Source organism: Xanthobacter autotrophicus, from assembly GCF_029991245.1.
Lineage (GTDB): Bacteria > Pseudomonadota > Alphaproteobacteria > Rhizobiales > Xanthobacteraceae > Xanthobacter > Xanthobacter autotrophicus_C.
Genome location: NZ_JAIVFO010000001.1, coordinates 57,672 through 115,342 on the forward strand (window position 1 = coordinate 57,672; position 57,671 = coordinate 115,342).

At 67.8% G+C, this 57,671-nt stretch carries 43 protein-coding genes and 2 pseudogenes (2 of these 45 cut by a window edge); 23 read left to right on the forward strand and 22 right to left on the reverse strand.

The features are described from left to right. Window positions 1–342 carry the beginning of an acyl-CoA synthetase gene (locus tag K9U41_RS00250; RefSeq protein ID WP_432715703.1) on the reverse strand. It extends 1,347 nt beyond the left edge of the window, so the window shows 342 of its 1,689 coding nt (coding positions 1–342); the start codon lies at window positions 340–342; its stop codon lies beyond the left edge, outside the window. A gap of 97 nt (window positions 343–439) precedes the next feature. Then, entirely contained in the window at window positions 440–1,402 is a 963-nt protein-coding gene (locus K9U41_RS00255; protein ID WP_349237815.1) for an IclR family transcriptional regulator, read from the reverse strand. Window positions 1,403–1,542: 140 nt separating this feature from the next. Between K9U41_RS00255 and K9U41_RS00260 the strand changes: the two genes are divergently transcribed. Continuing rightward, the gene (locus K9U41_RS00260; RefSeq protein WP_282638831.1) at window positions 1,543–2,589 is read left to right on the forward strand and encodes a TRAP transporter substrate-binding protein; all 1,047 of its coding nucleotides are present in this window, start codon (window positions 1,543–1,545) and stop codon (window positions 2,587–2,589) included. A 218-nt stretch (window positions 2,590–2,807) separates the two neighbouring features. Beyond that, entirely contained in the window at window positions 2,808–4,664 is a 1,857-nt protein-coding gene (locus tag K9U41_RS00265; protein ID WP_282638832.1) for a TRAP transporter large permease subunit, read from the forward strand. 45 nt (window positions 4,665–4,709) lie between these two features. Here the strand turns inward: K9U41_RS00265 and K9U41_RS00270 are convergent, their stop codons facing one another. Genes K9U41_RS00270 through K9U41_RS00285 form a run of 4 tightly spaced genes read right to left on the reverse strand, consistent with a single transcriptional unit; the run spans window position 4,710 to window position 8,184 of the window. Beyond that, complete coding sequence (locus tag K9U41_RS00270; RefSeq protein WP_282638833.1) at window positions 4,710–5,684, reverse strand: HEAT repeat domain-containing protein; 975 nt, start codon at window positions 5,682–5,684, stop codon at window positions 4,710–4,712. 8 nt (window positions 5,685–5,692) lie between these two features. Continuing rightward, window positions 5,693–5,926, reverse strand: coding sequence for a 4Fe-4S dicluster domain-containing protein (locus K9U41_RS00275; RefSeq protein ID WP_012114793.1), 234 nt, complete (start codon window positions 5,924–5,926; stop codon window positions 5,693–5,695). Window positions 5,927–5,959: 33 nt separating this feature from the next. Continuing rightward, on the reverse strand, window positions 5,960–7,696 hold the full coding sequence (locus tag K9U41_RS00280) for a fumarate reductase/succinate dehydrogenase flavoprotein subunit (protein WP_282638835.1): 1,737 nt from the start codon (window positions 7,694–7,696) through the stop codon (window positions 5,960–5,962). Further along, window positions 7,693–8,184 carry a gamma-butyrobetaine hydroxylase-like domain-containing protein gene (locus tag K9U41_RS00285; RefSeq protein WP_282638836.1) on the reverse strand — a complete coding sequence of 164 codons (492 nt, stop codon included), beginning with the start codon at window positions 8,182–8,184 and terminating at the stop codon, window positions 7,693–7,695. The genes K9U41_RS00280 and K9U41_RS00285 overlap by 4 nt, the downstream gene beginning before the upstream one ends. Window positions 8,185–8,342: 158 nt before the next feature. Here K9U41_RS00285 and K9U41_RS00290 point away from each other — a divergent pair, with 158 nt between their 5' ends. Continuing rightward, window positions 8,343–9,446 carry an NAD(P)/FAD-dependent oxidoreductase gene (locus tag K9U41_RS00290; protein ID WP_282638837.1) on the forward strand — a complete coding sequence of 368 codons (1,104 nt, stop codon included), beginning with the start codon at window positions 8,343–8,345 and terminating at the stop codon, window positions 9,444–9,446. 53 nt (window positions 9,447–9,499) lie between these two features. Here K9U41_RS00290 and typA read toward each other — a convergent pair whose 3' ends face one another. Further along, window positions 9,500–11,329, reverse strand: a complete 1,830-nt coding sequence (gene typA, locus K9U41_RS00295) for a translational GTPase TypA (RefSeq protein ID WP_282638838.1) — start codon at window positions 11,327–11,329, stop codon at window positions 9,500–9,502. Between the two features lie 209 nt (window positions 11,330–11,538). Between typA and K9U41_RS00300 the strand changes: the two genes are divergently transcribed. Together K9U41_RS00300 and K9U41_RS00305 are read left to right on the forward strand one after the other, a co-directional pair. After that, on the forward strand, window positions 11,539–11,976 hold the full coding sequence (locus K9U41_RS00300; protein WP_282638840.1) for a potassium channel family protein: 438 nt from the start codon (window positions 11,539–11,541) through the stop codon (window positions 11,974–11,976). A gap of 48 nt (window positions 11,977–12,024) precedes the next feature. Next, on the forward strand, window positions 12,025–13,401 hold the full coding sequence (locus tag K9U41_RS00305) for a PP2C family protein-serine/threonine phosphatase (RefSeq protein WP_282638841.1): 1,377 nt from the start codon (window positions 12,025–12,027) through the stop codon (window positions 13,399–13,401). Window positions 13,402–13,417: 16 nt separating this feature from the next. Here K9U41_RS00305 and K9U41_RS00310 read toward each other — a convergent pair whose 3' ends face one another. From K9U41_RS00310 to K9U41_RS00355, 10 genes are all read right to left on the reverse strand, one after another. Next, complete coding sequence (locus K9U41_RS00310; RefSeq protein ID WP_282638842.1) at window positions 13,418–15,229, reverse strand: AMP-dependent synthetase/ligase; 1,812 nt, start codon at window positions 15,227–15,229, stop codon at window positions 13,418–13,420. Between the two features lie 22 nt (window positions 15,230–15,251). Beyond that, window positions 15,252–16,061: an ABC transporter ATP-binding protein gene (locus tag K9U41_RS00315; RefSeq protein ID WP_282638843.1), complete on the reverse strand. Its 810-nt coding sequence runs from the start codon at window positions 16,059–16,061 to the stop codon at window positions 15,252–15,254. Between the two features lie 5 nt (window positions 16,062–16,066). After that, a complete protein-coding gene (locus K9U41_RS00320; RefSeq protein ID WP_282638844.1) occupies window positions 16,067–17,251 on the reverse strand; it encodes an ABC transporter substrate-binding protein in 1,185 nt (394 codons plus the stop codon). Window positions 17,252–17,311: 60 nt separating this feature from the next. Continuing rightward, window positions 17,312–18,355 carry a branched-chain amino acid ABC transporter permease gene (locus K9U41_RS00325; RefSeq protein ID WP_282638845.1) on the reverse strand — a complete coding sequence of 348 codons (1,044 nt, stop codon included), beginning with the start codon at window positions 18,353–18,355 and terminating at the stop codon, window positions 17,312–17,314. Further along, entirely contained in the window at window positions 18,355–19,233 is an 879-nt protein-coding gene (locus K9U41_RS00330; RefSeq protein WP_282638846.1) for a branched-chain amino acid ABC transporter permease, read from the reverse strand. Before K9U41_RS00330 ends, K9U41_RS00325 begins: the two co-directional genes overlap by 1 nt. Continuing rightward, a complete protein-coding gene (locus K9U41_RS00335) occupies window positions 19,233–20,075 on the reverse strand; it encodes an ABC transporter ATP-binding protein (RefSeq protein ID WP_282638847.1) in 843 nt (280 codons plus the stop codon). The genes K9U41_RS00330 and K9U41_RS00335 overlap by 1 nt, the downstream gene beginning before the upstream one ends. Before the next feature lie 162 nt (window positions 20,076–20,237). Continuing rightward, window positions 20,238–21,014 (reverse strand): FadR/GntR family transcriptional regulator, encoded by a 777-nt coding sequence (locus tag K9U41_RS00340; RefSeq protein ID WP_282638848.1) that lies wholly within the window; start codon window positions 21,012–21,014, stop codon window positions 20,238–20,240. 140 nt (window positions 21,015–21,154) lie between these two features. Continuing rightward, a complete protein-coding gene (locus K9U41_RS00345; RefSeq protein WP_282638849.1) occupies window positions 21,155–22,561 on the reverse strand; it encodes an FAD-binding oxidoreductase in 1,407 nt (468 codons plus the stop codon). A gap of 53 nt (window positions 22,562–22,614) precedes the next feature. Then, window positions 22,615–23,907: an alpha-hydroxy acid oxidase gene (locus K9U41_RS00350; RefSeq protein WP_282638850.1), complete on the reverse strand. Its 1,293-nt coding sequence runs from the start codon at window positions 23,905–23,907 to the stop codon at window positions 22,615–22,617. A 68-nt stretch (window positions 23,908–23,975) separates the two neighbouring features. Continuing rightward, window positions 23,976–24,974, reverse strand: a complete 999-nt coding sequence (locus K9U41_RS00355; RefSeq protein WP_282638851.1) for a LysR family transcriptional regulator — start codon at window positions 24,972–24,974, stop codon at window positions 23,976–23,978. 282 nt (window positions 24,975–25,256) lie between these two features. Here K9U41_RS00355 and K9U41_RS00360 point away from each other — a divergent pair, with 282 nt between their 5' ends. The 15 genes from K9U41_RS00360 (at window position 25,257) to K9U41_RS00430 (ending at window position 44,588) form a co-directional block, all read left to right on the forward strand. Further along, the gene (locus K9U41_RS00360; protein ID WP_282638852.1) at window positions 25,257–25,871 is read left to right on the forward strand and encodes a UbiX family flavin prenyltransferase; all 615 of its coding nucleotides are present in this window, start codon (window positions 25,257–25,259) and stop codon (window positions 25,869–25,871) included. A 72-nt stretch (window positions 25,872–25,943) separates the two neighbouring features. Then, complete coding sequence (locus K9U41_RS00365; protein WP_432715704.1) at window positions 25,944–27,374, forward strand: UbiD family decarboxylase; 1,431 nt, start codon at window positions 25,944–25,946, stop codon at window positions 27,372–27,374. A gap of 173 nt (window positions 27,375–27,547) precedes the next feature. Continuing rightward, window positions 27,548–28,588, forward strand: coding sequence for an ABC transporter substrate-binding protein (locus K9U41_RS00370; RefSeq protein WP_282638853.1), 1,041 nt, complete (start codon window positions 27,548–27,550; stop codon window positions 28,586–28,588). Window positions 28,589–28,711: 123 nt separating this feature from the next. Beyond that, complete coding sequence (locus tag K9U41_RS00375) at window positions 28,712–29,548, forward strand: ABC transporter ATP-binding protein (RefSeq protein ID WP_282638855.1); 837 nt, start codon at window positions 28,712–28,714, stop codon at window positions 29,546–29,548. Continuing rightward, window positions 29,548–30,321, forward strand: a complete 774-nt coding sequence (locus K9U41_RS00380) for an ABC transporter permease (protein ID WP_282638856.1) — start codon at window positions 29,548–29,550, stop codon at window positions 30,319–30,321. The genes K9U41_RS00375 and K9U41_RS00380 overlap by 1 nt, the downstream gene beginning before the upstream one ends. Window positions 30,322–30,337: 16 nt before the next feature. Then, on the forward strand, window positions 30,338–31,177 hold the full coding sequence (locus K9U41_RS00385; protein ID WP_282638857.1) for an AraC family transcriptional regulator: 840 nt from the start codon (window positions 30,338–30,340) through the stop codon (window positions 31,175–31,177). Between the two features lie 192 nt (window positions 31,178–31,369). After that, window positions 31,370–34,381 carry a xanthine dehydrogenase family protein molybdopterin-binding subunit gene (locus tag K9U41_RS00390; RefSeq protein WP_282638858.1) on the forward strand — a complete coding sequence of 1,004 codons (3,012 nt, stop codon included), beginning with the start codon at window positions 31,370–31,372 and terminating at the stop codon, window positions 34,379–34,381. Then, window positions 34,378–35,202, forward strand: coding sequence for an FAD binding domain-containing protein (locus K9U41_RS00395; RefSeq protein ID WP_282638859.1), 825 nt, complete (start codon window positions 34,378–34,380; stop codon window positions 35,200–35,202). The genes K9U41_RS00390 and K9U41_RS00395 overlap by 4 nt, the downstream gene beginning before the upstream one ends. Next, window positions 35,190–35,708, forward strand: coding sequence for a (2Fe-2S)-binding protein (locus K9U41_RS00400; protein WP_282638860.1), 519 nt, complete (start codon window positions 35,190–35,192; stop codon window positions 35,706–35,708). Before K9U41_RS00395 ends, K9U41_RS00400 begins: the two co-directional genes overlap by 13 nt. After that, window positions 35,701–37,248 carry an AMP-binding protein gene (locus K9U41_RS00405; RefSeq protein ID WP_282638861.1) on the forward strand — a complete coding sequence of 516 codons (1,548 nt, stop codon included), beginning with the start codon at window positions 35,701–35,703 and terminating at the stop codon, window positions 37,246–37,248. Before K9U41_RS00400 ends, K9U41_RS00405 begins: the two co-directional genes overlap by 8 nt. Before the next feature lie 62 nt (window positions 37,249–37,310). Continuing rightward, window positions 37,311–38,117 (forward strand): enoyl-CoA hydratase/isomerase family protein, encoded by an 807-nt coding sequence (locus tag K9U41_RS00410; RefSeq protein WP_282638862.1) that lies wholly within the window; start codon window positions 37,311–37,313, stop codon window positions 38,115–38,117. A gap of 33 nt (window positions 38,118–38,150) precedes the next feature. Continuing rightward, complete coding sequence (locus tag K9U41_RS00415) at window positions 38,151–39,491, forward strand: MFS transporter (protein ID WP_282638863.1); 1,341 nt, start codon at window positions 38,151–38,153, stop codon at window positions 39,489–39,491. A gap of 65 nt (window positions 39,492–39,556) precedes the next feature. After that, on the forward strand, window positions 39,557–41,281 hold the full coding sequence (locus K9U41_RS00420) for a thiamine pyrophosphate-binding protein (RefSeq protein WP_282638864.1): 1,725 nt from the start codon (window positions 39,557–39,559) through the stop codon (window positions 41,279–41,281). Between the two features lie 28 nt (window positions 41,282–41,309). Beyond that, complete coding sequence (locus tag K9U41_RS00425; protein WP_282638865.1) at window positions 41,310–42,773, forward strand: aldehyde dehydrogenase family protein; 1,464 nt, start codon at window positions 41,310–41,312, stop codon at window positions 42,771–42,773. A gap of 108 nt (window positions 42,774–42,881) precedes the next feature. Then, entirely contained in the window at window positions 42,882–44,588 is a 1,707-nt protein-coding gene (locus K9U41_RS00430; RefSeq protein WP_282638866.1) for a GMC family oxidoreductase, read from the forward strand. 21 nt (window positions 44,589–44,609) lie between these two features. On the opposite strand, the gene K9U41_RS00435 is transcribed toward K9U41_RS00430, so the two are convergent. Next, window positions 44,610–45,563, reverse strand: a complete 954-nt coding sequence (locus K9U41_RS00435; RefSeq protein WP_282638867.1) for a helix-turn-helix transcriptional regulator — start codon at window positions 45,561–45,563, stop codon at window positions 44,610–44,612. A 415-nt stretch (window positions 45,564–45,978) separates the two neighbouring features. On the opposite strand from K9U41_RS00435, the gene K9U41_RS00440 reads away from it, so the two are divergent. The 3 genes and pseudogenes from K9U41_RS00440 to K9U41_RS00450 form a co-directional block, all read left to right on the forward strand. Next, complete coding sequence (locus K9U41_RS00440; RefSeq protein WP_282638868.1) at window positions 45,979–51,825, forward strand: hypothetical protein; 5,847 nt, start codon at window positions 45,979–45,981, stop codon at window positions 51,823–51,825. Between the two features lie 294 nt (window positions 51,826–52,119). After that, the gene (locus K9U41_RS00445) at window positions 52,120–52,728 is read left to right on the forward strand and encodes an invasion associated locus B family protein (RefSeq protein ID WP_282638869.1); all 609 of its coding nucleotides are present in this window, start codon (window positions 52,120–52,122) and stop codon (window positions 52,726–52,728) included. Between the two features lie 634 nt (window positions 52,729–53,362). Further along, window positions 53,363–53,518 (forward strand): annotated as a pseudogene (locus tag K9U41_RS00450) (transposase); the annotation flags it as partial. A 208-nt stretch (window positions 53,519–53,726) separates the two neighbouring features. Here K9U41_RS00450 and K9U41_RS00455 read toward each other — a convergent pair. The 4 genes and pseudogenes from K9U41_RS00455 to K9U41_RS00470 all read right to left on the reverse strand — a co-directional run. Next, window positions 53,727–54,041, reverse strand: a pseudogene (locus tag K9U41_RS00455) (GIY-YIG nuclease family protein); the annotation flags it as partial. Further along, window positions 53,936–54,199 (reverse strand): Arm DNA-binding domain-containing protein, encoded by a 264-nt coding sequence (locus K9U41_RS23830; RefSeq protein WP_349237816.1) that lies wholly within the window; start codon window positions 54,197–54,199, stop codon window positions 53,936–53,938. The gene K9U41_RS23830 and the pseudogene K9U41_RS00455, both read right to left, overlap by 106 nt. 290 nt (window positions 54,200–54,489) lie before the next feature. Beyond that, window positions 54,490–55,581 carry a hypothetical protein gene (locus K9U41_RS00465; RefSeq protein ID WP_282638870.1) on the reverse strand — a complete coding sequence of 364 codons (1,092 nt, stop codon included), beginning with the start codon at window positions 55,579–55,581 and terminating at the stop codon, window positions 54,490–54,492. 46 nt (window positions 55,582–55,627) lie between these two features. Beyond that, a protein-coding gene (locus tag K9U41_RS00470; RefSeq protein WP_282638871.1) for an Eco57I restriction-modification methylase domain-containing protein crosses the window boundary here: on the reverse strand, window positions 55,628–57,671 show its 3' end. 2,069 nt of this gene lie beyond the right edge of the window; 2,044 of the gene's 4,113 nt are visible here — the last part of the coding sequence; its start codon lies beyond the right edge, outside the window — the gene reads right to left on this strand; the stop codon is at window positions 55,628–55,630.

Consider the following 57,671-nt stretch of genomic DNA (forward strand, 5'->3'; position numbering starts at 1 on the left):
CACCGCGCCGATCCGGAAGGCGGCGAACATGCTCTCGAACATTTCGAGGCAGTTCTTGGACTGCACCAGGATGCGGTCGCCCTTGCCCACCCCGCGCTGGGCAAGTTCCGCGGCCATGGCATCCACCCGCGCCTCCATCTCGCCCCAGGTCACGGTGCGCGCGCCGTCCACGAAACCGATCTCGTCCGGGAAGCGCCGCGCCGCCTGCCGCAGCACATGGGACAGGTTCATCACCCGCCGGCTGGAGCGGGCGACCCCGCCCTTGGGGGCGTCGGCGGGCGGGGGCTCGACCGGCTCAGAAGACTCAGAAGGTTCAGAAGACTCAGAAGGCTCAGAAGACATGGGCATCACTCAGTGTGAGAGAGCCGGGGTGGGGGCACCCCTGCGGGACGAACAGGGAGGACAGGACGGCGGCGCTGGCGGTTCAGGATGCGCGGCATCACGGCGCCGCCTTGGCAGCGGCACGCCCGTGGGGGCGCACCGTGGGGAGATGCTCGCCGGCCGAGCGGCGGCCGAGGGCGGATTCCAGCGCTTGCGCCTCGCGCTTCAGCAGGGGCACCAATTCCAGCTGCCGCTCCGGCGAGAGCCGGCTTTCGATGGCGGCGATGGACAGCGCGCCGAGGGGCCGCCCGTCCGGCCCCAGCACCGGCACGCCGATGCCCCAGGAACCTGCCACATAGAGCCCGGGATTGAGCGCATAGCCGCGGGCGCGGGCATCGGCCACCTGCGCGCGCAGCACCTCCACGCCGTAGCCGGGATAATGGCCTTCCAGCGCCTCGGCATTGGCGGCGAGCATGCGTTCCACCTCCGCGTCCGGCAATGCGGCGAGCAGCGCGAGCCCGCCCGCGCCGATGCCCAGCGGATGCCGGTCACCCGCCTGCAGCACATGGGTGCGAATGGGCCAGGTGCCCTCCTCCCGGTGCAGGCACACGCAGAAGGCGCCGCGGGGCACGGAGAGGAAGGCGCAGTCACCGCTGGTGCGGGCGAGGCGGGCGAGGCCGTCGAGCGCGAGGGCATGGATGCCGAAGCGGGTGCCGGCCAGGGTGCCGAGCACATAGGCTTCCGGCCCCACATGATAGCGCCGCGTCACCTCGTCCTGGTCGAGCAGGCCGGTGCGCACCAGCGCCAGCAGCACCCGCCGCACGGTGGGCTTGGGCAGGCCGCACAGCCGCACCAGATCGCTGAGCCGCGCGCCTTCGGGGGCCGCGCGGCCCACCGTCAGAAGCAGCGCCACCGCCCGCTCGATGCTCTGCGTTCCCCCACCCGCGGCTTCGCCTGCGGATAAGCCACCGGCGCGATCCGGCTCGGGGCCGGACCGGACGGCGGGGGACTTGTGTGCCCGTCCCACGCGCTCTCCCGTGATCCAGTATATGGACCTAGATCTTGATATGGTTGAGACCACCGCAGCGCAGCGTCTTCAACGACCATAATGGGCTTGCGAAAATCCCACAAGCGGGCCAGCATGGGCCGCAGGGATATGAGGTCCATATACTGGACCCAAAGGAAACCGGTCCGAACGGACCGCCAGGAGGAGCTGCCAGCATGATGTTGACCCGTCGCACCCTTTTCAAGGCCGGCGCGGCCGGAGCGCTCTTCAAGGCCGGCGCGGCCGGAGCCCTTGCGGGCGGCGTCTTCGCCCCCTTCGTCGCGCGCGCGCAGGACGCGGAATTCTCCTACAAATACGCCAACAACCTGCCGGTCACGCACCCCATGAACGTGCGCGCGGGCGAGATGGTGGAGAAGATCAAGGCTGAGACGCGGGGCCGCGTCGAGATCAAGGTGTTCCCCTCCAGCCAGCTCGGCGGCGACACCGACATGCTGAGCCAGCTGCGCTCGGGCGGCATCGAGTTCTTCACCCTCTCCCCGCTTATCCTCTCCACCCTGATCCCGAACGCCTCGGTGAGCGGCATCGGCTTCGCCTTCCCTGACTACGCCACCGTGTGGAAGGCCATGGACGGTGATCTCGGCGCCTATGTGCGCGGCCAGATCTCCAAGGCTGGCATCGTCGCCATGGATAATATCTGGGACAACGGCTTCCGCCAGATCACCACCTCCACCCGGCCCATCGAGACCGCCGCCGACCTCAAGGGCCTGAAGATCCGCGTGCCGGTGTCGCCGTTGTGGACCTCCATGTTCCGGGCCTTCGACAGCGCCCCCGCGAGCCTCAACTTCGCCGAGGTCTACACCGCGCTCCAGACCCGCACCGTGGACGCACAGGAGAACCCGCTCGCCATCATCGCCACGGCGAAGCTCTACGAGGTGCAGAAATACTGCTCCATCACCAACCACATGTGGGACGGCTTCTGGTTCCTGGCCAACCGCCGCGCCTTCGAGCGCCTGCCGGACGACCTGCGCGCCATCGTGGCGAAGAACATCAACGCCGCCGGCCTGAAGGAGCGCGAGGACGTGCTCGCGCTCAACAATACCCTGCGCAAGGAACTGAGCGAGAAGGGCCTCACCTTCAACGAGCCCAAGGTGGACTCGTTCCGCGAGCAACTGCGCAAGGCCGGCTTCTATTCCGAGTGGAAGGGCAAGTTCGGCGACGAGGCCTGGTCCATCCTCGAAAGCTATACCGGCAAGCTGTCCTGAGGGCGGCGGTTCGCCGTCCGAAGGGCGCCCGCTCCCCTCCAGCGCGCCATCCCCCGGCGGGTCCGGGGGATCCGCGCTGGCCGGCCGCGACCGCGGGTGAGTGGACGCCCGGGGGCCGATCGGGGCAAGACATCCCCGCATGACACACTGAAAGGCACTCCGCCGGGGCGAACCAGGGCGGCCGTGCGCCTTTTGAATACCGTAACGGAACCCTCGCCATGGCCTCCGCCGACGACCTCCTGCCCCTCGCCGCCGGGACCGACGCGCGCCGCGGCTCGGCCTTCATGCGGCCGGTGGAGGCCCTCGCCGCGCTGCTGCTCGTGGTGGTGGTCGGCCTGCTTTTGGCCGGCGCGCTCTCGCGCTATCTGCTGGCGCTGCCCATCATCTGGGGCGACGAGGTCGCCTCCATCTGCTTCATCTGGCTCGCCATGCTGGGCTCGGTCATCGCCATCGACCGCAACGAGCACCTGCGCCTGACCCTGTTCCTCGGCCTGCTGCCGCGCCATGCCCGACGCTACGTGGATACGCTCGCCCTGCTGCTGGTCGCGGCCCTGCTGCTGGCGCTGGCCTATCCGGCCTACGACTATGCGTCGGAAGAAAGCTTCATCACCCTGCCCGCCCTCGGCATTCCCGGCAGCGTGCGCGCCGCGGCCCTGCCGGTGGGCATCTGCGCCATGGCGGCACTGGCCGTGGCCGCCGCCGTGCGACGCTCCACGGTGCGCGACCTTGCCCTCGCCCTCGGCGTCATCGCCCTGGTGATCGGGGCGCTCTGGCTCGCAAGCCCGGCCCTGATGAAGGCCGGCAACACCGCCATCGTCATCTGCCTCGTGGGCTTCGTGGTGGTGGCGCTGGCGGCCGGCGTGCCCATCGCCTTCTGCTTCGGCATCGGCACCGCCTCCTATCTCGCCTTCGCCACCCGCGTGCCGCTCATCGTGATGATCGGGCGCATGGACGAGGGCATGTCCAGCCTCATCCTGCTGTCGGTGCCGGTGTTCGTGCTGCTCGGCTGCATCCTCGACCATACCGGCATGGGCAAGGCGATCGTGGATTTCCTCGCCTCCCTGCTCGGCCATGTGAAGGCCGGCATGTCCTATGTGCTGCTGGGCTCGCTGTTCGTGGTCTCGGGTATTTCCGGCTCCAAGGTCTCCGACATGGCAACCGTGGCCCCGGCCCTGTTCCCGGAGATGAAGCGGCGCGGCCACAAGCCGAGGGAGATGATCGCGCTCCTCGCCACCGGCGCCGCCATGGCCGATACGGTGCCGCCCTCCATCGTGCTGATCGTGCTCGGCTCGGTGGCGGGGGTGTCCATCGCGGCCCTGTTCACCTCCGGCTTCGTGGTGGCCATGGTGCTACTCGCCGTGCTTGCCGCGCTGGCGCGCCTGAAGGCGCGGGACGAGGACATGACCGGCGTCACCCGCCCCTCCGCCAGCCTGGTCTGGCGCACCCTGCTGGTGGCCGCGCCGGCGCTGGTGCTGCCCTTCCTCATCCGCAGCGCGGTGAGTGGCGGCGTCGCCACCGCCACCGAGGTATCCACCATCGCCGTGGTCTATGCGCTGTTCGTGGGCATGGTGCTTTATGGCGGCATCTCGGCGCGCACCTTCTACCGCATGCTGGTGGAGACGGCGGCCCTCACCGGGGCCATCCTCGTCATCCTCGCCTGCGCGGTGGCCATGGCCTGGGCCATCACCCAGGCCGGCATCGCCAACGAGCTGGCCAGCCTGATGGCGAGCCTGCCCGGCGGCTGGATCGGCTTCATGGCGGTGAGCATCGTGGTGTTCCTGGTGCTGGGCTGCATCCTGGAAGGCCTGCCGGCCATCGTGCTCATGGCGCCGCTGATGTATCCCATCGCCCGCAAGCTGGGTATCAACGACGTGCACTATTCCATGGTCATCGTCACGGCCATGAACATCGGCCTGATGACGCCGCCCATCGGCATCGGCTTCTTCCTCGCCTGCAAGATCGGCAACGTCTCGCCCGACGAGGCCATCGGCGCCATCTGGCCCTATCTGGTGGCGCTGTTCGCCGGGCTGGTGCTGGTGGCGGCGGTGCCGTGGATCTCCATCGGCATGTTGTGAGAGATGGAGCACCGGGCGCGGCAGGGCCCGCACCCGGCGCAAACCTTACGCCGCCGCGTGGCAGCGCTCCAGCGCCCAGCGCACCAGCTTGCGCACATCCGGGTCGGGATCGTCGAAGGCGGCTTCCAGCGCGCCGACGGCGGCGGGATCGGCGATCTCGCCCAGCGCCGCGGCGGCTTCCTTGCGCACATTGCTCAAGGGATGCGACAGCGCCTCCGCCACCACCGGCACGGCGGTGCGGGCCTTCAGCTTGCCGAGCGCGTTCACCGCCTTGGCCTGCACCTGCCAGCTGTCGTCGTTGGCGGCGAGCATCAGCGGGTCCACCGCCTCAGGCAGCCTGGCCTTGCCGATGGAGAAGGCGGCTTCCTCGCGCACCTGCCAATGGGCATCCTTCAGCCCGGCAACGAGGGCGGGCACGCCCGGCGTGCCGCTGCGCACGAACACGAGGGCCGCCATCACCGCCCGGCGCACCGCGGCTTCCGGATCGGTGGCCGCCAGCAGCAGCGCCGGCAGCGCCGCATCCGCCTTCAGGTAGCCGAGCACGCCCAGCGCCTCGCGCCGCACGGCGATCTCCGGATCGCAGAGGGCTTCCAGCGCCACCGGCATGGCGGCGGGGTCCTGCATGTCGCGCAGGGCCCGAAGCGCGGCGGCACGCACGAAGGCCGCCTGCGGACCGCTGCGCTCCTGCGCCCGTTCGATGAGGCGCGGCGCGGAGCCCGGCTCCTTCTTATCGGCGAGGCTCTCGATGGCGGCAAGGCGCACCGCCTCCGCCGCATCGTCCAGCGCCGCGATCAGGCCGAGGGCGGCGGGCAGGCCGGAATGCTCGTCGAGGGCCTTGGCGGCCGCCTCGCGCACGCCGGCATCCTCGTCCTTCAGGCCGGCGAGCAGCAGTTCCACCGCCTGCGGGTCCACGCTCTCGGCGAGGGTGAGCATGGCGACGCGGCGGATGCCGGGGTCGGCGTCGCGGGCGCGCTCCGCCACGGCATCGAAATCGTCGTCGAAATCATCGAACAGGGCCATGGCTCGCCTCAGCGCAGGAGATAGGGGATTTCGACCTTCACCGCCCCGGTGGGGCAGTCCACCTCGCACGGCATGCAGTACCAGCACTCGTCGTACTTCATGTGCGCCTTGCCGGAGGCGGGATTGATGGCGAGCACGTCGAGGGGGCACACGTCGATGCAGACGCGGCAGCCCTTCTCGGCGATGCATTTCTCGTCATCGACCGTGACCGGCACGGAGGTGGGGTGGTTGGCGAACGGCATGGGGCAGGCTCCGAAATCTCGAATTCTGGAAGGTCACTCGGCGGCGAGCGCCGGGGTGCGCAGCTGGTGGTAGGCGCCCATCTCCTCCTCGGGGATGTCGACCACATAGGGATCCACCGCGCGCTTCCTGTTGGCCATGCGGCCGAACTCGTCCTTGTAGAGCAGCGTGTGGCAGAACCAGTTCTCGTTGTCGGTGGCCGGGTGGTCCACGCGCCAGTGGTAGAGGCCCCAGCGGCTCTCGGTGCGGTAGAGCGAGGCGGCGGCGGCCATGTCGGCGCAATCGAGGATGGATTGCAGCTCCAGCGCCCGCATCAATTCATGGGGATCCTTCACGCACACCGCATTGAGATCCTCGCGGATCTCGGCGAAGCGCGCCTGGGCGATGCGATACTTGGCGGTGACCTTCGGCGGCTGGAGATAATCATTCACCAGGCGGCGAGTCTTGAACTCCATCTCGTGGGGGGTCAGGCCATCGTCGCGGCGGGTGGGGGCGAGTACGCGCTCCTGCTCGCGGGCCACATCGGCCTCGTCATAGGCCGGAAGATCAGTGGAGGCGCAGTAATCGGCCGCGTCCTGGCCGGCAATGCCGCCGTTCACGAAGGCGCCGAGCATGTAATTGTGCGGCACGCTCGCCATGTCGCCGGCGGCATAGAGGCCAGCGACCGTGGTGCGGGCATTCTCGTCCACCCACACGCCCGAGGCCGAATGGCCGGAGCAGAAGCCGATTTCGGAGATGTGCATCTCCACCATCTTGTCGCGGTAATTGGTGCCGCGCTTCTCGTGGAAGCGGCCGCGGGAGGGCCGCTCGTTGGAGTGCAGGATGGTCTCGATCTCGGAGATGGTCTCCTCGGCGAGATGGGTCATGTTGAGGAAGACCGGTCCGTTGCCGCTCTGAAGCTCCGAATAGAACTCCTTCATCATCTGGCCGGACCAGTAATCGCACTCGATGAAGCGCTCGCCCTTGTTGTTGGCGGTGTATCCGCCGAACGGGCCGGTGACATAGGCGCAGGCCGGGCCGTTGTAATCCTTGATCAAGGGGTTGATCTGGTAGCATTCGAGGTTCGCGAGGCCCGCGCCCGCATGGTAGGCCATGGCATAGCCGTCGCCGCAATTGGCGGGGTTCTCGTAGGTGCCGAACAGATAGCCGGACGCCGGCAGGCCGAGCCGGCCGGCGGCGCCACAGGCGAGGATGACCGACTTGGCCCGCACCACCAGGAATTCGCCGGTGCGGGTGTTCACCCCCATGGCGCCGGCGATGCGGCCGTCCGGGGCATTCAGCAGGCGGGTGGCCATGTAGCGGTTGGTGACCAGAACCTGGTGCTTGCGCAGCTGGCGGTAGAGCGCTTTCTTGACGTGGTGGCCCTCCGGCATGGGCAACACATAGGTGCCCATGTGGTGCACCTTGCGCACATTGTATTCGCCGGAGCCGTCCTTCTCGAACTTCACGCCGATGGAATCCAGATACTGGATCATCGGGTAGGAGCCGGTGGCATAGGCCATCACCGCCTTCTGGTGGACGATGCCGTCGTTGGCGACGGTGATCTCCTTCACATATTGCTCGGGCGTCGCGTAGCCGGGGATGACGGCGTTGTTCAGCCCGTCCATGCCCATGGAGACGGCGCCGGAGCGCTTCACATTGGCCTTTTCCATGAGGACCACCTTGAGGGAAGGATTCTTCTCCTTGGCCTTGATGGCGGCCATGGGGCCGCCGGTGCCGCCGCCGATGACGAGGATGTCGGCTTCGACGATCTCAGTCTTGATCTCGCTCATGGTTTCACCTCTGGAAGGTCGGGGCCGGCCGCATCCGCCGCGAGGGCGGCGAGATAGGCGAAGGGATAGACCCCGCGCGCATGGCCATCGGAGAAGGACAGGTTGAGCCCGTGCGCCCCGAACGGGGCCACATGGGTGAGGGTGACGCCGGCAAAGTCGGCGGAAAACGTTCCCCGCACCCGGTCGGCCACGCAGGCCGCGCAGCGGCAAGCGGCGCGGAGCGCCGGAGCGCTCAGTGTGGCCCGCAGGGCCGGGGCGCTAAGGGTGGCGCGGAGCGCCGGAGCACTGAGACTGGCCCGAAGGGCCGGAGCACTGAGGGTGGCGCGGAGGGCGGGGGCGCAGAGACTGGCGCGGGGCGCCGGGTCCGCCGCCCGCCCGCCGGAAAAGGCGAGGTGCAGGTGGCGCCGATCGCGATCGAGGCGGATCTCCTCGATCTCGGAACAAGGCTCCGACGGCGCCGGGATGGGCTGGGGGGCAGACGTCATCATGGGAGCGATTGGACATCGCGGCCGCCCCGGCCGATAGCAACTAGTTGCTGGCTGGAGCACTTCCAGGGAGGGCGGCACACGCGGTTGCCAGAGCCTTGGCGGCGCTACCCACCGCCGCCTGCGCTATGGTGCCCGCCGCAGCAACGGGCGAATCCCTCATGGATCAGGTGGAAGCCATCGTCATCGGCGCCGGCGTGGTGGGCCTCGCCATCGCCCGCGCACTGGCCCGGGCCGGCCGCGAGGTAGTGCTGATCGAGGCGGCGGGCGCCATCGGCACCGGCATTTCCGCGCGCAATTCCGAGGTCATCCATGCCGGCATCTATTACGAGCCGGGAAGCCTGAAGGCCGACCTCTGCGTGAAGGGGCGCGATGCCCTCTATGCCTTCTGCGCCAGCCATGGGGTCGGCCATTGCCGCATCGGCAAGCTCATCGTCGCCGCCACTGCGGACGAGGTGGCCTATCTGGAAAAGCTCGCCGCCCATGGCGCCGCCAACGGGGTGGATGACCTTGAGATGCTGGACGGCGCCGCCGCGCGGGCGCTGGAGCCGGCGCTGGATGTGCATGCCGCCCTGTTCTCTCCCTCCACCGGCATCGTGGATTCCCACGGCCTCATGCTGGCGCTGCAAGGCGACACGGAGGCCGCTGGCGGCATGCTGGCCCTCGGCGCCCCCTTCGCCGGGGCGGAGCCGGTGCCGGACGGGCTGATTGTGCGCACGGGGGGCGCAGCGCCCCTGGTGCTGGGCTGCCGCCTGCTGGTGAATGCCGCCGGCCTCGACGCGCCGGGCCTCGCCCGCCGGATCGCCGGCATGCCGGCACACCTCGTGCCCGAGCAGACGCTGGCCAAGGGCAATTACTTCACCTGCGGCCGGAAAGTGCCGTTCAGCCGCCTCATCTATCCGGTGCCGGAGCCGGGCGGGCTGGGCACCCACCTCACCCTCGACCTCGGCGGCCAGGGCCGGTTCGGGCCGGACGTGGAGTGGGTAACGCAGCGGGACTATGGGGTGGACCCGGCCCGCAAGGCCACCATGATGGCCTCCATCCGCCGCTACTGGCCGGATGTGCGGGAGGAGGACCTCGCCCCCGGCTATGCCGGCATCCGTCCCAAGATCCCCGGCCCAGACGGCGGGCCGCAGGATTTCGTCATCCAGGGGCCGGCGATCCACGGCATTGCCGGGCTGGTGAACCTGTTCGGCATCGAATCGCCCGGCCTCACCAGTTGCCTTGCCATCGCGGACAAGGTGCTGGAGGAGACCAAAAAATAAGGGCCGCCCCGAAGGACGGCCCTGAACTTCAGCAGAGCTGAACCGATCCGGCCTCAGGCCAGCTCGGTCTCCTTCTTGCGCTCCTCGCGCTTGCGCTCGTTGGGATCGAGATAGCGCTTGCGCAGGCGAATGGACTTGGGGGTCACCTCCACCAGCTCGTCGTCCTGGATCCAGGCCAGCGCGCGCTCCAGCGTCATGCGGATCGGCGGGGTCAGGCGCACCGCCTCGTCCTTGGAGGTGGTGCGGATGTTGGTGAGCTTCTTGCCCTTGAGCACGTTCACTTCCAGGTCGTTGTCCCGGTTGTGGATGCCCACCAACATGCCCTGGTACACCTTCCAGCCCGGCTCGATGATCATCGGGCCGCGGTCTTCGAGGTTCCACAGGGCATACGCCACCGCCTCGCCCTGCTCGTTGGCGATGAGCACGCCGTTCACGCGGCCGGCGATCTCGCCCTTGTAGGGGGCGTATTCGTGGAACAGCCGGTTCATGATGGCGGTGCCGCGGGTGTCGGTGAGCAGTTCCGACTGGTAGCCGATGAGGCCGCGGGTGGGGGCGTAGAACACCAGGCGCTGGCGGTTGCCGCCGGAGGGGCGCATCTCCACCATCTCGGCGCGGCGCTCGCTCATCTTCTGCACCACGGTGCCGGAATATTCCTCGTCCACGTCGATGAGGACTTCCTCGATGGGCTCCAGCGCCTGGCCGGTGGCCTCATCCTTCTGGAACACCACGCGGGGACGCGACACGGCCAGCTCGAAGCCCTCGCGACGCATGGTCTCGATCAGCACCGCGAGCTGCAGTTCGCCGCGGCCGGAGACGTAGAAGGAATCCTTCTCGGTGGATTCCTCGATCTTGAGCGCCACATTGCCTTCCGCCTCGCGCAGCAGGCGGTCGCGGATGACGCGGCTCGTCACCTTGTCACCCTCGGTGCCCGCCAGCGGCGAGTCGTTCACGATGAAGGTCATGGTGACGGTGGGCGGATCGATGGGCTGGGCCGCCATGGGCTCGGTCACTTCGAGCGCGCAGAAGGTGTCGGCCACCGTGCCCTTGGAGAGGCCGGCGATGGCGATAATGTCGCCCTGCACGCCTTCCTCGATGGGCTGGCGCTCGATGCCGCGGAAGGCGAGGATCTTGGAGACCCGGCCCTGCTCCACCAGCGAGCCGTCCTGCGCCAGCACCTTGATGGCCTGGTTCGGCTTGATGGAGCCGGACGTGATGCGCCCGGTGATCATGCGGCCGAGGAAGGGGTTGGCTTCCAGCAGCGTGCCGATCATGCGGAACGGGCCGTCGTCCACGGTGGGCTCGGGCACGTGCTTCAGCACCAGGTCGAACAAAGGCGCCATGCCCTGGTCGGACGGGCCTTCCGGGCTCTCGGCCATCCAGCCGTTGCGGCCGGAGCCGTAGAGGATGGGGAAGTCGAGCTGCTCGTCGGTGGCGTCCAGCGCCGCGAACAGGTCGAACACCTCGTTGATAACCTCGCCGGCGCGGGCGTCCTGGCGGTCCACCTTGTTGATGGCCACGATGGGCTTGAGGCCGATCTTCAGCGCCTTGCCCACCACGAACTTGGTCTGCGGCATGGGGCCTTCGGCGGCATCCACCAGCACGATGGCACCATCCACCATGTTCAGGATGCGCTCCACCTCGCCGCCGAAGTCGGCGTGGCCGGGGGTGTCCACGATGTTGATGCGCGTGTCCTTCCAGACCACCGAGGTGGCCTTGGCGAGGATGGTGATGCCGCGTTCCTTTTCCAGATCGTTGGAATCCATCACGCGCTCGGCCACGCGCTGGTTCTCGCGGTAGGAGCCCGACTGCTTGAGCAACTCGTCCACCAGCGTGGTCTTGCCGTGGTCGACGTGGGCGATGATGGCGATGTTGCGAAGCTTCATGGTCGTCCAGCACGAAAACGCGGGTCCGAATAACTCGGGCCCGCCGGGAAAGGGATTATTGCGGCGCAAAATACACACAAACCGATCAAGATCAATGCGCGCTGCCGAAACCGGCCGGAATTGGCGCGCGTCTCTTGCCCGCGCGCCGGCTCTGGGCTTGAGAAAAAGCGGTGCGATGGACAAGCGAGCCTGAACGGGAGAATGGCGCCGTGTATTGGTTCCTGGACGGAGAATTCCTGGTCGGTGGGCTGGTCAGCGTCGCCACCATCACCATCCAGGCGCTGGTGACCGTGCTTGTCATCAAGATCGGGCGCATCTCCGCGCGCCATCTGTCCCCGCGCCGCAGGATCGTGACCCTGATCATCATCATGGGTGCGTCGGGGACGCTGCTCATGCTCGCGCATTTCCTGGAAGTGGCGGTCTGGGCCGCCTTGTATGAGCTGGTGGGCGTGATCCAGTCCAAGGATGCCTATTATTTCGCCTTCGTGAACTTCACGACGCTCGGCTACGGCGACATCCTGCCCGAGCACCGCTGGCGCGTTCTGGGTCCCATCACGGCGGCGAACGGGATGCTGCTGTTCGGCTGGTCCACGGCGGTGTTGTTCGCGGTGCTGTCGCGGGCGCTGCGCATCCTGCGTTTGGGCTAAGGCCGCCGGCCCGATCTCGGCTATAGTGGCCGGGTCCAGGGAAAACCCATGCCGCCACTGACGTTACGACAGGATGACGAAGGCCGCCTCGATGCGGGCGAGGTTGCGGCCGCGACAGCCGTGATGGCGCGGCATCCTTATTTTGCCGACTTCCCGCACCCGGTTCTGGCCACCCTCATCGCCAGCGGCGAGAAGATGCTGGTGGCGCCCGGCACGCGCCTCATCCAGCGCGGGGACACCGACACGTTCGCCCTCCTGGTGGTGGAGGGCACCGCCGTCGTCACCATCGACACACCCTATTCCCATATGGAGCTGGCCCGTGTGGAACTGGCCCATCTGTCCGCACCGGCGGTGATCGGCGAGATCGCCGCCTTCACCGGCGTCGCCCGCACCGCCCATGTGGATGCCGCGACCCAACTGACGGCCGTGCGCCTCTCGGCCGAGGCGCTGGACGCGGCGGGCCGCGCCCATCCCGCGCTGCTGTCGGCGGTGATGCGCCAGTTCGGCAGCCGGTTCGAGACCTTCAACCGCGTCTTCGGCTTCTACGCCAATGCGCTCAACGCGCTGGAGCGCCGCGACTTCGACCTGAAGCTGCTGGACGATCTGCGCAATCCCCTGCCCGAGCTGGTGGATTTCTCCCACTCCTTCCGCCGCCTCGCCGAGGCCATCATGACGCGGGTGGCGGAGCGCCGCGAGATGGCCAATGCCGCGGCCATCCAGCGCTCCATGCTGCCGGCTCCCCTCGCCCCGGATCTGCTCGGCGGGCGCGCCGACATCGGCGCCGCCATGCGGCCCGCCAAGGATGTGGGCGGCGACTTCTACGATTATTTCCTCATCGATGCCCGCCACCTGGTGGTCAGCCTCGGCGACGTGGCGGGCAAGGGCACCCCCGCCGCCTTGTTCATGAGCGCCACCCAGACCGCCCTTCGCATGGTGCTGCGGCGGGAGGCCGACCTCTCCACCGCGGTGGCGACCGTGAACGACCTTTTGTGCGCCACCAACGGGGAGGACATGTTCGTCACCCTGTTCTGCGCCGTGATCGATCTTGAGACCGGCGATCTCACCTACTGCAATTGCGGCCACACCGACGCGATGATCCTGCGCGCGGACGGCACCATCGAGCGACCGGCGGCCACCGGCATGGCCCTCGCCATCCTGGAAGGCATGAAGCCCCGCGCCGTCTCAAGCCGCCTTGCCCCGGGCGACCGGCTGTTCCTGTTCTCCGACGGCCTGACGGATGCCATCAACCCGGGCGAAATCTCCTTCGGCGACGCGCGGCTGGAAGCGGCGGCGCTGCGCGCCCTGCACCTGCCGGCCGAGGCTTTCCTCGCCACATTGCTGGATGCCGCCGCCGAGCATTCAGGCACGGCGCCGCAATTCGACGACATGACGGCTCTGGCCGTCACCTTCACGCCCGTGGGCTGAAAGACCCTCCGCGCCGTCAAGCGGTGGCGTAGAGGCTTTCGATCTCCGCCGCATACTTCTTCTGGATGTTGGAGCGCCGCACCTTCATGGTGGCGGTCACCTCGTCGTCGTCATGGTCCAGCTCCTTGGTGAGGAGGTGGAAGCGCCGGATGTGGGACACCTGAGCCAGCTGCCCGTTGGCCCTGGCGACCTCGCCCTCGATGAGAGCCCGCACCTTCGGGTTCTCCGCGAGGTTGCGGAAATTGGTGTAGGCGACGGCATTCTCCTCGGCCCATTTGCCCACGGTCTCGAAATCGATCTGGATCAGCGCCGAGACATATTTGCGCGCCTCGCCGATGACGATGCATTCCTTGATGAAGGCGCTGCCCTTAGCCACGTTCTCGATCTCGGACGGGCTCAGGTTCTTGCCCCCCGCCGTGATCATGATGTCCTTCAGGCGGTCGACGATCTTCACCTGACCGTCAATGAACTCCACCACGTCGCCGGTATGGAGCCAGCCGTCGCGCAGGGCGCTCGCGGTGGCCTCCGCGCTCTTGTAATAGCCGGCGAACACGATGCCGCCCTTCACCAGAAGCTCGCCGTGCTCGCCGCGGGCAAGGCTCACCCCCTCCGCCGCCGGTCCCACGCAGCCGGGCACGAGGTTGGACAGGCGCTGACCGGTGGCCATGCCGCTGGTCTCGGTGGCGCCATAGACCTCGATGAGCGGCACCCCGATGGTGCGGAAGAAGCGCACGATGTGGGGCGAGATGGGCGCCGCCCCGGTCATGGCCACCTTCGCCTTGCGCAGGCCGATGAAATTCTGCAGCGCCCGGAAGAACAGCAGCCAGCCGACGAAGAACACCGCCCGCTGGTACAGCGTCCTTTTCTCCGGCGCGATCTCGGCGAAGGGCTGGCACGCCGCCATGAGGCGCTCGAAAGCGAAGCGGCGCACCCCGCCGGCCTCCAGCATCTTGATGTAGATGGAGGCGTGCAGCTTCTCCCAGATGCGCGGCACGCCGAGGAACATGCTCGGCGCCACCTCCCGCAGGTCCTCCTGGATGGTGCGGATGGACTCGCCGAAATTCACCTGCGAGCCGAGATAGAGCGGCGCCATGGTGGTGAGCATCTGCTCGGCCACATGGCACAGGGGCAGGTAGGAGACGTGGGTGGTATCGGCATCAAGCCCCAGCCGCTCGGCGATGGCGATGGCCTGCGCCCTGAGGTTCGCATAGGTGAGCATGGCCCCCTTCGGCTTGCCGGTGGAGCCGGAGGTGTAGATCATCAGCGCGATATCGGCGAGGGACTGACGCGCCAGCACCTCGTCCATGAGGCCGGGATGGGCTTGGCGGTGCCGCTCGCCTTCCGCCACGAGGTCGTCGAACGACAGCACGGTGCCCGGCGCGTAGGCGCGCAGGCCCTTCTTCTCCAGCACCACGATGTGCGTCAGCAGGGGCAGTTCGGCCCGCCGCTCCAGCACCTTGTCCACCTGCTCCTGGTCCTCGCACACCACGATCTGCGTGTCCGAATGGCCGAGCACATAGGCCACCTCATTGGCCGGGCTGGTGGGATAGACCCCCACCGTCACCGCCCCCACGAGGCCGGCGCCGAGCTGGGCCAGCACCCATTCGACCCGGTTTTCCGAGAGCACCGCCACATGGCCGCCTGCGCCAAGGCCGAGCGCGCGCAGGCCGTGGCCGACGGCGGCGGCGCGGGCGAAATAGTCCCGGAACGAGACCGGATTCCAGATGCCGAAATCCTTCTGGCGGATGGCGGTACGGTCCGGCTGGCGCTGGGCGTGGAGGCGCAGCATCTGCGGCAAGGTCAGGTCGGGAAAATCGGGTGCGGTCATCGCGGGGTCCATTGGCGGGCGCTCACGAAAGCCAGCGCTTGCGGCGCTTGTAATGCTTGATGTCGCGGTAGCTTTTTTCGCCCCGCTCCCCGGCCATGCCGAGATAGAATTCGCGCACGTCCTCGTCCGCCATCAGCCGCTCGGTCGGGCCGTCGAGCACGATCTTGCCGGTCTCCATGATGTAGCCGTAGTGGGAGACGGCCAGCGCCACGGCGGCGTTCTGCTCCACCAGCAGCATGGAGACGCCGCGCTCGCGATTGATGCGGGCGATGATGGTGAAGATCTCCTCCACCAGCTTCGGCGACAGGCCCAGCGACGGCTCGTCCAGCAGGATGAGCTTGGGCTCGGCCACCAGCGCCCGGCCGATGGCGAGCATCTGCTGCTCGCCGCCGGACAGATACCCGGCCCGCCCGCTCCTGCGCTCATAGAGGCGGGGGAAATAGGCATAGACCGCATCGAACGAGGCGGGCTTTCCCGCCCGCCCGGTGAGGGCATAGGTGGCGGCGACGAGGTTTTCCTCCACCGTGAGGTCCTCGAAGATGCGCCGGCCCTCCATGACGTGGAACAGCCCGCGCCGCACCAGCCCATGGGGCGTGAGCGCGGCGAGCGGCGCGCCGTCGAACGCGATGGCGCCCGCCGTCACCGCGCCGTCCTCCAGCTGGAGCAGGTTGGACACCGCCTTCAGCGTGGTGGACTTGCCGGCCCCGTTGGAGCCGAGCAGGGCCACCACCTGCCCCTCTTCCACCCGCAAGGAGAGGCCGCGAAGCACCTGGACCGTCCGATTGTAGACGACCTCGATATTGCTGATTTCCAGTATGGGCTTCGCGGTCATCTTCATCACTTCTTCAGGCTGATCCAGTCGGAGGCCGGCTTCATCTGCTTTTCGGCGGCGCTATAGGAATAGATGCGGCCCACCGGCACCGAATTGCCCGGGATGGAGATCGGCACGCCGATGATGCCGCCGGTGTCGAAATCCTTGATGGTGTTGAGCGACGCCTTGAGGTTTTTCGCGTCCAGCGCCTTGCCCGCCTCCAGCGTGCGCTTCGCCGCCTCGGTCATCAGCATGGCGGTGAGGAAGCCCTGCATGTAGCCCGTGGCCTGATAGGTGGGCCGAAGCTTGCGGATCTTCTCCAGAATGGGCGCGTCCGGGGCGGTGTCGTAATAATAGCGATAGGGCATCACCCCCATGTAGCCGTCGGCCGGCGCGCCCACATTAGCCCACAGGGAATTGTCCATGGACCAGAAGGTGCCCATGAACCGGCTCTTCAGCCCCAGCTGCTTGGCCTGCGACAGAAATTCCGGCAGCGGCGCCAGCACGTAGCCGTGGAAGATGGTGAAGTCCGGATTGGCGCGGCGCAGCTTCAGGATCTCAGTGGAGACGTCCACCGCGGTGGGCGGGGTGACGATCTGCCCGACCACGTCCAACCCCATCTCCTTCGCCCGCTTCACGCTCGCCTCGATGGGGTCGCGGCCGAACTCGGTGTCCGAGTTCACGAAGACGATTTTCGCGCCCTTCTGCTGCTTGGCGATGTATTCGAGCAGGATGGCGATCATCTCCACGTAGTCGGGACCGGCCATGAACTGGAACGGATACTTTTCCGGATTGTTCAGCTCGCTGCCGAAGGAGGCCCCCGCCATGAGGATGGAGCCGCGGCGGTTCAGTTCCTCGTTGATGGTCTTCGCAAAGCCCGTGCTGTCGCCATAGTAGAGGTGGATGTCGTTCTGGGTGGTGAGCTTGTTGAAGACCGCCACCGACTGGTCCACCTTGTAGGCGGTGTCCTCATAGGCAAGCCGCAGCTTGCGGCCAGCGACGCCGCCCGCCTCGTTGGCGATCTTCACGAAATCCGAGATGCCCGCCTCGATGGCGACGCCGGCGAAGGCAAACACCCCGGTGAGCGGGATGGAGCCGCCGATCACCAGCTCCTTCTCGTCGGCGAAGGCGGAAAGGGTGGACAGGAACGTGGATGCAAGGCCCGCCGTGGCGGCAAGGCCCAGGATATGGCGTCGGTTCAGGTCCGTCATTGGCATGTCCTCCGTGTCTTGTTCGTTCTTGTGTTTTGCTTTGGCGTTGGCGCGCTTGGGTCAGGTCTTGAACGGCCACAAGTGGAAGAAGCGGCGGATGCGGCGCACGATCTCCGCCAGCCCCTGCGGCTCGAACACCAGGAAAAAGACGATGAGCGCGCCGAACACGATGGTGCGCACCGGCGACAGCGCCGCCCCCGCATTGGGGAAGACGGGACCCAGCCACTCCACCACATATTTCAGCAGCTCCGGCACCAGCGTCATGAAGGCGGCGCCGAGGATGGGGCCGAGGATGGTGCCGAGCCCGCCCACGATCACCGCCGCCAGGAAGAAGATGGAGGTGGCGAAGGGAAAGCTTTCCGGCGTCACCACGCGGAAGAAATAGGCCCACATGCCCCCCGCCACCCCGGCGTAGAAGGACGACAGGGCAAAGCTCATGAGCTTGTACTGTAAAAGCGGAATGCCCAGCACTTCGGCGGAGATGTCGCGATCGCGGATGGCGATGAAGGCGCGGCCGATGCGGGTGCGGAACAGGTTCGCCGCGCCCAGCACCATCACCGCCGTGATGGGCACGATGACGAAGTAGAGCGCGAACGGCGAGGCCAGCTCGATGCCGAAGAGGCGCGCCGGCGCCACGTTCACCCCGCTCATGCCGCCTGTCACCGACACCCAGTGGGTGAAGACGAAATGCAGGATGAAGGAGGCGGCGATGGTGGCGATGGCGAGATACAGCCCCTTCACCCGCAGGCTCGGCACCCCCACCAGCACGCCCACCGCCGCCGCGACCAGCCCCGCCGCGAAGATGTTGAGAAGGAAGGGCGTGCCCAGATGCCCGTCGAGGAACGCCACCGCATAGGCGCCGACCGCCATGAAGGCGGCCTGCCCGAGGCTCACCAGGCCGGTGTAGCCGGTGAGGATGTTGAGCCCGGTCGCGCTCGCCACGTTGATGGCGACGAGGCAGGCCAGGTACAGCCAGTAGGCGTTCAGCACGAACGGCGCCAGCACCAGCACGAGGGCAAGGATGATCATCCACGCCCGTTGCGTGTTCGTGGTCAGAAGGCCCTCGTCGGCGACGTAGGTTTCCTTGGCGGTGGCGATGCGCATCAGAGCCGCTCGATTTCCACGGTGCCGAACAGGCCGTAGGGCCGGATCATCAGCCCCGCGATGAGGAGGGAGAAGGTGGTGACCAGCTTGAACTCGCCGCCGAGGAAGGTGCCCGCCCAGGCCTCCACGAGGCCGATGAGCAGGCCCCCCACCAGCGCCCCGAGCACCGAATCCAGCCCGCCGATGATCACCACCACCAGCGCCGAGAGGCCGAACACCCCCATGGTGGGCGAGATGCCGCCGATGGCGCCCACCAGGATGCCCGCCCCCGCCGCGGTGGCGCAGGCGACGATCCAGGCCAGGGAGAACACGCCGGGCACGTTGATGCCGCAGGAATAGGCCGCCGCCTGGTCGCTGGCGGTGGCCCGCAGCGCCACGCCGCCGCGCCAGAAGCGGAACAGCAGCAGGAACAAGGTGATGACCACCCCCGCCACGCCGAAGCCGATGGCGATCTTGCGCGAGACATAGGCCTCGCCGATGAACACCGGCGTCGCGCCCATGAAGTCCGGCAGCGCACGCGGATCGGTGTTCCACACCAGCTCCACCGCGCCCATGAGCACCGAGCCGAGCCCCACCGTGACCATGAAGACGGAGATGGGCGTCTCCCCCAGCATGGGCCGGATCAGCGCCCGCTCCACCAGCGCCCCCACCACGCCGCCGCCGGCGATGGCGAGCGGGATGGCGGCCCACACCGGCAGGCCGAAGCCGGCGGAAAAGGCGAAGAACAGATAGCCGCCGAGCATGAGGATCTCGCCGACCGCCAGGTTGATGACCCGCGTCGCCTTGTAGATCAGCACGAAGGCGAGCGCGGTGAGCGCCAGCAGCGCCCCGGAGCCGAGGCCCGCCAGCGTCACCTCGGCGAAGAACAGCCAGTCCATCAGGCGGCCTCCCCGATGGCGGAGAGGCGCCGCATCAGCTCGGCCGGGTTGCCGCTGCCGAGATAGGCGGCGGCCACCTGCGGATCGCCCTGCACCTGCGCCGGCGGGCCCTGCGCGATCACCTTGCCGAAATTGAGCACCACCACATGGTCGGAGATGTCCATCACCATGCCCATGTCGTGCTCCACCATGAGGATGGAGATGCCCCACTCCTCCTTCACGTCGAGGATGAAGCGGGCCATGTCCTCGGTCTCCTCGCGGTTCATGCCCGCCACCGGCTCGTCGAGCATGAGCAGGCGCGGCCGCATGGCCAGCGCCCGGGCCAGTTCCACCCGCTTCTGCAGGCCGTAGGAGAGCGAGGCGACCGGCTTGTTGCGGATATGGTCGATCTCGAGGAAATCGATGATCTGCCGCTCCACCTCGGCCCGCAGCTCCATCTCCTCGCGCCGGGCCGCGCTCCAATAGGCCAGCGCCTGCAGCAGGTTGGTGCGCATGTGGGCGTGGCGGCCGAGCTTGATGTTGTCGAGCACGGTCATGCCCTTGAACAGGGCGATGTTCTGGAAGGTGCGCGCCAGCCCGGCCCTGGCCCGCGCCGGCGGATGGGTGTGGGTGATGTCCTGCCCGTCAAGGCGGATATGGCCTTCGCGCGGCCGGTAGAAGCCGGAGATGCAGTTGAAGAGCGAGGTCTTGCCGGCGCCGTTCGGCCCGATGAGGGCGGTGATGGTGCCGGGCCGCACCTCGAACGACACATCGGTGAGCGCCTTGAGCCCGCCGAACGACAGGCTGAGGCCGGACACCGCCAGATGGGCGGGCGCGAGGGTGCCGGGCGCGGGGCGCGTCATGGCCGCTCCCTAAATGGCATGGCGGCGCAGAGGCGCGGCCCGGCGCGAACGGCCGAGTTCAGCGTGGTCAAGGCGTTTCCCCTCCCAAGGGTACCCAACACGGTCTGTTGCGACCCGTCCCCGGTTCTGTCCGGGAATCTTTGACAAACGTTCGCCGCCGCCTCAGAGGGCGGAGCGGCTCAAGGCGTAACGCGCGAAGATGCGCTCCACCGGCGCGTCGATCTCGCGGCCGGCGCGCACGAAGCCCTTGCGCCAGTCCACCAGGTGGCGGCGCATCCACAGCCGCGCGCCATCGAGGTCGCGCGCTTTTATGGCGTCGATGATCCTGCGGTGCGCCTCCACCATGCGCGGCCCGCCCTCCGGCACCCGCCGGCAGATCATCTCGGATGAGGGAAAGAACAGCAGCGCCGCCGGCTCGCGCGCCAGCTCCAGCACCCGGTTCCGGGAGGCATGGGCCACCAGCGCATGGAATTCGGTGTCGATCTCCGACAGCAGCACCGGATTGCCGATGGCCTGCTCGATGCGGGACTGGTTGGCCTCCAGCGCCGCGATGATCTCCTCGTCCGCATGGGCCACCGCCCCTTCCACCGCCCCCACCTCCAGGATCAGCGCGGTATCGAACAATTCGCGGAAGGTCACATCCTGCAGCACCAGCGCGCGGCTCATGCGGCTGGAGAGGGCATCGTAGCGCGGCTCGCACACAAAGAGCTTGCGCCCCGCCTCCCGCCGCACGAGACCGCCCTGCTCCAGCACGCGGATGCCCTCGCGCACGGTGGAGCGGTTGACGCCGAACTGCCGGACCAGCGCCGCCTCGGTGCCGATCTCGTCCCCCGGACGCAGGCGGCCGGACACGATCTCGGCCTCGATGGCTTCGGCGACCATTTCGTAGGCCGAAGGCACCCGGATGCGATCGAAACGGTCGGCAATCGTGTCGGACATGACAGCGTTTTTCCGCTTTGTCCGACAAACGGTCTCATTGCCGCACGGGCTTGTCAAGAGCCCGCACGCGCGCCGTCCCGCGCCCCGGGCCAGCCGGGCCGCGCCTGCGGTGTCGACGGGTTTTTCGGCTGCCTGCCGCCCTACGGCTGCGCCCGCAGCACCTTGCCCGGGTTCATCAGGCCGTGGGGATCGAGCGCACTTTTCAGAGCCCACATCAGGTCCAGCTCCACCGCCGACTTGTAATGCTCCGCCTCGGCGACGCGCAGCTGGCCGAGGCCGTGCTCGGCGCTGATGGAGCCGCCGAGGGCGGCAACCACATCATGGACGATGCGGTTGATCTCGCCCTGCCGCGCCGCCCGCGTCGCCTCGCTCCAGTCCCGTGGAACGATGGGATTGTAGTGGAGGTTGCCGTCGCCCACATGGCCGAAGGCGAAAGGCAGGATGCCGGGAAAGGCCCGCTGGAGCGCCGTGTCGGCGCGGGCGATGAAGTCCGGGATGGCCGAGACCGGCACGCTGATGTCGTGCTTCACCCCGCGCCCGGCGTGCTTCTGGGCCTCGGCCTGCGCCTCGCGCAAGCCCCAGAGCCGGCGGCGCTGCTCGCCGGAGGCGGCGACAACCGCATCCTCCACCAGCCCCTCCTCCAGACCGGCTTCGAGCATTCCATCCAGCGCCTGCCGCAGCCCGTCGCCCTCCGCCTGCCCGCTCGCCTCGATCAGCAGATACCAGGCGTGCCGACCGGCGAAGGGAGAGGACAGCCCCGGCACCGCCGCAACCGCGAAATCAAGGCTCGGCGCGCGCATCAGCTCGAACGCCGACAGCCCCTCGCCGAGCCGCGCGCGGGCAAGGCCCAGAAGGCGGATGGCGGCAGCGGCGTCGGCGATCCCGGCCATGGCCGTCTCCACCACCCGGGGGCGCGGGAACAGCCGCAGGACGGCGGCGGTGATGATGCCGAGCGTGCCTTCCGAGCCGATGAAGACCTGCTTCATGTCGTAGCCGGCCGTGTCCTTGCGCAGGCCGCGCAAGGCGTCGAAGACGCGCCCGTCCGGCAGCACCGCCTCGATGCCGAGGGTCAACGCACGCATGGTGCCGTAGCGCAGAACCTGCGTGCCGCCCGCATTGGTGGCAAGGTTGCCGCCGATGCGGCACGAGCCCTCCGAGGCCAGCGACAGCGGGAACAGACGGTCGACGGCCTGCGCCGCCTGCTGCACCTCGGCGAGGGTGACGCCGGCCTCCACGGTGAGGGTATCGTTAGCCCCATCCACGGCCCGCACCCGCCGCATGCGGTCAAGGGCGATGATGACGGCACGGCCCGAGTCATCCGGCTGCGCGCCGCCGGCCAAGCCGGTATTGCCGCCCTGCGGAACCATGGGGATGCGCGCCTGCGCGCACGTCGCCACCACCTGCGCCACCTGCGCCGTGGAGGCCGGGCGCAGCACGAGGGCCGCCTCGCCCCGGAAGGCGCCGCCGAAGCCCACGCGGAAGGGCTCCATCTCCTCCGGTTCCTCAAGGATGCCCGCGGGGCCGACAATCTCCTTAAGACGGCTCAAGGCACCTTCCATAGGCGCGGTGGACGCAGCGGCCGCGGTGGCGCGAACTCCCGTCACCGCACATCTCCCGGCGCATCGAAGGCGAAGGCGCCGGCATGGCGCCGGGCCACGGCGGGCAGATCGCCCAGGCGCGGCGCGCCGAGCTGGCCCATGGCCACCTGAAGCTCTTCCGTCAGCATCTCCGCCACATAATCCGCGCCGCCCTCCCCCAGCGCCGCAAGACCCATGAGGAAGGCGCGGCCGCAGAAGGTGCCGTGGGCGCCCAGCGCCATCGCCCGCGCCACATCGAGGCCGGAGCGGATGCCGCTGTCGTAGAGCACGGTGGCGCGGCTGCCCGCCACGGCGGCGATGACCGGCAGCACGTCGATGGCGGCCGGCGCCGCATCGAGCTGGCGGCCGCCATGGTTGGAGACCAGGATGCCGTCCACGCCGATGGCGAGCGCCTGTTCCGCATCGGCGGGATGCAGGATGCCCTTCATCACCAAAGCGCGCGGCCAGGCCTCCCGCAGGCGCTTCACCACCTCCCACGAGAAGGTGCCCTTGATCTCGCCCTGCACGAAGCCGGCGGTCCGCGCCTGGGTGGCGGGCGGCTCCACATAGGGCGTCATGTTGGCGAAGGCGGGCATGCCGGCCTTCGCCAGCGCCAGCGCCCACGGCAGCGCGAAAGCCACGTCCCGTACCGTGCGTGCCGTGGTGCGGAACGGCACCACGAGGCCGTTGGCCAGATCGCGCGGGCGCTTGGAGCGCACCGGCGCATCCAGCGTCGCCACCAGCGCCTGCGCGCCGGCCGCCTGCGCACGGCGGACCAGATCGAAGGTCACCAGATGGTCCCGCCCCGGCAGCCCGTAGAGCTGGAACCAGGTGCAGTCGCCCGCCAGAGCCGCCACCTCCTCGATGGAGGCGCCGGCCAGCGTGCCGGTGATGTAGGGAATGCGCGCCTTGCCGGCCGCTTTCGCGAGCAGCCGGGTGGCATCGGGCCAGACCAGCGTGTCCATGCCCACCGGCGAGATGCCGATGGGGGCGCTGTAGCGCGTGCCGAACAGATCGACCTGCGTCTCCACCGGCCCCGGTGCGCCATAGCGCGGCACCAGTTCCACCGCGTCGAGGGCGGCGCGGTTGCGCGCGACGCCCTTGTCCGCGCCGGTGCCGCCCTCCAGGAAGTCGAACGCAAAGCGCGGGATGCGCCGCCGCGCCGCCCGCTCCAGACAGTCGAGGGTCGGCATCTTCTGCTTCAGCCGGGCGGCGTCGCTGGTTCCGGAGCCCGCGCCCCATGCCTGCGCGGCGGGCCGCGCGGGCGCCGGCGTCACCGGGCCCTGCCGGAGCGTTCCCGAAGGCGTCTGCGTCATGGCGGCGCTTCCTCGTCCTGTTCTGGTTGCCCCCTTGGTAGAGCGGGGCGTGCCATCACCGCAAATAATTACGCTTTATCGGAAAGATCACTTGAGGTGATTACAGCCCCCCGCTTGCGAGCGCGGACCCTTGGCGCGCCGGCCGAGGACGGATGCACGAAGGCGCTGGCGGAGGCCGCCGCATCCACCAGGTCGCGGCGGATCACCTCCACCACCGCATTGGCCGCCGCCGACACCGCCCGCCGCGGATGGTGCACCACCGCGATGGACCGCGCGAGCCGCGGCGTGGCGAAATGATGGGCGCGCACCCGGCCGGCGGCGAGCGCCTGATGCAGCGCGATGGTGGGCAGCACGGTGACAAGGCCGGTGGTCGCCACCACCTCGCAGATGGCGGACAGGGTGTCGATCTCGATGCGCGGCTTCAGCTCGATGCCGGCCTCCGCCGCCTGGTCCTCCAGGATCATGCGCAGGCCGTGGCGCTTGGAGGGCATCACCAGATCGCATCCGGCAAGATGGGCGAAGGTGAGGTCGGCCGGCACTGCGAGGGGGGAGTCCTTCCGGCAGGCGAACACCATCTCCTCGTCGAGCACGTGATGGGCCGCCAGCCCGCGCATGTGGCGCGGCACGTTGATGATGGCGAGGTCCAGCTGGCCGGTGGTGACCCAGTCCATCAGCGTCTCGGTATAGCCCTCGCAGGCGGACAGCTCCACGTCCGGATAGCTCTCCGCGATGCGGGCGGAAGAACTGGCCAGCGTGCTCTGCGCCACCGAGGTGATGAGACCCACCACCACCCGGCCGGCGACGCGGCCGTCGAACCGCGCCATCTCCTGCATGGCATGCTCCACATCCCGCACGATGGGGGAAATGAGCCGCACCAGCGCCTCCCCGGCCACGGTGGTGGTGACGCCGTGGGCGCTGCGATCGAACAGCTTCTGGCCGAACTCCGCTTCCAGCTTGGCCATCTGCATGCTGAGCGCCGGCTGGACGATGTTGAGCTGTCGCGCGGCGCGGGTGACGTTCCGCGTTTCCGCGAGGCAGAGAAAATACTGCATCTGCCTGAGATCCATGGCGTTCCTCCGGAGCGCGGCGTCATTGCGGCCGCAATGATCATTGAGACTGATCATCTCGATAATCATTCATTATTTGAAGTGATTATCCACGTCATCTATGACTTGATCAACGGGCTCTTTCCTTTCCGTCAGGGTCCGGCGCCAAGAAGGCAGAAACTGCACGTCGGCGCGGGAGGAAGCAGCACGGAAGGAACGGCGCCCCGGCGTCGAACCCCTTTGCTTGTCCCGCATGCCGAACGCTTTCCCCGTCGCCGCCCGTCGGCACGCAAAGGTCTCGTCATGCAGGATCAGAAGCGGCTCATCATCGGCATTTCCGGCGCCTCGGGCGTGATGTACGGCGTGCGCATGCTCCAGCTCCTGCGCAATGCCGGGGTGGAGACCCACCTCGTCATGTCGAAGACGGCGGAGATCACCTTCGCCTACGAGACCGACCTGAAGATCGCCGACGTGAAGGCCATGGCCAACGTCACCCATTCCATCGACGACATGGCCTCCGCCATCTCCTCCGGCTCGTTCCGCACCATGGGCATGGTGGTGGCGCCCTGCTCCATGCGCTCCATGTCGGAGATCTGCTCGGGCGTCACCTCCACCCTGCTCACCCGCGCCGCCGACGTGGTGCTGAAGGAGCGCCGGCGCCTGGTGCTGATGGCGCGGGAGACCCCGCTGCACACCGGCCACCTGCGCACCATGACGGCGCTGTCCGAGATGGGCGCCATCATCGCCCCGCCGGTGCCCGCCTTCTACGCCAAGCCGGCGAGCCTGGAAGACCTCATCGACCACACGGTCGGGCGCGTGCTCGACCTGTTCGACATCGATCTCGGCATCGTGCGCCGCTGGGGCGAGGACGCCGACCTCAAGCGCCGCACGCCGCCGCTGCGGCAAGTCAAGCCGTGAGGTGAAGCCCTGAATTGCAGCCGGGACGGGCCGAGCCTGCCTGCCCGCCCAAGCCATCCAGACGACCGAGAGATGACGACCATGCGCAGCGAGCCCCGTTCCCGTCCCGTTCCCGCCCAGGCGCCCGCCGATCTGCGTGCCTGGCTCGCCGCCCTCGCGGCGCGCGGGGAACTGGCGGTGGCGAAGGACAACGTCTCCCTCATCGACGAACTCGCCGCCGTGGCCAAGCGCACGGAGCGGGACAAGGCGGTGCTGTTTCCCCGGCCCGACGGCCACGACATCCCGGTGGTGGTCAATCTCTTCACCCAGCGCGCCTGGGTCGCCGACGCGCTGGGCGTCGCCGAAGACGAGCTGCTCCCCCATTTCCTCGCCGCCGCGCGCGACCCGCTGCCGTGCGTGGAAGTGACCTCGGCGGCGGCACAGGAGGTGGTGCACACGGATGTGGACCTGCTGAAGCAGCTGCCCATTCCCAAGCACAACGAGCTGGACAGCGGCCCCTACATCACCGCCGGGCTGCTGATCGCGCGCAACCCGGTCACCGGCATCCAGAATGTCTCCATCCACCGCTGCCAGATCAGCGGGCCGGACCGCATCGGCGTGCTGCTCTTGCCGCGTCACACCCTGGCCTATTACCGCATGGCCGAGCAGGCCGGCGAGGGGCTGGAAATCGCCATCGTCATCGGCGTCCACCCGGCGCTGCTTCTGGCCTCGCAGGCCATCTGCGCCCTCGACGAGGACGAGATGGAGATCGCCGGCGCGCTGCTGGGCCACCCGGTGGAGGTGGTGAAGTGCAAGACCAATGCGGTGCGGGTGCCGGCCTGCGCCGAAATCGTGGTGGAAGGCCGCATCCTGCCCAGGGTGCGCGAGCCCGAGGGCCCGTTCGGCGAATTCCCGCAATATTACGGACCACGTGCCGCCCGCGAGGTGATCCAGGTGGACGCCGTCACCCATCGCCGGCACCCCATTTTCCACACCATCGTCGGTGGCAGCTTCGAGCATCTGGTGCTCGGCGGCGTGCCCCGCGAGGCGACGCTGCTCCAGCACCTCAGGCGCTCCTTCCCGAACGTGCTCGACGTGCGCCTCACCCGAGGCGGCACCTGCCGCTACCATCTGGTGGTGAAGATCGACAAGGTGAGCGAGGGCGAGCCCAAGAACATCATCATGGGTGCCTTCGGCGGCCATTATGACATCAAGCAGGTGGTGGTGGTGGACAAGGACGTGGACATTTCCAGCCCCGACGAGATCGAATGGGCGATCGCGACCCGCTTCCAGGCGGACCGCGACATGGTGGTGGTGGCGGGGGCGCAGGGCTCCAAGCTCGATCCGTCGACGCAGGACGGCATCAGCGCCAAGCTGGGCCTTGATGCCACCGCCCCGCTCTCCGACGATCCCCTCGCCTTTCGCCGCATCCATGTGAAGGGCGAGGAGGAGGTGAACCTCTCCGAGGTGCTGGTGAAGGACCCCAACGCCGCCTTCGCCCGCATCGTCGCCCAGGTTTCGTGAAGCGACCGACCTGATACGCCGTCCGGCGCAGAGCGCGCCGAAACAAGAGTGGCAGAAGAAGAACAGCAGAAGCCGGCCGCCGCAGGTGGACCGGACAGCAAAAGAGAGAGCACGGGGTCCAACCAGCCTGCGGTCCAGGCTGATCGGCGCGCGCTCCAGACCGGGAGGATGGAATGTTCCTGAAGACGACACGCGGCCTTGCTGCCGCCGGGGCGCTGGCCGCGGCCCTGTTCGGCTCCGCCGCCGCCCAGGCTGCGGACAAGGTGAAGGTGGGCATCAACAACGTGGTGTCCGACGTGGTCTTCCACCTCGGCGTCGAGCGCGGCTTCTTCGCCGAGCAGGGGCTGGAGGTGGAACTGGTCACCTTCGATTCCGGCCCGAAGATGATCGCGCCGCTGGGCGCCGGCCAGATCGACGTGGGTGCGGGCGCCTCTTCCGCCGGGCTGTACAATGCCGCCGCGCGCGGCATCGACATCAAGGTGGTGGCGGACAAGGGCTCCACCCCGGTCCATTTTGACTACATGCCGCTGATGGTCCGCAAGGATCTGGTGGACAGCGGCAAGGTGAAGACCGTCGCCGACCTGAAGGGCCTCAAGATTGGCTCCGTGGGGCCGGGCGCGGCGACCAACGCCAAGCTTGCCCACATCCTCGGCGCGCACGGCCTCACCTACAAGGATGTGAACCACATCTATATCGGCTATCCGCAGCAGATCGCCGCCTTCACCACCGGGGCCATCGACGCCGCCATCACCACCGAGCCCTCCGCCACCCAGGCGGCGAACAACAATGTCGCCGTGCGCTTCGTGGTGGACGGCTATCCCAACCAGCAGGTGGCCGTGCTGCTCTATGGCGGCGACTTCATCGCCAAGCGGCGCGAGGCGGCCCAGCGCTTCATGGTCGCCTACGTGAAGGCGGCCCGCATCTTCAACGACGCCACCGCCGGCGGCAGGTTCGACGGCAAGGGCGCCCCGGAGGTCATCAAGACCATCATGCGCACCACCGGCCTGAAGGATGCCGAGCTGTTCGCGAAGATGATCCCGAACGGCATCAACCCCGACGGCGCCGTGGACATGCCGAGCCTTGCGGCCGACCTCAAGTTCTTCACCGAGAACGGATATCTCGAACGCCCCGCCAGGGTGGAAGACGTGGTGGACGCCTCGTTCGCCACCGCGGCGGTGAAGGTCCTCGGCCCCTACAAGGCGGCGCAGAACTGACGTGCGGGGCGCCGGGCCGCCCGGCGCCCCGTCCCGAAGCCAACCACAAGACCCCGATCCGCCACGCCCGATTTCACCGCGGCGGCCACGGGGCGTCATCCGCAAGCGGGAGGAAGTAGAACCATGGCCGTCGTCAGCATGCTCAGCCCGAAGCCGAATGCCGTTCAGGATCAGGCACCGGTGCAGATCTCGCTCAGGGGTGTTCGCAAGTATTTCGGATCGTCCGGGTTCGTCGCCGTGGACGGCATCGATATCGACATCCCCCAGGGCCAGTTCTTCGTCATCGTCGGCCCCTCCGGCTGCGGCAAGACCACGCTGTTGCGCATGCTCGCGGGGCTGGAGGGCATCAGCGAAGGCACCATGACCATCAGCCGGAGCGATCCCAGCCGGCCGGAGAACTCCATGGTGTTCCAGGGCGACAGCCTGTTCCCCTGGATGACCGTGTATGACAACGCCGCCTACGGGCTGCGCATGCGCGGCGTGGCGGAGAAGGACGTGGCGGACAGCGTGAAGCTGTGGCTGGAGCGCATCGGCCTGTGGCGCTTCCGCGACCGCTACCCCAACCAGCTCTCCGGCGGCATGCGCCAGCGCGTCTCCATCGTGCGGGCCTTCGCCAACGATCCGGAAATCCTGCTCATGGACGAGCCGTTCTCGGCCCTCGACGAGCAGAACAAAATGCTGCTGCACGAAGAATTGCTGCGCATCTGGGAGGCCACCAAGAAGACCGTGGTCTTCATCACCCATTCGGTGGACGAGGCGGTGACGCTGGGCGACCGCATCATGATCATGACCGCCAATCCGGGGCGCGAAAAGGCGATCATCGACGTGCCCTTCACCCGCCCCCGCAACGTGCTGGAGCTACGCCACGACCCCGCCTATGGCGACCTTGTGTTCCACATCTGGGAGCAATTGCGCGATGAAGTGCAGCGCGCGCGCCTGAATTCCGAGGGAGGCAAGTGATGGCGAAGCAGAGGACCTTCTACGGCGCGGAGCGGTTCATCGGCTTCCTCACGCCCCTCGCGCTGCTGGGCCTGTGGGAGGCGGCGGCCCGCACCGGCCTCATCGACGCGCGCTTCTTCCCGGCGCCGTCGAGCATCGTGCACACCTTCGGCGCCCTCGTCGCCTCGGGCGAATTGTGGACCAACCTCACCGCCAGCCTGCGGCGCCTCCTGCTCGGCATGCTGGTGGGCGGGGTGCCGGCGCTGTTCCTCGGCCTCGCCATGGGCATCTCGCGCCCCCTGCGCGCCGCCATCGACCCGCTGATCGCGGCCACCTACCCGATCCCCAAGAGCGCCATCCTGCCCCTCGTGCTGCTCATCTTCGGGCTGGGCGAGACCTCCAAGGTGGTGATGGTGGCGCTGGGCGCCTTCTATCCCATCCTCATCAATACGGTGATGGGCGTCGCCAACATCGACAAGATCTACCTGGACGTGGGCCACAATTTCCGCGCCAGCCGCTGGCAGGTGTTCCGCACCATCGCCCTGCCGGGGGCGCTGCCCTCCATCATGGCGGGGGTGAAGCTGGCCATGGGCATGGGGCTCATCCTCATCGCCATCTCGGAGATGGTGGCCGCCTCGGACGGTATCGGCTACATGATCTGGAATGCCTGGCAGGTGCTCACCGTGGATACCATGTATGTGGGACTGCTCGTAATCGCCCTGCTCGGCTTCCTCTTCTCGACCATCATTGACGAGGTGGAGCGTTTGCTGATCCCATGGAAGGCGAGGACCTGACGCACGGGAGCGCCGCATGTCCAATGCTTTGAGGATCGCGCATGGCGCGTTCGGGCGGGTGGCGCTCCTCGACATGGACCGCTCCCTCGTGCGCCATGCCCATCCCCACTGCCACGTGCTGCTGAAGGTGGAAGGCGCGGACACCACGTTCGCGGTCGGCGAGGGCATCGTCCCCCTCACCGATCGCACCGCCGTTCTGGTGAACGGCTGGGAGCCCCACGCCTATGTCCACGATCCGGAACGGCCGAAGACGGTCATCCTCGCCCTCTATATCGAGCCGGACTGGCTGAAGACCTTCCGGCCGGGCTGGGGCGCCTCCGGCATTCCCGGCTTCTTCGAGCAGCCCTGCGGGGAAATCTCGCCGCGCATCCACCGCCTCGCCCATGACCTGGCCGAGGAGATGATGGCCCGCCCCAATGCCAAGGCCACGCACGAGGCGCTGCACGCCGACCTGATGATCGCGGTGGTGGAGCGCTTCACCCCGTGGCGCAGCTTCTCCATCCGCGCCCTGGACGGCCAAAGGCGCATGGACTGGCGCATCCGCCGCGTGGTGGAGGGCATGCGCGCCAACCTCGCCGACGATGTGGACACCACCGCCATGGCGAAGGAGGCGGGCCTGTCGCGCGCCCACTTCTTCCGCCTGTTCGAGGCCTCCACCAATGTGCCGCCGCGCATCTATCTCAACGTGATGCGGGTCGAGGCGGCCGTGGCGGCGGTGACCGCCGAGGACGGCAGCTTCACCGACATCGGCGAGCGCCTGGGCTTTGCCGCGCCGTCCCATTTCACCCGCTTCTTCCGCGACCATACGGGCGTAACGCCGAGCGCCTTCCGCACCATCTCCCGCATGGCGCTGTAAGGGTTTGCCCGCCCTCCCGGGCCGCCGCGAAGGAGGGCAGGACGACGCCGTTTCCGCCGCAGCGCACCATGGGAAATGAGACTCCCCGGTAAATGATGAGACGGCTCGGCATGGCCCTCGCCGCGCCCGCCCGGCACCTTCCCGCCAACGAAACGCAACCGCCGAAGCGGTGCGGAACAGGGAAGCGCCGGAATGCTCGACATGCCCCGCGACACGGCGGACGGATGGGTCGGCCGCGCCATCGAGCGCGTGGAGGATGCCGCCCTCCTCACCGGCCGCGGCCGCTATCTGGACGATCTCGGGGTGAAGCCCGGCACGCTCCACATGGCGATCCTGCGCTCCCCCCACCCCCACGCGGACATCATCGCCATCGACACCTCGACGGCGCAGGCGCTGCCCGGTGTCGCCGCCGTGCTCACGGGGGCGGACATCGCGCGCCTCACCACCTCGTTGGTGGTGGGGGTGAAGGCGCCGGTGCAGTGCTGGCCCATGGCGGTGGAGCGCGTGCGCTTCGTCGGCGAGCCGGTGGCGCTGGTGGTCGCAGAGGATCGCTATGTGGCCGAGGACGCCCTCGACCTCATCGAGGTCAGCTACCGCAGCCGCCACGCCGTGGTGGATCCGCTGGCGGCGCTGGACGAGGGCGCGCCGCTGCTGCACGAGGGCTTCCCGCGCAACCTCGCCTCCGACCGTAGCTTCCGCTATGGCGACCCGGAGGGTGCGTTCGCGCGGGCCGACCGCCGGGTTGCCATCTCCATCCTCTATCCGCGAAACTCCTGCACGCCCATAGAGACTTACGGCCTTTTTGCCGAATACGACCCGCACGAGGACGCCTATGATGTCCTCGCCAATTTCCAGGGGCCGTTCTCCATCCATGCGGTGATCGCGCGGGCGCTGAAGGTGCCCGGCAATCGCCTGCGCCTGCGCACCCCGCGCGACAGCGGCGGCTCCTTCGGCATCAAGCAGGGCATCTTTCCCTACATCGTGCTCGGCGCGGTGGCGGCGCGGGTGGCGGGAGCACCGGTGAAGTGGATCGAGGACCGGCTGGAGCATCTGTCGGCCTCGGTCTGCGCCACCAACCGCGCCACCACGCTTGCCGCCGCCGTGACGGCGGACGGGCGCATCACCGCGCTCGATTTCGACCAGGTGGAGGATTGCGGCGCCCATCTGCGCGCGCCGGAGCCGGCCACCCTCTACCGCATGCACGGCAACCTCACCGGCGCCTATGACATCCGCAACCTTGCGGTGCGCAACCGCGTGGTGGTGACCAACAAATGCCCCACCGGCCTCAACCGGGGCTTCGGCGGGCCGCAGGTCTACTTCGCCCTCGAGCGGCTGATGCAGCGCATCGGCGTGGAACTCGGCCTCGATCCGCTGGAGGTGATCCGCCGCAACCTCATCCCGGCAACGGCCTTCCCCTATCGCACCGCCCCCGGCGCGCTGCTGGATTCCGGCGACTACCGGGCGACGCTGGAAGCCGGCCTTGCCGCCGGCAGGCTCGACGACCTCATGGCGCGCCGGGACGCCGCCCGCGCCGAGGGCCGGCTCTACGGCATCGGCTTTGCGGCGGTGGTGGAGCCCTCGGTCTCCAACATGGGCTATATCGCCACCGTCCTCACGGCGGAGGAACGGCGCAAGGCCGGCCCCAAGAACGGCGCCCAGGCCACTGCCACCATCGCCATCGATCCGGTGGGCTCGGTGAGCGTGCATGTGGCATCCGTACCCCAGGGCCAGGGCCACCGCACGGTGCTCTCGCAGGTGGTGGCGGACGTGTTCGGCCTCACCCCGGCCGACATCAAGGTGAATGCGGAGATGGACACGGCGAAGGATGCCTGGTCCATCGCCTCCGGCAATTATGCGAGCCGCTTCGCAGCCGCCGTCGCGGGCGCCGCCAGGCTCGCGGCGGACAAGCTGGCCGGGCGCCTCGCCCGCGTCGCAGCGGCCCAGCTCAATGTCCCGGTGGACGAAATCGTGTTCGCGGGCGGCAAGCTCTGCGCGCGGGACAATCGCGCCAATGCGCTGGCCTTCTCCCGCGTCGCCGCCCTCTCCCACTGGTCCCCCGGCCAGCTGCCGGACGGCACCGCCGCCACCATCCGCGAGACCGTGTTCTGGACCCCGCCGGAACTCACCGCCGCCGACGACGAAGACCACATCAACTCGTCCCTCTGCCACGGCTTCATCTTCGATTATTGCGGCCTCGAGATCGACCGCGACACCGGCGCGGTCCGCATCGACCGCTACGTCACGGCGCATGATTGCGGCACCATCCTCCACCCCGGCATGGTGGATGGGCAGATCCGCGGCGGCTTCGCCCATGCGCTCGGCGCGGCTCTGCTGGAAGAATATGCCTACGGCGCCGACGGCAGCTTCCTGACCGGCACCTTCGCCGACTATCTCGTGCCCACCGCCATGGAAGTGCCCGAGCCGGTCATCGTCCATACGCAGACGCCCTCGCCCTTCACCCCGCTCGGCGCCAAGGGAGTGGGCGAAGGCAATTGCATGTCCACGCCGGTCTGCCTCGCCAATGCGGTGGCGGACGCCCTTGGCGTCGCCGAGGTGCGCCTGCCCCTCGCGCCCTCCGTCATCGCTGCCCTGATCCACGGTGCGGAGGCGCCCGCCCCCGCCGGCGCGCGCGCCCTTGCGGCTCCGCATGCCGGCGGGGCGAAGGGCGAAAAGCTCATGCGCGGCGCCGGCAAGGCCCATGTGCGCGCCGCGCCCGAGGCCATCTGGTCCATGCTGCTGGACCCGCAGACGCTGGACTCCATCATCCCCGGCGCCCATGGCGTCACCAGGGTCTCGGACACCGAGTTCCGCGCCGACGTGACGCTGGGCATCGGCCCGGTGAAGGGCCGCTACAAGGCGCAGGTCGCCCTCTCCGACCTCGACCCGCCGAACGCGGTGACGCTGGGCGGCCGGGTGGACGGGAACCTCGGCTTCGGCGGCGGTTCGGGCCGCATCACCCTGACGCCGGATGGCACGGGCGGAACCGACCTCTCCTACACCTACGAGGCCTTCGTGGGCGGCAAGGTGGCGAGCGTGGGCGGGCGCCTGCTGGATGGCGCGGCCAAGGTGATCATTGGCCAGTTCTTCGCGGCGCTGGCCCGCAAGGCCGGCGGCGGCGGAGCGGCCACGCCCGGCCTCTTCGCGCGGCTGTTCGCAAGGCTCCTGGCCCGGCTTGCCGCGCTGCTGGGAGGGCGCGCGCCATGAAGCCCGCATCCTTCGGTTATGTGCGCGCCGACAGCCTGGACGAGGCGTTGGGCGTGCTGGGGAACGAGGGCGCGGAGGCCCGCGTCCTCGCCGGCGGGCAATCCTTCATGGCCATGCTGAACATGCGCCTCGCCCGGCCCAGGGTGATCATCGACATCATGCGCGTGCCGGCCCTCGCGGAACTGGCGCAGCGCAAGGACGAACTGGTGGTGGGCGCCGGGGTGCGGCAGGCGCGGCTGCTCGCCATGCCGGGACTTGAGCGCACCCTGCCGCTGGTGGCGCAGGCCCTGCCCTTCACCGGCCATGTCCAGACCCGCAGCCGCGGCACCGTGTGCGGCTCCATCGCCCATGCCGACCCCAGCGCCGAGCTGCCGCTGTGCCTGGTGGCGCTGAAGGGCCATGTGCACCTGCGTGCCGCCAAGAGCCGGCGGAAAGTGGCGGCGGCGGAGTTCTTCACCGGCATGATGGCCACGGCAAAGGCCGACGACGAGATGATCGAGGCGGTCTCCTTCCCGGTGGCGAACGGGGAAGGCACCGCCTTCCGCGAGATCGCCCGACGCCATGGCGACTTCGCCATCGTCGCCTGCGCCGCCCTTGTCTCGGACCACGGCATCCGCCTCGCCGTGGGCGGGGTCGCCGACACGGCGGTGGCGCGCGACTGGCCGCATCTGGAGGGCACCGCCCTCGACGATGCGCTCAACGCCTTCGCCTACGAGCTGGACGCCCGCGACGACGTGCATGCGAGCGCGCGCTACCGCCGCGAGCTGGTGCGCCGCATCGGCCGTTCCACCATCGAGGAGGCCGCACGATGCCGCGCCTGAGCGCCGACGCGCGCCACCTGGTGGCGTTCACCCTCAACGGCCGGCCGGTGAAGGGCCTCGCCAGCCCGCGCATCCTGCTGTCGGATTTCCTGCGCCACGAGATCGGAGCCACCGGCACCCATGTGGGCTGCGAGCACGGCGTGTGCGGCGCCTGCACCATCGAGGTGGACGGCATGCTCACCCGCGCCTGCCTGACGCTGGCGGTGCAGGTGGACGGCTCGACCCTGCGCACCGTGGAGGGCCTCGCCCCGGCGCCAGACCGGCTCTCAATCCTCCAGGCCGCCTTCCGGCGCCATCACGCCCTGCAATGCGGCTTCTGCACCGCCGGCATCCTCATGTCGCTGGACGCCTTCCTGCGGGAGACGCCGGAGCCGGACGAAGCGCAAGTGCGCGACCTGCTCTCCGGCCATCTGTGCCGCTGCACCGGCTACACGCCCATCGTCCGCGCCGCCCTGGAGGCGGCGGCGGACCTGCGAAAGACCACAAGGGAAACCGCCCATGCTTGATCTCGGCACCAGCTTCCTCGCCAGCGTGGCGCGCGATCCCGGCGCCATCGCGGTGGTGGACGGGGACCTTCGGCTCACCTACCGCGCGTGGCTCGGCCGGATCGGGGCACTCGTGGCCTCGTTCGACCGGCTGGGCCTCAAGCCCGGCGACCACCTCGTCAGCGTGCTCCAGAACCGCTGGGAGGCGGCGACGCTGCACTGGGCCTGCCAGTTCGCCGGGCTGGTCATCACCCCCGTCAACTGGCGCGCCAAGGGCGACGAGATCGATTTCTGCATCGAGAATGCCGAGGCAAAAGCCCTGGTGTTCGAGGAGGTGTCCGCCGATGCGGCGCGGGAGAGCCGCCTTGCCGGCACCCTGGCGCGCATCGCCGTCGGCACCACGAGGACGGACGGGGCCATCGCGTTCGCGGAGCTGGTGGCGGGCGATGGCGCAGAACCCGAGGCCCGGGTGGGCGCGGATGCCTGGTCCATCATGCTCTACACCTCCGGCACCACGTCGCGCCCCAAGGGGGTGCCGCGCCGCCACCGGGCGGAGCGCGCCGCCGCCGTCGCCCATGTGGCGCAGAACCTCTATCGCCGGGGCGAGGTGACGCTGGGCGTCATGCCGCTCTACCACACCATGGGGGTGCGCTCGCTCATCGCCATGTCGCTCATCGGCGGCACCTTCGTGTGCCTGCCGCGCTACGACACCCGGACCGCCCTCGCCCTCATCGCACGCGAGCGCATCACCAACCTCTATCTGGTCCCGACCCTCTACCACGACCTCGTCCAAGATCCTGCCTTCGCCGGCACGGACGTGACAAGCGTGCGCAAGCTCGGCTTTGCCGGCGCCTCCATGACCGACGGGCTGCTCAGGAAGCTCGACGCGGCATTCCACCCCGAATTGTTCGTGAACCATTACGGCTCCTCGGAAATCTACACCTTCAGCATCGACCAGAAGGCGGTCCGCAAGCCGGGTTCCGCCGGGCGGGCCGGCATCAACCAGATGGTGCGCGTGGTGCGCCTCGGTGCCCGCGGGCCGGACGAATGCGCCGCGCCGGGCGAGGAAGGCGAGATCATCGCGCTGCTCGCCGGCGACGAGGCCTTCGAGGGCTACTGGCGCCGGCCCGAGGCCGACGCCAAGGCCCTGCGCGAGGGCTGGTACTTCACCGGCGACACCGGCTTCGTCGATGCCGACGGCGATCTCTTCGTCACCGGCCGGGTGGACGACATGATCATCACCGGCGGCGAGAACGTCTCGCCGGTGGAGATCGAGAGCTGCCTGTCGCTGCATCCCGCCGTGTCCGAGGTGGCGGTGGTGGGCCTGCCCGACGAGAAGTGGGGCAAGATCGTCGTCGCCTTCATCAAGCGCAAGGCCGAGGTGGAGACCGACGAACTCGACCGCTACTGCCGCGAATCCGGCCTTGCCAACTTCAAGCGGCCGCGCCGCTTCGTGTTCGTCGCGGACATCCCAAAATCGCCCGTGGGCAAGCTGCTGCGCCGCCATCTGGTGGCCGGCGAGTACACGCCCGAGGCCGGTTCCGAACGGGGCGCCGCATGACCGGCCGCGCGATCGGCCCCTCGCCCCGCCCCTCCCCCCATTTCGATAGCCAGGAGACCAGCATGCCTTCCGTGATGACCTTCGCCGATCCCCGCCTCGCGGCCCTGGACGGCTTCCGCGTCGAGATCGACGAGGCGGCCGCGCGCGCCGACATCGTCCTCGACCGCCCGCCCTTCAACATCGTCGCCATGCCCCAGCGCGACCAGTTGCGCCTGGTGTTCGAGGCGCTGGACGAAGATGTGCGCGTGCGGGTCATCGTGGTGCGCGCCATCGGCGAGCATTTCTCCTCCGGCGGCAACATCAAGGGCTTCATGGAGGCGACCCCCGAGCACGTCTCGAAGCTGGCCTGGAACATCGCCGCCCCCGCCCGCGCCGCCAAGCCGGTGATCGCGGCCAATCGCGGCTATTGCTTCGGCGTCGGCTTCGAGCTGTCGCTGGCCTGCGATTTCCGCATCGTCACCGACACCACCCAATACGCCCTACCCGAGCAGAAGCTGGGCCAGATCCCCGGCTCCGGCGGCTCGGCGCGGCTGCAGAAGATGGTGGGCATTACCCGCACCAAGGACATCGTGATGCGCTCCAAGCGCATTTCCGCCCAGCAGGCCCTCGACTGGGGCATCGCCACCGAGAAGGTGGCCGACGCCGACCTGGAAACGGCCACCGACGCGCTGGTGGCGGAGCTGGTCGCCTTCTCCCCCATCGCCCAGCGCACCGCGAAGAAGCTGCTCAACGACACCGAGGACAGCCCCCTCACCATCGCCATCGAGCTGGAAGGCCACTGCTACAGCCGGCTGCGGCAATCCCACGACTTCAAGGAAGGCGTCGAGGCCTTCCACGAGAAGCGCAAGCCCGCCTTCACCGGCCTCTGAGCCAAAAGAAAATCCCTCAAGGAGGAAACCAAGATGGCCACAAGTGATGTCCCCGCAGCCCAGGCGCCCGGAACGCCCGCCGTCATGGAAGTAAGCACAAGGCAGAGGACGAGCGCGATCATCGCCTCGGTCCTCGGCTGGTCCCTCGACCTGTTCGACCTGTTCATCCTGCTCTATGTGGCGCCCGTGGTGGGGCAGCTGTTCTTCCCCTCCTCCCATCCCACCTGGTCGCTGGCGGCGGTCTACGCCTCCTTCGCGGTGACGCTGCTGATGCGGCCCATCGGCTCGGCGATCTTCGGCCACTACGCGGACGTGCACGGCCGCAAGGGCGCCATGCTGGTGGCCATCGTGGGCGTGGGAGTCGCCACCGCCGCGTTCGGCCTGTTGCCTACCATCCACCAGGTGGGGGCGATCGCGCCGGTGCTGTTCATCCTGCTGCGGCTGGTGCAGGGCGTGTTCGTGGGCGGCGTGGTGGCCTCCACCCACACCATCGGCACGGAATCGGTGCCCGCCAACTGGCGCGGCTTCATGTCGGGCCTGGTGGGTGGCGGCGGCGCGGGCATCGGCGCGCTCTTGGCCTCCTTCGTCTTCCTCGTCACCTCCACCCTGTTCCCCGGCGAGGCCTTCGCGCAGATGGGATGGCGGGTGATGTTCTTCTCCGGCATCTTCTCCTCCTTCCTCGGCTGGTTCATCTTCCGCAACCTGGAAGAATCCCCGTTCTGGAAGGAAGCACAGAAGAAGAAGGCGCAGAAGAAGGGGCAGTCCGCCCCGCTCAGGGAGCTGTTCGCCGGGGGCTACCGCAACGTGCTGCTGGTGAACCTGTTCATCACCATCGGCGGCGGCGCGGGCTATTACCTCACCTCCGGCTATATGCCCACCTTCCTCAAGCTCATCAACCAGCTGCCGAACACCACGTCGTCCTACATCCTGATGGCCTGCTCGCTGGCGGCGCTGGTGGCGGCGGTGCTGGTGGGGACGCTGAGCGACATCATCGGCCGCAAGAAGACGTTCTTCATCGTGGGCGTGCTCGCCATCGTCCTTCTGCCCACCTTCTACCTGGGCATGGCGAAGACGGGCGATCTGTCCACCATCGTGTTCTATGCCCTTGGCATCGCCTTCATCGGCAATGCGGGCTACGCGCCGGTGCTGATCTTCCTCAACGAGCGCTTTCCCACCGCCATGCGGGCCACCGGCACCGGACTGTCGTGGAACATCGGCTTCGCCGTGGGTGGCATGATGCCCACCTTCGTGTCGCTGGCCAGCGCGACGCCCGCCGACATCCCCCTGTCGCTCGCCATCTTCGCCGTCGGCGTGTTCGCGCTCTACCTCGTCGGCACGCTGATCATACCGGAGACCAAGGGCAATTTCCGCTAAAGTTGAAGCCTGTGCCGGTGTCCCTCATCCGGCGCAGGCCACCCTTTCCCTTCACGGGCCAGACAATGCAGCATTCCGCGAATATCCGCTCCGGCGGCGAGATCCTGGTGGACGCACTGAAGGTCCACGGCGTCGATACCGTCTATTGCCTGCCGGGCGAGAGCTTCCTGCCCGCCATCGATGCCCTCGCCGGTGCCGCTGACAGCATCCGCACCATCGTCACCCGCCACGAGGCGGCGGCGGCCAACATGGCGGAAGCCTATGGCAAGCTCACCGGGCGGCCCGGGGTGTGCTTCGTCACCCGCGGGCCGGGCGCGAGCCATGCCGCCATCGGCATCCACACCGCCTCGCAGGATTCCACCCCGCTCATCCTGTTCATCGGGCAGGTGGGTTCCACCATGCGCGGGCGGGAGGCGTGGCAGGAGGTGGACTATCCCGCCATGTTCGGCGGCATGGCCAAGTGGGTGGTGGAGGTGGACCGGCCGGAGCGCATTCCCGAACTGGTCTCCCGCGCCTTCCATGTGGCCGTCTCCGGCCGGCCCGGCCCGGTGGTGGTGGCCCTGCCCGAGGACGTGCTGGGGGCCGCAGCTGAAGTCACCGATGCTGAAGCCTTCAAGCGTGTCGCCGCCCATCCCGGTGCCGACGACCTTGCCCGCCTCGCCGCCATGCTGGAGGCCAGCGAGCGCCCCCTCGTCATCGTCGGCGGCGGCGGCTGGGATGCCAAGGCCTGCCGCGACTTCCAGCGCTTCGTGGAAGCCTTCGACCTGCCGGTGGCGGCGGCTTTCCGGCGGCAGGACATCCTCGACAACCACCATCCCAATTATGTGGGCCATGCGGGGCTGGGGCCGAACCCGAAGCTGGTGGCGCGCATCCGCGCCGCCGACCTGATCCTGGCGGTGGGTCCGCGCCTCGGCGAGACCACCACCGCCGGCTACACCCTGTTCGAGCTGCCGCGCCCGGCGCAGCGCTTCATCCATGTCCATGCCGATCCGCTGGAGCTGGGCCGGGTCTATCAGGCCGACCTGCCCATCAATGCCGGCCTGCGCGAGTTCGCCGCCGCGGCCGCCGCGCTGAAGCCCAAGGGCCCGGCGGGCTGGCATGCCCCGGCGCCATGGAGCGCCGCGGTGAAGGCCGCCCGCGCCGACTATCTCGCCGACCAGACGCCGGGCACCATGCCGGGCCGGCTCGATCTCGGCGCGGTGATGATGCATCTGCGGGCGACCCTGCCGCAGGATGCCATCCTCACCAACGGCGCCGGCAACTACGCCATCTGGGTCCACAAGTTCCATCGCTATGGCGGCTTCCGCACCCAGCTTGCCCCCACCTCCGGCGCCATGGGCTACGGCCTGCCGGCCGCCATCGCCGCCAAACTCCTTGAGCCCGCGCGCGACGTGATCTGCTTCGCCGGCGACGGCTGCTTCCAGATGAGCGGGCAGGAGCTGGCCACCGCCTGCCAGTATGGCGCCGGCGTGGTGGTGATGGTGGTGAACAACGGCATCTACGGCTCCATCCGCATGCACCAGGAGAAGGAATATCCCGGCCGGGTGTTCGCCACCACGCTGGAGAACCCCGACTTTCCCGCCTTGGCACGGGCCTATGGCGCCTTCGGCGAGCGGGTCGAGGAAACCGCCGCCTTCGCCGATGCCTTTGCCCGCGCCCGCGCCTTCGCCGCCGAGACCAACAAGCCGGCCCTGCTTGAGCTTGTCATCGATCCCGAGGCCATCACGCCGTCCGCCACCCTCACCGGCCTGCGCGAGGCTGCATTGAAGGCCGGCCATGGCAAAACATAACGCCGCCGAACGGCGGGGAGGACCACCCATGAACGCCATCACCACCATCCGCGCGCAGAACCTCATCGACGGCGCCTGGCAGGGCGCCGCCTCCGGCGAGACCGCGGTCAGCTTCGATCCGGCCACCGGCGCCGCGCTCGGTCATTTCCCGGCCAGCGGCAAGGCGGATGCGGACGCCGCCATCGCCGCCGCCCGCCGGGCGTTCGAGCGGCCGCAGTGGGCCCAGGCGCCGCGCCTGCGGCAGATGGTGATGCTGCGCTGGGCCGACGCCATGGAGCAGCGGGCGGAGGACCTCGCCCGCCTGCTCACGGCGGAAAACGGCAAGACGCTGGCCCAGTCGCGGGGCGAGATCGCCGGCTCCATCTCCGAGATCCGCTATTATGCGGGGCTCGCCCGCTTTATTCCCGGCCATGTGTTCGAGGTGGAGCCCGGCGCCTATTCCACCCTGCTGAAGGAGCCGGCGGGGGTGGCCGGCCTCATCATCCCGTGGAACGCGCCGGCGGTGCTGCTCATCCGCGCGCTCACCCCGGCGCTGGCGGCCGGCTGCACGGCGGTGGTGAAGCCCGCCCCGCAGACCGCGCTGGTCACCGCCGCGATCATCCGCACCCTCGCCGAGGCGGACGGGCTGCCGCAGGGCGTCGTCAACCTCGTCAGCGAGACCGGCCATGCGGTGGCGCAGACCCTCGTCACGTCGCCGGAGGTGGACGTGATCTCCTTCACCGGCTCCAACGCCACCGGCGCCCGCATCATGGCCGATGCCGCCCCCACCATGAAGAAGCTGTCGCTGGAGCTGGGCGGCAAGTCGGCCTGCCTCGTGTTCGAGGATGCGGACATGGCCGAGGTGGCGCCGAAGCTCGCCGCCGCCGCCACCATCATCTCCGGCCAGCAATGCACCGCCGCCCGCCGCGTGCTGGTGCACGAAAGCCGCTACGCCGCCATGAAGGCCGCGCTGAAGGCCGCCCTTGCCGCCCTGAAGGTGGCGCCGGGCGACGCGGATGGTTCCCAGATGGGGCCTCTGGTGGATGCCGCGGCGCGCGACCAGGTGGACCGGCGCATCGTCGAGGCCATGGACGCGGCGGACGAGGTGGTGCTGGCCGGCACCCGCCCCGGCGGCGCGCTTCAGGCCGGCGCCTTCCTCACCCCCACCCTGCTCGCCCATGAGGACACCGGCGCCTTCTTCGTGCAGGAGGAGATCTTCGGCCCCCTCGTCGTCCTCGAGCGCTTCGCCGACGAGGCCGACGCGGTGCGCCGCGCCAACCATTCCGACTACGGCCTCTCCGCCTCGGTCTGGACCCGGGACGGCGCGCGGGCCATGCGCGTGGCGCGGGCGCTGCGCAACGGCACGGTGTGGATCAACGACCACAACAAGCTGTTCGCGGAAGCCGAGACCGGCGGCTATCGCAGGAGCGGCCTCGGCCGCCTGCACGGTTATGACGCCCTGATCGACTTCATGGAGATCAAGCACATCTACCAGGACGCCGGCGTCGTCTGAGCCGGCCCCGCGGCGCCGGTTGCAAGCCGGGGCCGTCCGGATATCGCCCTCCCCATCGTTCCCGACCCCTCCCAGCCACGGCCCTCAGGCCGCAGGAGCAGGCACGCCATGGCCCTCCCCGAAACGGCCTTCTTCGACACGGTCATCATCGGCGGCGGCTCCGCCGGCTGCGTGCTGGCGAACCGCCTGTCCGCCGATCCCCGCCATCGGGTCCTGCTGGTGGAAGCGGGGGCGGACACGCCGCCCGGCGCCGTCCCCGCCGCCATCGCCGATGCCTATCCCATGGGCCTGTTCCACGGCGACCGCTTCATCTGGCCCGGCCTGACGGCCTTCACCACCCGCCGCGCGGACGGCACCCGCGGCAAGCGCGCCTACGAGCAGGGGCGCATCATGGGCGGCGGCTCCAGCATCAACGTGCAGTCGGCCAATCGCGGCCTGCCCCGCGACTATGACGAGTGGGCGGAACTGGGCGCCGCCGGCTGGGCCTGGGCCGACGTGCTGCCCTATTTCCGCAGGCTGGAGCGGGACCTCGACTTCGACGGCCCGCTCCACGGCCGGGACGGACCCATTCCCATCCGCCGCATCCTGCCGCCCCACTGGCCGGCCTTCGCCGAGGCGGCGACGACCGCGTTCGCTTCGGGCGGACTGCCGCGCCGGCTGGACCAGAACGGCGAATGCGAGGACGGCGTCTTCCCCACCGCCTTCAACGCCGAGAACGGCCAGCGGGTCTCCACCGCCGTCGCCTATCTCGATCCGGCGACGCGGGCACGCCCGAACCTCGCCATCTGGCCCCGGACGCAGCTTCTGCGCCTCTTCCTGGAAGGAACGCGGGCAAATGGCGTGGAACTGGAGCGCGACGGGGAAAGGCTCCGCGTCTCGGCCGGCCGCGTGGCGGTGACGGCGGGCGCGCTCCAGACTCCCGCCATCCTCATGCGCGCGGGCATCGGCGACGGCGCGGCGCTGGCGGCGCTCGGCATCCCGGTGGCCGTTCACCGGCCGGGGGTGGGGCAGAACCTGCGCGACCACCCCGCCCTCACCTTCTGCCAGTATCTGCCGCGCCACCTGCGCCTTCCGGCCCCCCACCGGCGCGCCGGCTTCGCCGCCCTGCGCTTTTCATCGGGCATCGACGGGGGCGAAGCCTCCGACCTGTATGCCACCGCCTCGGCCCGGGCCGGCTGGCATGGGCTCGGACGACGGCTGGCGCTCTATTTCCTGTGGTGCAACCGGCCGAAGTCGAGCGGCCGGGTCCGCCTCGTCTCCCCCGATCCGGCGATCTATCCGGAGGCCGACCTCGACCTGCTGAGCAACCCCTCCGACCTCGCCCGGATGATGGCGGGGGTGCGCACCCTGCTCCCCCTGCTCGCCAGCGAAGCGCTCAATCCCGATCCCGGCGACCTGTTCCCCGCCGCCTTCTCGCCCTTCATCAAGCGCCTGAGCCGGGTGTCGCGCGCCAACGCTTTGGTCACGGCGGGGCTCGGCGCGCTGCTGGACGTGCCGGCGGCGCTGCGCCAGCCCGCCCTGCGCCGCTTCCTGTCGCAGGGCGCGTCCCTGGCCGAGATCGTCGGCGACGAGGCGCGGCTGGAAGCGTTCGTGCGCGGCCACGTCTTCGGCGTGTGGCACGCCAGCGGCACCTGCCGCATGGGCGATGCGGCGGACCCGCAGGCGGTGGTCGATCCCCAGGGCCGCGTCATCGGCACCGACAACATCCATGTGGCGGACGCCTCGGTGATGCCGCGCCTGCCGACAGCCAATACCAACATACCGGTAATCATGATCGCCGAGAAGATCGCCGACCATCTCGCCGGCCGTCTCTGAAGGCTAGGCCACAGACCAGCCTCAGTCCGCGTTCCCGCCATGGCGCAGGGACGAGGGCGTCCGCCCGAAGCTCTTGCGGAACAGCCGGTTGAAGGTGGCGATATCGTTGAAGCCGGCTTCGAAGGCGATATCGGACACCTTCTTGCCCGCGTTGGCGGGATCGGTCAGGGCGCTGCGGGCAAGATGGAGACGCGACCAGGTGAGATGTTCCTTCAGGGTGACGCCGTGCTGCTGGAACATCTTCTGGAGGGTGCGCACATTGATCTTGTGGCGCTGCGCCACCTGCGACACGCCGAAATCGTGCCGGCTGCAATTGGCCGCGATGTCGAGCAGGATCTCCTGATAGAGCGCATCGCGCCCTTCCGGCCGCCGCGCGGCGGCGCTGCCCCCCGGCCCCGCGGCGAAGGCGAGGAGGCCGAGAAGCGCGCTTTCACAGAACAGCGCCAGGGCGGGCGACAACGGGCGTCCAAGAAGGCCCGCGGCATGCGAGACCAGAATGTCCAGCGCCGGATCGGGGCCGGCCGAAACCCCGAACGGCGCCGCCTTGAGTGCGTCGGCGAGCTTAAGCACCTGACGCGGGAGGAGCACGAGGGTCACCTCGCCGGCCGCATGGTGCAGCGCGGCCTCCCGCGCGACCACCCCAAGGAAGGCCCGGCCGGCCTCGATGGCGACCGGTTGCATGTCTTCGATACGCACCGTGGCAGATTCGGAACACCTGCCGATGAAGATACCCGGCTCGGGCGACGCGGTGATGTGGAAATTGCCGGGACCGTCTGCTCTTCCGCCAATAATCGTAACGGTATGCAAGGCTGTGGCCTGGAAGGGCGAAGCCGTCTCTTCCTGCAACTGCGCGCCATCCATGTTGCCGCCGGCCCCGTCAAAGGCAACTAATGGCAAAACAGGCGACGTCTTCTGCGCAGCGCTTGCACCTATACTTAGCCTATAATGCTTTCCCGCGCTGGTTGTGCTGTTCATCACTGGGTGGCCGCTCCCCGCATCGCAGCGGAGAACAATACAAACAGAGTGTAAATGCAAATGACTGTATTATCGTACCGCCATATAACTTGCGTCAATCAAACTTACCCAAGGTATTATACACCGGAACCGGCTTCTAAAACTCATACTAACTCACTGTTTTATATCAGCTTTCGTGCATTTCATGCAAAACTGCAACACACCCGACGAATATGAAGAAGTTCGCATTTTGAGGTGCGAAGATTCGCCGCCTGCGGAGCGGCGATTGCGTCTGCTGGATAAGTTCGCTGGAGTTGCATGGTGCCCTAAGCGCACCGGCATCCAAGGGTCGTAGCGTGATCGAAATCTCGCGCCGCGACCGAAACAATGTTTTTCCGGCCGGGTCAGGGCAAACGGCCGATCACTGGGGGTTCAGATGGCCAATACGGGCGGCACCATCCATTCCGGCGTTTCTGGGGAAGTCTCCCTGCGCCAGCGGCGCACCCGCGCCTTCCTCCTCAGCACGGCACTGGTTCCGGCCCTCGCCGTGGGCGCACTCCTCGTGCCGACCGCGGCCGAGGCGGCCTGCAACAGCTCCGGTCTCTTCACGGTGACTGTGAACTGCACCGGCAACGATCCGAACGGTTTCGTCCTGCTGGACGTGCGGCCGGTTACCGTTAATGCCGGCGCGGGCGTCACCGTCCAGTCGGCGCCGTTCGGCAACGCCCTCACGATCGGCACGGCGGCCAGCATCACGAGCAATAATACGGCTGCGACGTTCAACGGCTTCATCGACGGTATCGCCTACGGTGCGATCGGCGACGTCACGATCAACAATTTCAGCGGGGCCTCCAACGGCCTCTTCGGCGACGGCATCAGCGCCGGCAGCCTGCTCGGCGATGTTTCGGTCCAGAACTTTACCGGATCGGCGTCCGGCAATGACAACGGCATCGAGCTGAGCGCCCCCGCCGGTGACATCAATCTTTCCGGCTTCGGCGGCCGCGCCACCGGCACGAACGGCGACGGCATTGCCGCCACCTCCATCATCGGCAACATCAAGGCCGACAACTTCGTAGCGGCATCCGGCGCTGGCCCCTACATCGTCGGCGGCACCAACGGCCTCGACCTTCAGACCACCATCGGCAACGTGAGCGTCCAGAATTTCGGCAGCTCCGCGCAGGGTGGCCAGAACGGCATCAATGTCTCGACCGACGTCGGGAACATCAACCTGTCCGGCTTCACAGGCAGCGCCCAGGGCACCGCCAACGACGGCATCCAGGCGCAGACGTCGAGCGGCAACATCACCGCCAACAACTTCGGTGCCAACGCCCTGGTGACCGGTGGTGTGAACGGCCTCGACCTCTCGGCCACCGTCGCCGGCAACATCAACGTCAATAACTTCGCCGGCACCGCCCAGGGCACCCTGGGCGCGGGCATCGTTGCCCAGACCGCCCAGGGCGACATCAACGTCAACAGCTTCTCCGGCTCGGCAACCGGCGGTCTCGCGGGCATCGCCCTCACCACCGACAACGGCGACATCAACGTCACCAGCTTCTCCGGCACCGCGACGGGCACGGGGCTGGTGAGTTCCGGCCTCTTCGCCTCCGCCGATGAGAACATCACCGTCTCCACCACCGGCGCCGCCAGCCTGTCCGGCGGGCTGGCCGGCGTGAACGTGCTCCAGGGCGGGGATGACGTGAACGTCACCCTCGGCGGCACGACGCAGGCCACCGGCGGCCCCCTCGGCTTCGGCGTCCTTGTCAACAGCGCGTATCAGGCCACCGGCAACGTGGACGTGAACACCGCCGGCGGAACCTCCGTTACCGGCGGCCTGGCGGGCATCGCCATCAACAAGACCAGCGTCGGCGGCGATGTGACGGTCAACACCAACGGCACCGTCACCGGCACGTCCGGCCTGGGCGTGGGTATCGGCGTCAATACCGTCATCGACCAGACGACCACCACCAGCATCACCACGGCCGGCACCACCACGGGCGGTTTCGGCGGCATCTTCGCGTCCACCGAGAGCGTATTCGGCAACGCCACCAGCACCATCGACACCCATGGTCAGGTGAGCGGCGGCGCCGGCGTGGCCATCACCGGCATCGCGACGGCGCAGGGCGGTGGCAAGAATGCCACCAGCACGGTCGAGCAGTACGGCGTCATCAACAACTCGGCGGCGGGCATCCTGGCCGTCGCCTCGGCCAACAATGTCGCGACCACCGACGTGCTGGTGGACAACACCATCGACGTGACCGGCTTCGGCGTGATGGCGCTCGCGTCCGGCAAGACCGGCTCGGTGACGGTTGAGACCACCACCGACGGTGCGATCACCGCGGGGGGCGCCGGCATCATCGCCGGAGCGGCCGGCGACGACTTCACGGTGGACGTGACCACCAACGCGAAGATTGACGCCGGCAGCCAGGGCATCATTGCCGGCCTGGTCGGCGACAACGGCACCGTGACGGTGACCAACAACGCGACAATCACGTCCGGCGGCTCGGGCATCATCGCCTTCAACACCGGCGGCGATACCACGGTGAACGTCGAGGAGAAGATCTCCGCCGGCGGCCTGTTCGGTGCGGCGGCCTTCGCCGGCGGCACCGGCGACGCCGTCCTGAACGTCAACGCCGTCATCGACCCGCCGGTCATCGGCGGCGCCGCGGTCACCTTCGGCTCGGGTCTCGCCCAGGCCAATGTGAACGCCAATGTCCAGGCCACCGGCATCGGCATCCTGGCCGGCAACGTCGGCACCGGCGTGGTGGACGTGAACATCAATGCCGGCGGGACCATCCAGTCCGACGGCATCGGCGTCTCCACCTTCAAGATCGGCGACGGCGCGACCACCATCGACGTCGACGCAGCCATCGGCGGCCTGACCGGGACGGCCACCGGCGGCGACGGCATCTTCGCCCTCGGCATCGGCAACACGCCCATCACCATCAAAACCACCGCCAACGGCACCATCAACGCCGGCGACGACGGCATCTCGGTGGCCCATCTGGGCTCCGGCGACATCGCCATCACCACCGAAGCCGTCATCACCGCGGGTGACGAGGGCATCCAGGTGCTCAGCGGCGCGCTGGCCCCCAGCTCGGTGACGGTGACCAACAACGCCGCCATCAACGCCACCGACAACGGCATCTTCATCCTGAAGGGTGGCGATGGCGACGTGACGGTGAACGCCAACGCCAACATCACCTCTACCAACGGCAACGGCATCGAGGCCAACGCCCTCTTCGGCACCGGCAACGTGACCGTGGCCCAGAAGGATGCCACCACCATCACCGCCGCCGACATCGGCATCATCGCCTCCAAGTCCTTCGGGACCGGCGACGTGAAGGTGACCATCGGCGAGGACAGCACCATCACTGCCGGCTCCGGCGGCATCGTGGCCCTCAAGGCCTTCGGTGACAGCGCCAGCGGCACCGCGGTGCTGGTGGAGACGGGCAAGAACAGCTCGATCACCGCGACCAGCGGCATCGGCATCACCGCCGGCCAGGGCTTCGGCGACGGCAACGTGGTCGTCACCACCGGCGAGGGCAGCACCATCAATGCCGGCCTCGGCGGCATCGCGGCCCTGAAGCTCTTCGGCGACAGCGCCACCGTGGGCGGCGACGCCGTGACGGTGACGACCGGCAAGAACAGCTCGATCCTGACCTCCGGCGTCGGCATCACCGCCGGCCAGTCGTTCGGCGACGGCAACGTGGTGGTGACCACCGGCGAAGGCTCGACCATCGGCTCGAACCCCTTCGTCGACCCCTCGGCGCCGGTCTTCGCGGGCATCGTTGCCGGCAAGGCCTTCGGCGATGGCAACCTGACGACCACCACCGGCCTCAACAGCATCATCTTTGCCGCGACCAACGGCATCACCTCGGCCCATCTCTTCGGCACCGGCGACAACAGCGTCACCACCGGCGAGAATTCGGCCATCCTGGCCGGAAACGACGGCATCTACTCGACCTCCCTGTTCACGACCGGCGCCACTTCGGTGACCACCGGCACCAACAGCCTGGTCTCTGCCGTTGACGATGGCATCGTCGCGGACAAGTTCGGCGGCTCGGGCGACCTGACGGTCACCATCGGTGCCACCAGCGCCGTGGTTGCCGGCGACGACGGCATCCAGGTGTCCAACCGCTCCTTCGGGACCGGCAACATCTTCGTGAACGTCCTCGGCGGCACCAACATCAAGCCCACCGTGATCTCCGCGGATGACGACGCCATCCACGCCCACGGCTGGGACAATGTGGATGTCACCACCGGTTCGTATGTCCAGATCATCGGTGACGCCAACAAGGGTGGGTCCGGCAACGCGATCCGCATCTCGGACGCGGACATCGCCACCGTGACCATCGGCACGAACAACGTCGTGTCCGGCTCGGGCCAGTCCTGGTCCAACGCCGTGATCTCGGTGCGCAGTGATGACGCGACCACCATCACGGTGGGCGCCGACTCGCTGGTGAGTTCCTGGGCCTACGCCAGCAACGGCGACATCGTCACCGCTGCCAGCGACATCGTGATCGACACCGACGGCGGTGCGACCCTCATCGAGAACTACGGCACCATCGTTGGTCGCGTCGGCCTGACCCACAACGACGACGTGTTCAACAACTACAGCTCGAACACCTGGGTCACGGTCGGCAACAACTACTTCGGCGCCGGCTACGACCAGGTGAACAACCCCGGCCGCGTGGTCACCGCGCTCCAGGGCGCGGTCGCCGAGACCACCTCGTTCAACGACCTCGAGCTCTTCAACAACGGCGATGCCGCCTATCTCGGCGCCGGCCTGCTCGACCTTCGGGACGAAGTCCCCGGCCAGATCGCCTGGAACGGCGCCCGCGACGTGACCTACGTGAGCGGCGTGTTCAACGGTACCGGCAACAGCACGGTGGGCCTCGACACCTTCGTCGGCGCCGCCGGCTCCACCTCGGACATCCTCCAGGTGGGCGGCCTCGACAAGGACGGCATCGCGATCGCCGGCCTCGTCACCACCGGCCAGACCGCGCTGCTGATCAACGACGTCAACACCGGACCCGGCGCGTGGAACCTCGCGGGTATCAAGGTGGTGGACGTGGTCGATCCGGCCGGCGTGACCTACGGCAAGAACACCCCCGGCGAGACCCCGAGCTTCGTGATCTCCTCGGCTTCGACGAACTACAGCGCCAAGTTCGGCGGTGTGATCGACAAGGGCCTGTTCTTCTACGACCTCCTCGCCATCGGCAACGACCAGTACCTGATCGGCATGCCCGACCAGGAAGCGTACGAACTGCCGAAGCTGGTCACCGGCGCCCAGGCCATCTGGCATGAGACCACCGGCGTGTGGCTCGACCGCCAGGCCGACCTGCGCACCTACCTGCAGGGCACGACCACGACCCTCGTCACCAAGGAAGGCGTGAAGACCGTCAACGGTGCTCCGGGCTCCGTCACCCCCGGCATCTGGGGCAAGGTGGTCGGCAGCTGGGGCTCGCGGGACGCTTCCGACAACTACAGCGCCTACGGCCGCTCCTACGGCTTCGACACCGGCTACAACCAGAACATCTACGGGTTCATGGCCGGCGCCGATTTCGGCAAGGAAGGCGTGTTCGGCCCGAACGACGCAGTGGTGTTCGGTGTCCTCGGCGGCTACCTGACCTCCGACCTCTCGTTCGACTCTTCGCAGACCTCGGCGAACTACTCGGGCGGCACGGTTGGCGTCTACGCCACCTACATCAACAACAACTGGTTCCTCGACGCCCTGTTCAAGGCTGACTTCCTGTCCATGGACTACGACGCCCCCACCCTCGTCGGGTCGGGCTACTTCGGTCAGTCCACGGATGCCAAGAACCTCGGCTTCGTGGTCGATACCGGCTACCGCTTCTACAAGTGGGGCGCGTCCGGCTTCGTGGATGGCCTTGCCACCCTCAGCTACGTGAACACCAACATTTCGAACCTCACCCTCGTGCCCGGCACGCTGGTGGACTTCGGAAACAACGACAGCCTGCGGGGCAGCATCGGTGCCCGGGTCGGAGCCAATGCCTACGACGCGGCCACCTACCGGGTCGAGGCCAGCCTCACCGGTCGCCTGTGGTACGAGTTCCTCGGCGACAATGCGGTCACGATCTACAACCCCGGCCTGCCCTTCAACACCGTCGATAATTTCGACGGGCTGTTCGGCGAAGTGGGCGTGGGCCTGAACTTCTTCGCCAAGGACAGCGGCTGGAACGGCTTCACCAATGCCGACGTCAAGTTCGGCGACAGCTACGTCGCCGGCAGCGCGAAGGGTGGCGTTCGCTACCAGTGGTGAGATCGCCCGATCGGGCTGAAATGAGGCGGCGTGCTCCGGCACGCCGCCTTTCCTCACTCAGCGGCAGGCGGATCGGCTCGACCCCCTTCCGGTTAAGGCACCAAAGCTTTTTCGAGTGAAGCGGATCCTGGTTCGCCCGAAAACGCGTCAACACGAGTGGATCAAAGCGGTGTGGTTCGACCTGCTCGCGACCGATGGGTTCCGTCTGTCGCAGCCGAACCACTAGGATCTGAAGCGATTGCCGTGAGCCGCTGCAAACGGAAGGCGCTTTCATGCGAGATGTCGGAGACGTCCGTGACCACTTCCCAATCGTTTTCCCTCCGTTTCGGTGCGGTGCTCGGCGCCGGCGCCGCTGTGATCCTGGCGGTCACCTGGCTGGTGGCCATGTCGGCAGCCGAAGCCCAGCAGCGCCCGGCCCAGCCGGCGGCTCCCGCTGCTCCCGCGGCTCCGACCGGACCGGTGAAGACCGAGACCCAACGCTTCGATAGCTGGATCCTGACCTGTCAGGAGCTTCCCCCGGCGGCCGGCGCCAAGACCTCCAAGAGGACCTGCTGGGCCACCATGCGCGTCACTGACGCCAAGTCGAACCGCGTCGTACTGGTCCTCAAGGTCGGCCGCGACGGCAAGGATGTGCCCACCGTCGCCGTCACCACCCCCACCGGTGTGATCGTGCGCGAAGGCGTCGACATCACGCTTGGACAGAACGTGCGGCGCCTCGCCTTCCAGACCTGCGGCCAGGCCGAGTGCGAGGCTTCCATCGCCTATGACCAGGCCTTCGCCAACGATCTCGCCGCCGCCAAGGAGGCGACAGTGGGCTTCTATCTGGCGGACGGTCGGCAGGTGAACGTCAAGGTGGCCATCGGCGGCATCGACAAGGTTCTCGCCACCCTGAAGAAGGGCTGATGCCCATGGCCGATAAGCGTGATTCATCGGCCATGGGTACACGCCCGCGCGGAGACTGAGCACTCCCTCTCCCGTACCGGTCAAAGGCCGGCGACGTTGGTATGCCCTGACGCTGGGAGAATCCCGATGGCGGGGTATTCCAAGTCCGAGTGGCGACTGAGCCTTCTGCCGGAAGAATTCCGCATAGGGGGTTATGAACCAGCCGGCGCACGTCGCAGCCGTCCTGTCTGCCCCGGACCGCTTGAGGCGCAGCATCGGGATGACGCGGCACCACCGGGTCGCGTCAGGAAAATGGGCAAACCGGCCATTCTGGAACGGTCTACGTGAGCCAAAGTGAGCGGAAAGCGCTCCGGGATCACTGGCCTCGACGGGTGGATAGGCCCAGGGATAACGGTAAGCGGCATGTGGACGTCGCCCGTTGGCTCATGGTTGCCGAAGACGATCGGCACCACGTCGAGGACGACGAAGTCACCCCCACGGTTCCGATCCGGCGGAAAGACTCGCTCACATTGGAAGCGCAGTCCGTAGCGTCCGATACGTAGGGCAACGCCGGACGGCAGCGGCTCCCGGGTCTGGCCATGGGCTCAGGTCACCGCCTCCACCGAATGCGCCGAGGTGCCACGCGGCAGAACAGATTATCGGGATCTTGAAGGAGCACGAGGCCGGCGTTCCGGTCGCGGAGCTGTGCCGGAAGCACGGCGTCAGCGATGTGAGCATCGGCAAGTGGAAAGCCCGCTTCGGCGGCCTGGAGGTGTCGGAGGCCAAGCGGCTGCGGGCGCTGGAGGATGAACGACCTGTTCATCGGCGAGCTGACCGAGGATGACAAGCTCGTCTAACTATTTGATTTAAATTGAATATTATGATGCGAAAAATTCAGATACCCCCGAATGTACCCCCATTCTTCGCCGCAGCCCCATTGAGCGCCGCAAATCAAAGGAGGGCACGAAATTCCGCGCGTGGGGCCTCAAACGGTCACACCCCATCCCCGCCTGAAAGAACTATATCCCCACCCCAGGCGGGGCGACGCGTGCGAGCGAGGCGGTTTTCGGATCGTAAGTGTAGCCGGTGATCGTCCCGTCCCTGATTCTCTCCATCGCTTCATCGACGATGAACAGCGGAACAAGGAACCACTCGCGCGGCACCACCGGCTGGCCGAACCTGTCCTTGATCTCGACGTCGAGGCGGGCGGCGCCGAAGATGCGGTGGATCAGGTTCTCAAGCCGGGTCCGGTTGATGTTGTACAATTCATAGGTCGCGACGATCTCGACGTCAGCCATGAGGAAGGTCGGATCGAGCCGTGCATTGGCGATCCGATGGCGAGGAGCTTCTCCTTGCCCTCAATCCGGTACTTCAGCCGCCAGAGACGCGAGCCGGTGGGATTCATCAGGAGATAGAGACCACCGCCGACCGCCAGCTTATAAGGCTTGTCGCCAGCCTTCGCCGCGCGGATGGCCGTGTCGGTCAGGGGCATTGGGGGCCGCCCTCAGTGGGCGTACGTTTCCGACAACCCCAAATTTGCCGGCTGCCAACGGATATCCCCAGACACTCCCGGAGCCTTTCGGACAGGAGAATTAAGCGTCTGTAAGGGTTTTTGGAGCTTTTTGCACCGACCCGGAAGGGTGAATGGTGCCAGGAGAGGCAACGAATAATTATATTAACTATCTGATATAAAATAAAGTAATCTTCTGACGAATTTTAGATACCCCCAAATATACCCCCAATTTGGCGGACTACCCCTCCACTGCCCTGCGCGCCTGTCGATCATACCCCCTTATCCCATCCCGGAAACAGCTCCTTCAGTCGCTCCACCGTATGGCGCCATTTCGGGGTGCGGGGGGCGCAGACGGTGTTCTGGTTGCCGAACATGCCGGCCTCGTTCACTGCCTGAGACAAGGGCCGGGTCGCGAGCCATTCCATAGGCACGAAATATTCGCACCGCTCCGGGTCGTCGGCGACAGTGCGGTAATGGCCCTTCATCACCTCCAGCGCCGGGCGCTCGACGCCGCTCTGGTCCGTCACGGTGAAGTTGGAGGCCGGGACAGAGCTGCCGCGCGCTCGGCCGACGCCGACAAAACCGTAGCCGGGCGCCTTCACCCACACCAGATCGCCATCCTTCAGCAGCTTGAGTGTGCCCGTATACCAGGAGCCGCCGCCCGCGCTGATGAAGCCGTAGCGGCGGGCGTCTTCCCAATCGCGTTCGCCATCGTGGCCGAAGCTGGCATAGAATTCGCCGTTCCACGGCTCCTTTTCGCCGGAGGCGCTGCTGCTCGACGCAGCCACCTGCGTCTCGACGGGATCGAGCAGCCACGCGCGGCTCAGCAATTGGCCGGCATCGGTCTCGAACACCTGAAAGCAGAGCACATTGATCGGAATGTCGCGGCGGTTGAGATAGCCGACGATGCGCTCGCTGGCAGCGTCCAGCTCGGATGCGACGATCACGATCTGGTGGCTCTGGTTGAGCGTGTCGGGATCCAGCTTCTGGCCGAAGCGGCGGGCGAAGGCCGCGTCGAGGCTGTCGCCACCGGAGAAGCGGGCATAGATGCGATTGAGGTCCTGCGCCTCCAGCGCCTCTGCCCAGGTGGCATAATCGAGAGCCTGCGCCACCACTTCGCGCGGGGTCTTGCCGCGCTTCAGCTCGATCAGGATCAGCGTGCCGTCGGGAGCAAGGGCGAGGAGGTCGATGCGGCCGGAAAAGCCGGTGTCCTCCTGCCGGCCGATCATCATCCATTGCCGGGAGAGGATATCCGGCGCGGCGACGATCATGTCTTCCAGCAGCGCCTCACTCGGCAGGCTCGCCTCGCGCAGCGGAGCCGGCTTTGCGCCGACACGCCAGAGACTGTGATGGATAGGCATGAGGCTCCTCTCAGGCGAAAGTACTACCCTTTCTCTAACGAAGTAATTATTCTATTTCCACGTCCGGCTGCCCTGCCATGAGCGCATTTATCCAGGCCAACGTCAGATCACGGCTGCGATATTGACCGAATTTTGCCATCTCCTCCCGCTCCAAGATAGGGAACGTAGAGAAAATATATCGGATATCGTCGCGGCTTTGCGCTGGGGCAGCGGGATCAAACACACCGTAGAGGACGAAATAAAGCGCATCGAGCTTGGCGCGCAGCTTGAGACGGCGGTTCTCGTCCCACATGAAGGGGGGCAGCACGACGCCTGACGCATCCACATGGCCCATGTCGCGCGCAAAGGGCGCCATGTCGTGGGCGGTATAGGTTAATTCCAGTACCACCTCGCGCACGATGGCGGCGGCGGTTTTCGGGCCGAAGGCGCGAGCATAGCCGGCAGGTGGAACGATGGGTAGCTGCTCGACGATAAACCAATTGAGATGCTGGCCCTGTACCTTCTGGCGGGCAATGAAATCGAAGGGCACGGTATTGAGATTTGCAGTCAGCAGCGGGAGCCGGGCCGGGTCCTTCTTCTCCGCATCAGGATCGAGTTCGATCAGCGGCAGAGTATTGCCGGCCGCGCCTGAGGGAATAACCGCAGCAATCATCGAACGCACATTCGTTGGCGATGTTACGTCCTTGAAACCAAGCGCATAAGGCGCTTGCGCCAGCCCGACAGGCGGCTGAATCCAGAATTGTGGATCGGCAAGCCAATCGGGATCGACGTGCTGTTCGTCCGTCGCGGGAAGTGGCTGGGCCGGGCGATTAAGGTTGCCGCGATTGACCACCACCGACGCCGCGCGGTGATCGAACGCTTGCACCATCTTGCCCTCGTAAAGCGGCACCCATTCTCCAGTTGCCGTCTGGAAACGGTTAGCTCCAATAGGCCAGGCGCCTTCTTTCTCCTCCAGTTCGTCGCGCGTGCGGAACAAGTGGCTATCGTTGGTCATATCGAACATGCGCACATAGCGCACAGGCCATGCCGCCACAGGCGCCCCGCCCGAGCGATCCACCAGTACCGGCAGGCGGGCATATATAGCGGTAGTAAGTGCCATATCTCGGCGGGTCCGGAAAATCGGCGCCGTGCCAGTATTGGGATTTACGCGAGCAAAATCCTCCGCCGCTACAGAGAAAGCGCGGTCCGGGTCGTGGATCTCCGCCACCGACTGAAGAAAAAAGCCGCACCTTGCATCTACAAATTTCCGTCCAGGGCTTGCTATCAACGCGCAAAATTTGAACCGGCCATCCACATCTGGAAAAAAGGGCGTAAGACGGTAGCGCGTCCGGCGGTTCTCGAAATCAAAGAGCGTCTTCAGATGACCGCCCGTGGCAATTTTGCTGAAGAAGGCACTAGCCGAAAGATCGGACGCGATGCCGCTAGGTGTCAGAAGCCCCACCATGCCGTCCAGCTTCACGAGTGCATGGGCGCGCTCAACAAACAGGCTGTAGAGATTCAGATCGCCGCGGCTAAGCAGCGGATAATGCCCCGTTGTGCGTGCCAGGCGCAAAGTGTCGGCCGCACGGGCGTCGGCGTGGAGGAAGGCGTCGTGGAGCGGATCACCCTCAGCCTTCAGAGCCGCGATCATGCGCGCACGGTCGGAAGCCCGTTGCGCCAACGCAATCTCCGGCTTACGAGCGGCGAACCATTCCACTTGCTGGAGTTTGATGCGGTCCCAAGGCGGGTTCCCTACCACCGCGTCAAAGCCGCCCTCGCGCTCCCTTTTTTCCCAGTTTGACCACACTCCGGGAAAGGCAATCTGCCAGTTCAAGAAGCGCTCCTCGGCGATTAGCCCGCGGGCGCGCTCCAGAATGGCAGAAAAGCGTTCTCCCTCCTCGCGTCGCGCGCGATCGAGTAGCGGCTGCGCCCGACCAGTAGCTATATCTATGGGATTGCCGAACTGGCCGTCGAGCCACGCCCGCACCGCCGCCTTGTCTTCGCGCGCCTTCAGGTCCAGCCAGTCAAGTGCGTGGAGCAAGGAAACGAAGGCATCGAGCGGGGCAACCTGTGCCTTAATGCCGAAGAAGGTAGCGGCGGACTGGTGGGCC

Excerpts from the sequence above, each read along its gene's own strand:
- K9U41_RS00260 (WP_282638831.1), top strand. The coding sequence starts at position 1,543 with ATGATGTTGACCCGTCGCACCCTTTTCAAGGCCGGCGCGGCCGGAGCG.
- K9U41_RS00385 (WP_282638857.1), top strand. The coding sequence starts at position 30,338 with ATGTCCAATGCTTTGAGGATCGCGCATGGCGCGTTCGGGCGGGTGGCG.
- K9U41_RS00350 (WP_282638850.1), bottom strand. The coding sequence starts at position 23,907 with ATGACGCAGACGCCTTCGGGAACGCTCCGGCAGGGCCCGGTGACGCCG.
- K9U41_RS00290 (WP_282638837.1), top strand. The coding sequence starts at position 8,343 with ATGGATCAGGTGGAAGCCATCGTCATCGGCGCCGGCGTGGTGGGCCTC.
- typA (WP_282638838.1), bottom strand. The coding sequence starts at position 11,329 with ATGAAGCTTCGCAACATCGCCATCATCGCCCACGTCGACCACGGCAAG.
- K9U41_RS00320 (WP_282638844.1), bottom strand. The coding sequence starts at position 17,251 with ATGACGGACCTGAACCGACGCCATATCCTGGGCCTTGCCGCCACGGCG.
- K9U41_RS00415 (WP_282638863.1), top strand. The coding sequence starts at position 38,151 with ATGGCCACAAGTGATGTCCCCGCAGCCCAGGCGCCCGGAACGCCCGCC.
- K9U41_RS00395 (WP_282638859.1), top strand. The coding sequence starts at position 34,378 with ATGAAGCCCGCATCCTTCGGTTATGTGCGCGCCGACAGCCTGGACGAG.
- K9U41_RS00375 (WP_282638855.1), top strand. The coding sequence starts at position 28,712 with ATGGCCGTCGTCAGCATGCTCAGCCCGAAGCCGAATGCCGTTCAGGAT.
- K9U41_RS00355 (WP_282638851.1), bottom strand. The coding sequence starts at position 24,974 with ATGGATCTCAGGCAGATGCAGTATTTTCTCTGCCTCGCGGAAACGCGG.
- K9U41_RS00405 (WP_282638861.1), top strand. The coding sequence starts at position 35,701 with ATGCTTGATCTCGGCACCAGCTTCCTCGCCAGCGTGGCGCGCGATCCC.
- K9U41_RS00330 (WP_282638846.1), bottom strand. The coding sequence starts at position 19,233 with ATGGACTGGCTGTTCTTCGCCGAGGTGACGCTGGCGGGCCTCGGCTCC.
- K9U41_RS00305 (WP_282638841.1), top strand. The coding sequence starts at position 12,025 with ATGCCGCCACTGACGTTACGACAGGATGACGAAGGCCGCCTCGATGCG.
- K9U41_RS00360 (WP_282638852.1), top strand. The coding sequence starts at position 25,257 with ATGCAGGATCAGAAGCGGCTCATCATCGGCATTTCCGGCGCCTCGGGC.
- K9U41_RS00325 (WP_282638845.1), bottom strand. The coding sequence starts at position 18,355 with ATGCGCATCGCCACCGCCAAGGAAACCTACGTCGCCGACGAGGGCCTT.
- K9U41_RS00390 (WP_282638858.1), top strand. The coding sequence starts at position 31,370 with ATGCTCGACATGCCCCGCGACACGGCGGACGGATGGGTCGGCCGCGCC.
- K9U41_RS00430 (WP_282638866.1), top strand. The coding sequence starts at position 42,882 with ATGGCCCTCCCCGAAACGGCCTTCTTCGACACGGTCATCATCGGCGGC.
- K9U41_RS00365 (WP_432715704.1), top strand. The coding sequence starts at position 25,944 with ATGACGACCATGCGCAGCGAGCCCCGTTCCCGTCCCGTTCCCGCCCAG.
- K9U41_RS00410 (WP_282638862.1), top strand. The coding sequence starts at position 37,311 with ATGCCTTCCGTGATGACCTTCGCCGATCCCCGCCTCGCGGCCCTGGAC.
- K9U41_RS00440 (WP_282638868.1), top strand. The coding sequence starts at position 45,979 with ATGGCCAATACGGGCGGCACCATCCATTCCGGCGTTTCTGGGGAAGTC.
- K9U41_RS00280 (WP_282638835.1), bottom strand. The coding sequence starts at position 7,696 with ATGAGCGAGATCAAGACTGAGATCGTCGAAGCCGACATCCTCGTCATC.
- K9U41_RS00285 (WP_282638836.1), bottom strand. The coding sequence starts at position 8,184 with ATGATGACGTCTGCCCCCCAGCCCATCCCGGCGCCGTCGGAGCCTTGT.
- K9U41_RS00265 (WP_282638832.1), top strand. The coding sequence starts at position 2,808 with ATGGCCTCCGCCGACGACCTCCTGCCCCTCGCCGCCGGGACCGACGCG.
- K9U41_RS00380 (WP_282638856.1), top strand. The coding sequence starts at position 29,548 with ATGGCGAAGCAGAGGACCTTCTACGGCGCGGAGCGGTTCATCGGCTTC.
- K9U41_RS00370 (WP_282638853.1), top strand. The coding sequence starts at position 27,548 with ATGTTCCTGAAGACGACACGCGGCCTTGCTGCCGCCGGGGCGCTGGCC.
- K9U41_RS00400 (WP_282638860.1), top strand. The coding sequence starts at position 35,190 with ATGCCGCGCCTGAGCGCCGACGCGCGCCACCTGGTGGCGTTCACCCTC.
- K9U41_RS00425 (WP_282638865.1), top strand. The coding sequence starts at position 41,310 with ATGAACGCCATCACCACCATCCGCGCGCAGAACCTCATCGACGGCGCC.
- K9U41_RS00310 (WP_282638842.1), bottom strand. The coding sequence starts at position 15,229 with ATGACCGCACCCGATTTTCCCGACCTGACCTTGCCGCAGATGCTGCGC.
- K9U41_RS00340 (WP_282638848.1), bottom strand. The coding sequence starts at position 21,014 with ATGTCCGACACGATTGCCGACCGTTTCGATCGCATCCGGGTGCCTTCG.
- K9U41_RS00465 (WP_282638870.1), bottom strand. The coding sequence starts at position 55,581 with ATGCCTATCCATCACAGTCTCTGGCGTGTCGGCGCAAAGCCGGCTCCG.
- K9U41_RS00270 (WP_282638833.1), bottom strand. The coding sequence starts at position 5,684 with ATGGCCCTGTTCGATGATTTCGACGACGATTTCGATGCCGTGGCGGAG.
- K9U41_RS00335 (WP_282638847.1), bottom strand. The coding sequence starts at position 20,075 with ATGACGCGCCCCGCGCCCGGCACCCTCGCGCCCGCCCATCTGGCGGTG.
- K9U41_RS00275 (WP_012114793.1), bottom strand. The coding sequence starts at position 5,926 with ATGCCGTTCGCCAACCACCCCACCTCCGTGCCGGTCACGGTCGATGAC.
- K9U41_RS00315 (WP_282638843.1), bottom strand. The coding sequence starts at position 16,061 with ATGACCGCGAAGCCCATACTGGAAATCAGCAATATCGAGGTCGTCTAC.
- K9U41_RS00435 (WP_282638867.1), bottom strand. The coding sequence starts at position 45,563 with ATGAACAGCACAACCAGCGCGGGAAAGCATTATAGGCTAAGTATAGGT.
- K9U41_RS23830 (WP_349237816.1), bottom strand. The coding sequence starts at position 54,199 with ATGCCCCTGACCGACACGGCCATCCGCGCGGCGAAGGCTGGCGACAAG.
- K9U41_RS00420 (WP_282638864.1), top strand. The coding sequence starts at position 39,557 with ATGCAGCATTCCGCGAATATCCGCTCCGGCGGCGAGATCCTGGTGGAC.